Raw genomic sequence first — 57,671 nt, 5'->3', positions numbered from 1 at the left:
AACTGCCCTACCGGGAACCGGACTACCGCGCCCCGAAGCAGCTGCCGCCCGACAAGGCACCGAAGTCCGGACGGGCTCCGGGGCAGGCCTCAAAGCCGGCGCCGGCGTCCTCCGACCGGCTCGGGCTGGAGAAGTTCCACCAGTACACGCAGATCCCCGTCGGCGGTGGCGCCGCACTCATGGTCAACGCCGTCGACGGCAACGCCGTCCTCGGCTGGAACGTCCTCGCCAACCCCTCCCACGGCCCCGCGGCGTTCCTGCGCTTCACCCACAACGCCCGCGACGCCGCGAACTCCTCGGCGGGGCACGGCTGGTCGGTCGCGGCGTCCACACTGACGCGGCTCGGCTCGCCGCTGGAGTTCGAGCCGGGCGCGGCGTCGGCGTACGGCCATGCCGAATCCGTACGCCTCACCGACGGCGACGGCACCACCCACGTGTTCCGGCTCAACCGGCACGGCGCCGACACCCCCGAGGGCTGGGACTACGACCACCCGCCCGGCGTACACCTGCACTTGGCCCCGACCGGGAGCAAGGACCCCGGGCGCGCCTGGGTGTTCACCCGTCCGGACCGCACGCAGTTCTTCTTCGACCGGCTCGGCCTGCAGTCCGCCGTCGTCGATCGCAACGGCAACACCCTGCGCTTCCACTACGAGGACGCCGGGCCCGGGTTCTCCGGCAAGCTCACGCGGGCCGTCGACGCGTCCGGCCGCACCGTGCTGACGCTGGACTACCTGCGGCCCGGCGATGACCACGCCTACCTGGTCGGCGACGTCGTGCACAGCGGCACCGGACTGGCCAATGCCGCGCTGATCGGCCAGTTGCACTCCGTCACGGACGCGTCCGGGCGCCGGGTCCTGCTGACGTACGACGAGAAGGGCCGGCTCGGGCTGATCGCCGACGCGGCCGGCACGCCCGCCGAACGCACCCTGCGGATGGAGTACGCCGCCGCAGTCGACGGCTCCGCACGCCTGTCGCGCGTGAACGACCCGCTGGGCCACGGGACTTCGGTGGAGTACGCGGACGATCGCGTACGCCGCGTGGTGGACCGGCGCGGCGGCGGCACCGGCTTCGACTGGGCTCCCGCCGGGCGCGGCGGCACCACGATGACGGTCACCGACGCCCTCGGCCGCGCGTCCGCCTACACCGTCGACGCACTCGGCCGTCCGGTCGCCGCGCGCAATGCCAAGGGCGAAGTCACCGAGCTGACCTGGGACTCCGACAACAACGTCAGCGAACTGCGGGAGGCCGACGGCGCCCTGACGACGTGGGAGTACGATCCCCGGACCGGCAACCCGCTCACCGTCACCAATGCGGTGGCCAACGCCGGCGACAAGGCGTCCACGGGGCTGAAGTACCGGACGTACCTCGACGGGCACGTGGCCGACCTGGTGGAGAAGGTCAGCCCCGAGGGCCGCCGCTGGACGTTCGGCTACGACGCGTTCGGCAACCTGACCTCGCTGACCGATCCGCGCGGCAACGCCGAAGACCGGCACGACAAGCGCAACTTCACCTCCCGCAACGTCTACGACTCCGCCGGGCGCCTCCTCGAGGCCGTCGACGCCCGGGGCAACCGCACCCGCTTCTCCGACTACGACGCCACCGGCTCACCGCGCACCATCACCGACGCGCTCCGCAACCGCACGACGTTCGTGTACGACGCGGTCGGCAACGTCCTGTCCGCGGCGAACGCGCTCGGGCACGCCACCACCCGCACCTACGACGTCCGCGGGCGCCCGCTGTCGTCGAAGGCGCCGGTCGACACCGCCCGCGGCGTCTTCGCGGTCACCCCGCCGCCCGTCTACGACGGCAACGACAACGTGCTGCGCTCGACGGCCCCGAACGGCGCCGTACGCACCAGCGCCTACAACGAGATGGGCCAGGTCGTCACCAGTACCGCGCCCGGGGACGATCCGCACGGGCCCGCCCGGGTGACGACCATGGCCTACGACGCGGTGGGCAACCCGGTGCGCGCGACCACACCGCGCGGCAACGAAACCGCGGACCCGGACGACTACACCAGCTTCGCGATCTTCGACGAGCTCAACCGCATCGTAGAGACGCGCGACGCCATGGGCGGCCGCCGGACCATGGCCTACGACGCGGTCGGCAACATGGTGGCCACCACCGATCCGCTGGCCAACGCGCGCGGATCGTCCCGGCCGACCAGCACGACCGTGTACGACCTCGGCCACCGGCCCGTCGAGACCACCGACGCGGTCGGCGCCACCGGCCGGATCCGGTACGACCGGGACGGCAACGCGACCGTGCGGACCGACGCGTACGGCACCGAGTCGTTCGCCCGCTACGACGCGCGCGGCGCGCTGGTCGAGAGTCGCGTGCCGCACCGCAAGAAGCCCGACGGGTCGGTCGAGTACCGCGTCACGCGCCACGAATACGACGAGGCCGGCAATCCGACCCGTGTGTGGTCCCCCAGGGCGCTCGCGGAGAACAAGCCGACGCTGACCGGGGAATCGGAATTCGACGCGCTCAACCGCGTGGTGCGGACCGTGCTGCCGTACGACCCGGCGCACACGCACGTGAACAAGCGCGACGAGATGCGGTACGAGTTCGACGCGGTCGGCAACCTGGTCAAGTCGATCGCGCCCGCGTCGCGCGAGGGCGGCGAGGCGAGCGTCACGCGCACCGACTACTTCGACAACGGCCGGGTCCGGTCGAGCGTCGACCCGTGGCAGGTCGAGACGCGGTTCACCTACGACGTGATGGGCAATCAGCTCACCCGCACCATCACCGGCGACGGCGCGAACACCCGGACCATGGGCTGGGAGTACTTCCCCGACGGGAAGCTGAAGTCGCGTACCGACAAGGGGGCTCCGGCCGTCTCGACGACGGCGGTGTCGGACGACGCCGACGCCGGGCGGACCACGGCGGTCGGCGCGTGGCCGGCGCTGGCGCGGGACACGGCGTGGAGCGGGGACGCACGCTCCCATGCGGCTGCGTCGGGCCCCGGCTCGTTCGCGTGGACGCTGCCGGTGCCCGGCAAGGAAGGCGAGCTCGGCGCGTACAAGGTCGCGGTGTACGTCCCCGCCGGGGTGGTCGCTTCCTCCGCCGCGTCGGTGCGGGCAAGGTACACGGTGGACGCGGAGGGCGGCCCGGCCGAGGGAACGGTGGAACTGCGCCGGACCCTGGAGGAGATCGAGGCGGCGCGCGAACGCGGGCGCTGGGTCGACCTCGGGGTGTTCCGCCTTCCCCAGGAACGCGACGCGCGCGTCACCCTGTCGGACGCCGGCGCCGACGGCGACCTGCTCGCCGACGCCGTCCGGGTGGTGCCGGCCGCCGATGCCGGCCGCGCCGCGGAACCGCCGGTGCACACCTTCGAGTACCGGTACGACGCCGAGGGCAACCAGATCGAAGTCGCCGACAAGACGGCGGGCGGGCCGGGCAGCCGGTTCGAGACCGGGTACGACGCACTCGGACGCCCGTTCGAGGTCCGGGAGTTCCAGGGCGGCGGCACGCCCGCGCACACCACCGTGTACGCCTACGACGAGAACGGGAACCTGCGCAAGCGCACACGCGACGGCGCCGAGTCCGCTTACGACTACGACCCGCGGGGCCTGGCCCTGGGCGCGACGACGCCCGGCACCGGTCAGGACGCCCAGCCGCGGACGACCACGTTCACGTGGGACCTGCTGGGGCGCCTGGAGACGCAGGTCAAGGCGAACGGCAACAAGGTCGCGAACGCCTACCACCTCGACGGGCTGCTGTTCAGCACCGAGGAGAAGAAGCCGGACGGCGCCCTGGTGGCCCGGCACGAGATCGGCTACGACGCGGACGGCAACCGTGCCCGGGACGCGGCGCGGACGATGAACGCCGACAAGAAGGGCGAGTTCATCGACCGCACGTCGGTCTTCGCCTACGACCCGCGCAACCGGGTCGAGAAGGTGGTCAAGACGTCGGACGGCGAGGACACGACCGAGGCTTACCGGCACGACGCCGGCAACAACGTGGTGTGGCAGGAGGTCGCCAAGAAGACCACGGAGTACACGTACGACCGCAATCGGCTGGTGTCGTCCACCGTGCAGGGTGCGGGCGGGGCCTTCGCCTACACGTACGACCCGTTCGGCCGGCTGAGCCGCATCACGCAGGCCGGCGAGCCGAGCGAGAAGTACGCGTACGACGGGTTCGACCGGGTCACCGAGCACCGCGCGTGGGGCGTGCCGGGAGCGGGCGAGCCGGCCGTCACCACGTCGGTGTACGACCCGCTGGACCGGCGCACCGAGACGACCGCGGACCCTGCGTCGGGGCCGGCGGAGAAGACCGAGTTCGAGTACCTGGGCCTGGGCAAGGAAGTCGTCGCGGAGAGGACCGGCGGCGAGGTGAAGGCCGAGTACGAGTACGGCCCGTTCGGCGAGCGGCTGTCGCAGACCAGGCCGAAGTCGGAGTCGGACAAGACGAAGGAGACGACGTACTTCGGGTACGGCCCGCACTCCGACGTCGAGGCGGTCACCGACCAGAACGGCGACACGAAGGCGACGTACGGCTACACCGCCTACGGCAGCGACGACCCGAAGTCGTTCTCCGGCCCGGACAAGCCCTCCGGCCCGGGAGGTACGGGCGGCACCGGGGCGTTCAACGCCTACCGCTACAACTCGATGCGGTGGGACGGCGGTTCGCAGACGTACGACATGGGCTTCCGCAGCTACAGCCCGGGCCTGAACCAGTTCCTGTCGCGCGACATGTACAACGGCGCGCTCGCCGACCTCAACCTCGGCACGGATGCCTGGACCGCCAACCGCTACTCCTTCGCGGGCGGCAACCCGATCTCGAACATCGAGATCGACGGGCACTTCTGGGCGGCGCTGGGACACGCGGTCCTCGACATCGTCGGTGCCATCCCGGTGGTCGGCGAGGTCGCCGACGTGGCCAACGCCGCGTGGTACGCCGCCGAGGGCAACTACGAGGACGCCGCGCTGTCGCTGGCGTCGGCCGTCCCGGGCGCCGGCTACGCGGCCACGGCCGTGAAGGCGGCCAAGTGGGGGAAGCTCGCGCTCAAGGAGGTCAAGCGCGAGTTCAAGCAGGAGGTCAAGGACGCCGTCAAGGACGAGGTCAAGGACCTGGTGGCGGAAGAGATCCAGGCCCAGGTCGCGGAGAACCTGGAGATCCCGGCCGCCGACCTCCCGGTGTTCCTGCCCGGCGGCGGCAAGCGCCGAGGCGGCGCGGGCGGCGGCAAGGCGCCGGTCGCGGCCCCGCGGCCCACGAACGCGATGAGCTTCTCCGGCTCGAAGTGCAGCTTCGTGCCCGGCACTCCGGTGCTGATGGCCGACGGCACGGCCAAGCCGATCGAAGAAGTCCGGCCGGGCGACCGGGTGTTGGCCACCGACCCGCAGAAGGACGTCACCGGTGACCGGGCCGCAACCGCGGTCTTCTCCAGCGAGGGCGACAAGAACGTGGTGCGGGTCGGCGTCGACCTCGACGGGGACAAGGGCTCGTTGACCGCGACGGTGTCGGTCACCGACAACCACCCGTTCTGGCTGGCGGCCGACAAGGCCTGGACCCGCGCCGACGAGCTCGCGCCCGGCGACTGGCTCCGGACGTCGGCGGGGACGTACGTCCAGGTCACCAGCGTCGACTCGGAGCGCCGGCACCTCAAGGTCCACAACCTCACGGTGGCCGACCTGCACACCTACTACGTGCTGGTGGGCACGGCTCCGGTCCTCGTCCACAACTGCGGGACCGGTGCGGTCTCGGACAAGGTGATGGACGAACATATCCTCCCGCGGCATGACGCCAACCATGAGGACTCCTGGAAATGGGCGGAGAAGTCGAAGTTCGAGGACTGGGTCACACCGGACCACATCCGGAACTGGGCCAGGCTGGCGATGCGAAAGCCGATGGACAACATGAACCTCGGCACCGGTTCCGCCCACCGCCACGTTCTCGACATCAGAAGCCGTCACCCGATCGGCTACGACGCGGATGGGAACGATCTGTTCTCGATTGCGGTATGGGTGCGGAAGGGTGCGGTCGAGAGTGTTCACCCGAACTGACGAGGTGGTAGCCGATGATCGATGCGCAGGTACGTACGGAGAGCGGCGAAATCGTGCTGCGCGGATCTTGCGGACTGGACTGGACGGAAACCGTCGGCCGCGTCGACGAAGAGCAATTTCCTTTCCTGGGCAGCCTGCTGCCGTACGCGGACACCATTTTCAATTCGCGCCAGGCGGTAAGGCTTCGACGGGAAGTCGGCGACCAGTCCGTCCGCGAGATCATCGGGCAGGAGTCTGCGGCGGAGATCGAAAGGCTCTGCCTGCACGTGGAGAACGGATCACATCTCTACCTGTGGTTTCTCGGGGACTAGTGCGTAGGTCGTGCAGTTGCGTGCGGCCGCAACCACCGCACATGAAATGTCCAGTTGGCGGGTACCCGCGCAACTCCACTTTCCGGCAATGCGGTTGGTGCCGCTTGTCCCCTGCTGGGAGCTTTCGATGACGGTGAGACTCGGGCTGGTCGGTTCGGTGACCGCCCTTTCGTTGCTGGGATTTCCGGCGCATGCCGGATCACCCTCCGGACCCGCGGCGGAGGTCGGTGACGTCGTCGTCGACCCCGCGCACAAGAAGGTCTACTACTCCTCCGGCGCATCCGCCAACCAGGTGGTTTCGATCGGCTTCGACGGCCGCGGGAAGAAGGTGCTGGACAACCAGTTCGGCGCCGCCGGGCTCGTGCTGAGCGCGGACGGCAAGACGCTGTACTCGGCCCTCGCCGCGGGCGACGCCATCTCCGCGATCGACACCGAGACGCTGACCGAGCGGGCCCGGTACGCCCTGACCCCGCACAGCTGCCCGACCCACCTCGCGCGTACCGGCTCCGACGTGTGGTTCGGGTACGGATGCGACGCGTGGACCGGCGAGATCGGCAGGCTGGACACCTCGGTGGAGCCGGCCGTCCCGACGTACGCCCACCAGGCGCCCGAGCCGGGCGTCCCGGAGAAGGACCAACGCCGGTTCGAGCGCGCACCGTTGCTCGCCGAGGGCGGCGACGGGGCCGCGGTGCGCGTGGTAGCGGGCCAGCCGCACATCAGCCCGGTCAACGTGCGGGTCTACCGCATCGACGGCGGCAAACTCGTCGAAGAAGGCCGCCAGGACCGCGGCGGGAGCAACCTCACCGATCTGACCGTCGGCGCCGACGGCGCGCTGTTCTACACCGCCGCCGGGTCACAGGACCACGTGAGCGCCTACCGCGCGGACAAGGACATGGGCAGTGCGGGCGCGTGGCGGACCGGGCAGTCCCCCAACTCCGTGGCGGCGTCGCCCGACGGGTCCTGGCTGGCGGCGGGGGTGCGCACGGCCGGCCCGGACGGCGCGTCGGTCTACGTCCACGCCCCGGACGCCTCCCGCGACCCGCGCACGTACCGCCTGCCGACCGGGCAGCGCCTCGTGGACCGCGGACTGGCCTGGTCGGAGGACGGCAAGGTGCTCGCCATCGTGGCCCGCCGGGGCCAGGAGCCCGCGCCCGTCGTGCACATCGTCGACCCGTCCCGCCCGCACCCGGATTTCGGCTAGGTGCCGACTCCGGGCTGCCGCCCCTCGCCCAGACGACCGGGTCGGGACCGGTGAGGGTCAGAGCACCTGCACGCTCGTGATGCGGCGGTGCCGGTGGTGGGCGTCCGCGATCCCGGCGAGCGCGGGGCGGTCCAGGGCCTGATAGGCCGCGGCGAGGAGTTCGTGGGCGTACGCCTCCCGCACCTCGTCGAAGCCCGACGTCCAGTGCAGGTCCCGGCCGAGGGCCAGGGCTTCCGCCGGATCGCCGTCCGCGCAGCGGCGCCGGGCCTCCTCGACCGCGGCCGCCAGCTTTTCGGCGTCGTCCAGCGTCGGGAAGACCGCCCGGGCGAACGTGGCCGGATCGGTGCGGTTCTGCCCCGGTCGGCCGAGCACCGTCTCGCCGTCGGCCAGCGCACCGCCGCGGTCGAGGGTCGTGGCGCTGTCGTCGAAGATCGGCGGCCAGACGAACACGTGCTTCTTCAGGTACGCGACGCCGACCTTGGGGCGGTCGCCCGTCTCGAAGGCGGTCACCGCGTCGCGCAGCCCGGCCAGCCGTTGGAGGCGCTCGGCCAGTTCGTCCCCTTCGTAGTAGTCGTGCATGTCCCGGCACGACATTTCGATGCGGGCGCGCACCGCCTCCAAGGGCGTCGACGACGTCATGTCGAGTTCGCCCGCGTCGTTGTTGTAGTACGACGCCACACCCGAACAGGTCCGGCCGTCGGCGAACCACAGCCCGAAGTGCAGACCGTCCGAACCGCCGTGCATGAACGTCAGGAACTCGGGCGGGTCGCGGTAGAAGCGGCCGTGCGCGCGTACGTCGACATCGGCGTCGGAAGGTGCCGCACCAGGGTCCGCGAACAGGTCCGAGATCCCGAAGGGGCTCAGCTCCAGATCGGTGAGCACCCGTGCCTGGTCCGGGTCGAGCGAGGCAAGGAAGGAGTCGTACCGGAACAGGCATTCCGGCAGTTCGAGCCCCCAGTCGCGGTCGACCCGCTCCCGCACGGCGGCGTGCCGCTCCGCTGTTCCGGTCCGCTGCTCCGGCATGCCCCAACCCCTGCCTTGCGTGTCCGCGCCACGATCGACCTCTTCCGTCGGCCAGGCTACTGATCTCCCCTCGACGGCGTTCACGAGCCGGGAACCGCGAGGGAAGTCCCTTGCGGTTCAAGCCGTTCCGTGCGGCAGACGAGTGGCGGACCTAGGGTTGCCGGACGCCCACGGGGGACGCGGAGCGGGCGTGTTCGGCATGCACGAAATCACACGGTAAGGGCTTTGCGCATGGATGAGGCAGCGGGCTGGGCGGCGATCGAGGCGGCCCTGGAACGCGTGTACGGGGATGTGGAGCCGTACGGCCACCTGGGCACCCAGGTGCCGTACTCGGTCGGCGGCCCCGACCCGCTCGACGGCATCTCCATATACCGCCGGACGGCACCGGTGCCGCACTGGCACCTGGTCGGCTTCGGCATGTCCGAGCTGTATGCCAAGGACAGCGACGATCCGGCGATCTCCGGCTACGGCTTCGAGTTCAGCGCGCGCGTCGCCGACCACGGCGACGACGAAGTCCCGATGTGGGCGGCGGTGCTGCTCCAGGTGCTGGCCAGGTACGTGGTCGGCAACCGGCCCTTCGCGCCCGGCCACACGATCCACGTCGCCCCCGGCACGTTCGGCGCCGGCACCGAGACGGAACTCGCGGCGCTCGCCTTCGCCGTGGACCCGGACTTGGGCGTCATCGACACGCCGCACGGCGCGGTGACGTTCCTCGAGGTCGCCGCGCTCACCGAGGACGAATACGTCGCGGCCAAAGGCGGTAACACCGCGACCGTGCTGGACCGGATCAGCGCGCGCTCCACCCGGCCGCTGGTGATCGACCGCACGCGCGGCTCCCTGCTCTGACCCGCCGCCCGCACCCGGTTCGTACACAGGCACCCGTACGACGAACCCTGGCGGTCACGGCCCTAGACGGCGACCTCGGTGTCGTCCGCGGGGCCGGTTGCGGCCTGTGCGGCGGCCGGGGCGGTCGCGGCCATCGCGCGACGCACCTCGCGGGCGACCTCGGCGAGTGCGGCACGACAGTGGCGCTCCACGCACGCGAAGCTCGCGAAGCCGTGGAAGAGCAGGTCGAAGCGGCGCAGCGTCACGTCGACGCCGGCCGCGCGCAGGCGCTCGGCGTAGGCCTCGCCCTCGTCGCGCAGCGGGTCGAGGCCGCCGGTGGCGATGTACGTGGGCGGCAGCCCGGCCACGTCGGGGTCGCGGATGACGGACAGGCGCGGGTCCTCGCCGTACGGCACGAGGGACGTTATGAGGCCTTCGGGTCCGGTCCAGGTCTCGGTGTCGATGACGAAGCCCTTGCCGTACGCGGTGCGGGACGCGTACTCGCCCAGCAGGTCGGTGGCCGGGTAGATGAGGAGAATCCAGGCTGGCGGTGCGCTCCCGGTGCGCAGCGCGTCGTGCGCGACCGCCGCGGCGAGGTTGCCGCCGGCGCTGTCGCCACCGACCGCGATGCGCCCCGGTGCCGCGCCGAAGCGGGCGGGGTTACCGGTCACGTGCCTGAAGACCGCGAGGGCGTCGTCGGACTGGGCGGGGAAGCCGTGTTCCGGGGCGAGGCGGTATTCGGCCGAAAGCACGCGGACGCCCGAACGGGCGGCCAGGAACCGGCAGACGGGCTCGTGGCTCTCCACACCGCCGAGGATCCAGCCGCCGCCGTGGAAGAAGACGAGCAGCGGCCCGGGATCCCGGCCGGCCGGCGGCTCGTAGAGGCGGGCTCGGAGCGGCCCGTCGGCGCCGGGCACGGTCAGGTCGGTGATCCGCAGGTCGCGGCCCTCGTTCCCGGCCAGGATCGGGCCGCCGCGCTCGCTGTCGGTGCGCAGGCGGACCAGGTCGTGCAGGCCGGTGGGCATGCTGCGCTGTATCAGGCGCATGACCACGCGGCTGGAGACCGGGAGTTCGCGACCGTCGTCGGTGCGTACGGGCGGTCCGGCGAGCGGCCGGAGCAGCGGCGCGGGCAGGCGCAGCGCACCGCGCATCATCGCCGACGCCGCGCGGGCTCCCCGCGCACCGAGTCGAGGCGCGACCAAGGCGGTTCCTCCCGGGGCCGTGGCCGGACACGTCGCCCGGCGAGGTGCCCGCACGTTATCCGACGCGGGGCGCGGAAGGGAGCACCGCCATACCCCTCACCGTGCGCGCGTCGCCGCCCGCGATGTCGCCGCTTTGCCGGTAGCTGCCTCGGACGCCGTCGCCTTGACTGCCGCCGGTTTGACCCGCGTCGCCTTGGACGCCGCCTTCGACGCCGTCGGCTTCGACGGGACCGCGTTGGAGGTCGCCGCCTTCAACACGGCCTTGCCGCGCGGCGACAGCCGATAGCCCGTCGGGAGGCTCTCCGTCAGCCCGAGTTCCTTGAGCCTGCGGACCGACGCCTTGAAGCTGCGCTTCTCCCGGCCGACCTGCTCCGCGAGGTCGAGGGCCCGTACGCCCGGCTGCGCGGCGATCATCGCCAGTGTGGGCACCGCCCATTCGCCCATCCGGGCGACGCGGTCGCGCAGGGCCTCGAGTTCGCGGCCTTTGGGCACGTCCTCGCGCAGCGCGATGCGCGGGTCCTCCCCCGCGAGCCGCAGCGTGATGCGGTAGAGCCTGCCCTCGCGGCCCTGTGCCGCACGGCGCAGGGCGTCGAGTGAGGAGAACCCGGCGCGGCGGGCGTCGTCGGGAGTGAGGTCGGCGGGGCCGGTCTCCTCAATGGCGTCGATCGCGAGGACGCCGACCTTGGTGCGCAGCGTCGTTCCGGCGTGCACGCGCTCGGTGTCCCAGGTGCGGAAGGCCAGGTCGATGTCGCCGCTTGCGATGCCGTCCAAGACGGCCCGTTTGAAGAGCACTGGTTCTGTTCCTTTCGTGCCCCGCGTCGGCCCCCTCGCCGCCTCCAATCCTAGGTAATAGCGATCATGTCGCATGGCGAGGCAGCGGGTGGGCGGCGTGTGCGGTGGGCGCGGGCGGCGAGCGCGCCGAATCCCCCGGACCGACGAACTGCCCCGGAGCCGGCCGTGTCGGCCAGGGCCCAAAGGGCGTCAAATGTAGTGTTTCCGGATGGCCATCCCCCGGCGCGACGAAGGCAGCGCGAGCGGGAACCCGCTTGTGCAGATCGCCCGTTGGGCACCGGTTGCGCTCATCAGCATGGCGGTCGTCGTGGACGTGGTGACACCCGGGGCCCAACGGTTCGACCGCTACCTGGCCGCCGCCCCGGCGCTCGCCGCCGCGACGTGGGGGGTGCGCGGCACGGTCACCATCGGAGCATTCGCGTGTCTGCTCCAAATCCTGCTGGGCTACGACCGCGGCTCGCAGTACCACGCGCCGGCGGTGAACTCGATGGTGGTGATCGCGGTGGTCACGCTTGCGGCCGCGTACGCGAGCCACGTGCGCCAGCGGCAGGAGCGCGACCTCTCCGACGTGCGCGCGGTGGCCGAGACCGCGCAGAGCATGGTGCTGCGCCCGCTGCCGCGCCACCTCGACGACGTCGACCTCGACGTCCTGTACGTCGCGGCCGCGGCACAGGCCCGCATCGGCGGCGACTTCTACGAGGCCCTGCGCACCGAGCACGGCGTACGCCTGGTGCTGGGCGACGTCCAGGGCAAGGGCCTCTCCGCGGTCGAGGTCGCGTCGGTGCTGCTGGGCTCCTTCCGGGAGGCCGCGTACGACGCCCCCGACCTCCCGACCCTGGTCGCGCGCATGGAACTGAGCATGGCCCGGTACACCGCGCAGCCGCCCGCCTCCGACGCCGCCGAGCGCTTCGCGACCACGCTGCTGATGGAGATCCCCGAAGGCCGTCCGGTGGCCCGGGTGCTCAACCTCGGGCATCCCGCTCCCCTGCTCCTGCGCGGCCGGGCGGTCTCCGAGGTCGAGCCGGTCTCGCCCCTGCTCCCGGTCAACCTGTCCGGCCTGATGCCGGGCTCGGCGGCCGAGCCCGACGCGTACGCCGTCGAAACGGTGCCGTTCAGCCCCGGTGACCGGCTCCTCCTCTACACGGACGGCGTCAGCGAGACGCGCGGCGCGGACGGCTCCTTCTATCCCCTCGCCGACCGGGTACGCGACTGGACCGCCGAGCCTCCCGCCCGGCTGCTCGAACACCTCCGCAACGATCTCGCCGAGTTCGGCGCGAGCCCGGGGGACGACGACGTGGCCGCGCTGGTCGTCCGCCGCCGCCCCTGAGAACTCCTGACCTCCCGGTCCGCGCATTGCACGGCCACATGCGCGTCGCCGTCGAACGCCGCCGCGGGCCCTGCCGCGGGCGAGGCCGACCGGCCCCTCTCCGGTCGATCCGCAGCGTAGTGACGTGCGAGCGGATTGCTCCCTTATATGGCTTTTAGAAGTACTGGGAAGGCCTACTGAACAGGGCGGATCGCAGGAAGACCGCCCTGTCGAGTTGTGCCGGGGGTGCGACCGTCGCGCCCCGGCCAACGGTGTCAGCCGTTCGACGAAAGGTGCCGCCCATGCTCGCCCTGCTCGACGCCCCCGACCAGTTGCTCGGGACGGTCACGCCCGGCAGCGGACTGATCGGGACCACGACCGCCGAGACGGGCAGCCTGCGGCTGGCCGCGCGCATGCCTCCGCGTGAGGACCCCACGGCACCGCGCCTCGTCTACGGGGCGGCGGCGACCGCTTTCGGTACGCGCGTGCTGTTCGGCGACGTCGCCGCAGCCGGCGCCCGGGGGCTCGCCGTCGCGGCACGGCTGCTCGACGCGTTCCGGGCGGGCGCCGACCACGAACCGGATCTGGCGCGCGTCGCCTACCACATGGACCTGAACCTGCGCGACGAACGCAGCGGGGCCGAGGAACTGGCCCGCGTCGTGCTGCTGGAGCACCGCCCCGACGGGCTCGTGGCGGTGGTCAACCGGGGCGGGCCGGCTCCGGTGCACGTGAGCGGCGGCCTGGCCCGGGCGGTCGACGAGCCGCTCGGGCAGCCGCCGATCGGCGTGCTGAACCCCGAGTCGCTGCGGGTCCCGGCCCTGCCCGTGCGGACGTCGCCGGGCGACCGGTTCCTGCTGCGGACCGGGGCATCGGACGCGGCCTGGCCGGAGCGCGGCGGGGCGGTCGCGGGCGCGCTGGAAGGCGACTTCGCCCGCGCGCTCGACGGAATCGGCCGGGCCGACGCCGACGTGGCGTTCGGGCCGACCGGGCCGACCGGGCCGCGCGCCGGGGCGTCGACATCGGGCGTGTGCCTGGTGGAGGTCGGCGACCCCGCCGACGCGACCGTGCCGACCGGCGAGGCGGAGGCGTACCGGCGCGCCAGGTTGCCCCGGAACCCGCTGCGCCGCGCCTGACCGCGGAGGCCCTGCCGCGAGGGCCCCGGGCGGCGCCGGCGCTCGCCGTAGGATCGTCCGCGTGGCTGAGCTGAGGGCGAAGGACGGTACGTGGACGTTCGACGGGGAGACGGTGCGCATCGTCCCCGGCCGGGACCGGGGCGTGCACCGGTTGCGCCAGGTGGTGGGCGAGATCGCCGTACCGCTGGCGGCCGTTGCCGGGATCGCGTTCGAACCCGGGCGCAAGGGCGGGCGGTTGCGCATGCGACTGCGTGAGGGCGCGGACCCGTTCCTCCAGGTGTGCGGCGGCCGGATCTCGGACGACGCGGACCCGTACCAGCTCGCCGTCGAGAACGACCGGGCCGGTGCCGCCGAGTACTTCGCCGACGAGGTACGCGACGCGCTGACCGTCGAATCCGTGCCCGACACCCCGCTCGACCGCTATCTTCTGCCCGCCGCGCAGGTGCCGCTGGGCGCGAACGGCCAGGACGGCAGCGTCGCGTTCGACGGCGACACGGTCCGCCTGGAGTGGAACTGGATCGCCGAGGAGCGCAAGCGCGCCACCGGTACGCAGCGCATCCCGCTGTCCGAGATCGTGGCGGTGGAGTGGCACCCCGCCGTCGGCCTCGACTCGGGCCATCTGCGCTTCCGCGTCGCGAACCCGCCGCCGGGCAGCTCGCAGCCCAAGCACGACCCGACGTGCCTGCTGCTCTGGGGCACCAAGAAGGAGAGCGGCACCAGCGCCGTCCTGGCCGCCGCCGTCGTCGCCCGGCTGCCGCACCCGTACGCGGCCCCGACCCCGGCCCCGGCTCCGGCGCAGACCCCGGGCCAGACTGCGGTCCCGGGCCCGGTCGCCGCACCCCAGCTGGGATCGGGCGCGTCGTCCGCGTCCCCCGCGCAGGCCGACGCCGACCCGGACGTCGTCCTGCGCCGCCTGCGCGAACTGGGCGACCTGCACCGTGACGGCATCCTCGACGACGCCGAGTTCGCGGCGGCCAAGGCCGCGCTGCTGCGCCGCCTCTGACGTGGGGGAGGAGTCCCGGCCGCACTCCCTCGACGCGCGCCCCCATACGCGCCGCCAAGCGCGCCGCCCGCGCCCCGACAACTGTGGCCGGTACGTGCCCGCCCGCTGGCTCGTGTCTCCCATAGCGGGTACAACTCCGGTGTGGAATCCGGTGAGGAGCACGACCCCGCACGCGTACAGCCGCGCGACGACACCGCCGCGCGGCTGCGCCGAAGACTGCTCGACGGGTTGCGCTCCTCCGGACAACTGCGCTCCCCCGACGTCGAGCGCGCCATGGACGCCGTCCCCCGTGAGCTCTTCACTCCCCCGGGCACCGATCTGCGCGAGGCCTACGCCGATCGGGTGGTCGTCCTCGCCACGGATTCCACCGGGTCGCCGATCAGCACGGTCAGCCAGCCCGCGATAGTCGCCCTGATGCTCGAACAGCTCGACGTGCGGGCGGGCCAGCGCATCCTCGAGATCGGCACCGGCAGCGGCTACAACACCGCGCTTTTGGCCGAACTCACCGGACCGCGCGGCAGCGTCACCAGCATCGAGGTCGACGACAGCCTGCTGGCGTCCGCCGCCGCCCGCCTGACGGACCTGGCGCCGGGCGAGGGTACGCCGCTGGACCTGCGCCGCGGCGACGGCTGGCTCGGCGTACCGGACGCCGCGCCGTACGACCGCCTCGAATCCACCGTCGGCGTCGACGACCTGCCGCCCGCGTGGCGGACCCAACTTGCGGACGGCGGCGTGCTGGTCGCCCCCCTGTGGCTGCGGCCGGGCCTCGAACTGTCGCTGGCCATGCGCCGGGAGGGAGCGCTGCTGCACAGTACGTCGGTGGAGCAATGCGGGTTCCTGCAACTGCGCGGCCCCCACGCCGCCGATCCGCACAGCCGCGCGCTCGGTCAGGGGCTGGCCGTGATCGGCGAAGGGTTGTCCACGAAGCAGCTCGAGATGGTGCGCACTCTCACCGACACGGGCGGGACGGACCTGGGCACGGCGCCGCGCTTGTCGGAGCGGCGCTGGTGGGGGCTCAGCCTCTCGGACCCGCGCACGCTGCTGATCACCGGACGGCACGGCGGCCACGTCGCGTGGGGGCTCTTCGACGCCGACGGTCCTGACGGTGCGGGGCTGGCGGTGGTCCACGACGGGCGCGTCATCGGGTACGGCGACGGCAACGCCGCCGACGTGCTGCGCCAGCGTGTCGAGGACGCTCCGCCGGTGGACCCCTCGCGCCTGACGGTGACCGCGTATCCGCCGGACGCCACCATCCCGGCGCCACCGTCCCGGGGCTTCAGCTGGCGCATCACCCGGGAGCACCACCGCTACCGCGTGCACTGGCAACCGGAGTAGCGCGCACAGGCCAGTTCGCGGGCCACGGGTCGCCGGCTCAGGCACTCAGGCACTCAGGCACTCAGGCAAGCGTCACGCCATGGGCAGGCGTACCGTCACCGCGAGGCCCCCTTCGGTACGCGCCTCGGCCGCGACGTTGCCGCCGTGTGAGTCGACGACCGCGCGCACGATCGACAGGCCCAGTCCGGTTCCGGCCTTCGTGCCCGCGAGGCGGGCGGCGGTGCCCCGGTGGAAGGGCTCGAACAGTTCCTCGACGTCGGCGGGGTCGACACCAGGGCCCGAGTTGACCACCCGGAGTTCGGCTTCCTCGCCGGCCCGTCCGGTGGTGACCTGGATGCGGCCTCGGCCCTGGCCGTCGCGCTTGTTGTGGCGTACGGCGTTCTGCACGAGGTTCGCCGCCACCTGTTCCAGCAGCACCGGGTCGCCGGAGGTGGGGGCGCGGCCGAGGTCGGTGGTGATGACGACGCCCGCCGCCGCGGCCTCGGCCCGGTACATGTCGACGGCCTCGCCCGCCAGCGACGCGAGGTCGGTCTCGGTGTATCTCTCGGGCCCCTGCTGGCCTTTCGCGAGCAGGAGGAGGCTGCCGACGAGGCGTTCGCTGCGGGCGGTCGCACGCAGCGAACGCTCGATCGACGGCCGCAGATCGTCGGGTACGCGTCCTTCGGCCAACGGGATCTCCAGGGACGCGCGCTGGAGGGCGAGCGGAGTGCGCAGTTCGTGCGACGCGTTGGCGGCGAAGCGCCGGTTGGCGGCGAAGGCCCGGTCGAGCCGGCCGAGCATGGCGTCGAACGTGTCGGCGAGTTCCTTGATCTCGTCCTCGGGACCGTGGAGCGCCAGGCGGTCGTCGAGGTTGCGCTCGGAGATGCGGCGCGCGGCGGCGGTCACGGTGTGCAGGCGGACGAGCGAGCGTCCGGCCATCCACCAGCCCAGCGCGGCCGCGATCAGCACGAGCACGGCGAGCGCCAGGAGGGACTGGCCGACCAGGGCGTTGAGCACCAGGGTCTTGAAGCTGACGAAGCCGTCTTCGGCGGCCCGCCTCAGCGCGACCGTACTTGTCTTGCCCGCGTCGACGTCCGCCCCGGGGATAGGCGAGGCGGGCACCACGCCCGGCGCCGCCGGGGACGCGGGCACGGCTTCGGCACCGGGCGGCACCACGGGCTGGAGGATGGTGTCTGCGGGGAACACGGCGTACGGCGCGGTCGTGACCGCCGCGCTCTTGTCCCCGAGGATGCGGTTCACCGCCAGGTACTGCACGAACAGGAGCACCGCGCCGCCCGCGAGGAAGACCAGGCTGTACATCATCGTCAGGCGCGTGCGGATGCGCAGGCCGCGGCCGGGGCCGTGGTCTTCCCACTCCTCCGGGCCGTCCACCGCCTCGTGGTGCGCTGCCTCGTCGTGCGCTGCCTCGTCGTGCCCTGCCTCGTCGCCTGCCGTCTCGTCGTGTCCGGGGTCCCACGACCGCGGGTCGTCGGCCTCGTGCCGCGTCACAGCCGGTATCCGATCCCGGGAACGGCCTCGATCAGCGGCGGCTCGCCGAGCTTGCGGCGGAGGCCGTGCATGGCGACCTTGACCACCGAGCTGCGCGGGTCGACGGCCTCCTCCCATGCCTCGTCGAGGAGTTCGGTGTGGGTCACCACACCGCCGTCGGCCGCCAGGAGCAGTTCCAGGATCATCATTTCCTTCGGGCTGAGCCGCAGCAGGCGGCCGTCGCGTTCGGCGAGGTGGCGCTGCCGGTCCAGGACGACGCCGTGGCGTTCGAGGACCGAGCCCACGGCCGGTCCGCCACCGCGCCGGGCGAGGGCGTGGACGCGGGCGACGAGTTCGGTGTACGCGAAAGGCTTGGCGAGGTAGTCGTCGGCGCCCAGGTTCAGCCCGCCGACGCGGTCCGCCACCGAACCGGATGCGGTGAGCATGAGGATGCGGGCGCCGTTCCGCGTCGCGACGAGGGTGCGGCAGACGGCGTCGCCGTGCAGGACCGGCAGGTCGCGGTCGAGGACCACCACGTCGTACGCCGACGCGGCGGCGCACTCCAGCGCCCGCGCGCCGTCCCGTGCGACGTCGACGGAGAAGCCCTGGCCCCGCAGCCCCTCGGCGAGCAGGTCGGCCATTTCTTCCTCGTCCTCGACGATGAGCACCTTCATCGCGTCCTCGACCTCTTCTCCGGCGTACTTCCGCTGTGCCGTTTTGCTGATTTTTGTTCCCTTGTCTCCGCACATGACCGGGATCTTCATGATCCCAGCGGATCCCGGCGCGACGGCACCGCGACCCGCCCGGGCACCGGCCCCGCGCGACGACCTGCCCAAGACTCCGGCGCGGCCGGTTAGGACGCGGTTAGCGGCGCGCGAACCTGCACCGAACCGCCGCCTGCCTAGAACTGGACGACGCCGGGCGGCAGCGGGCCGCCCCACCGCGAAGGGACCTTGTGATGCGGAACCTCCCCACGCTCCACCGCGGGCGCCTGCACCGGGCCGTGACCGGTACGGCAGCCGTCGCGTTCGCCTGCGTGCTCACCCTGTCCGCCTGCGCCAAGGACGGCGGTTCCGACAAGGACGGCGACGTCGCGTCGCTGGGCGACAAGGACAAGAACGCCGGCGCGCCGCCCGAGGCCGCCGCGGGCGAGAAGGGCGACATGGTGAAGTACGCCCAGTGCATGCGCGACAACGGTGTCGACATGCCGGACCCGAACGCCGACGGCAGCATGATGGCCCAGGCGATACCGGCCGACGGCGGCCCCGAGGCGGCCAAGATGGAGACCGCCTCCAACGCGTGTCGCAAGTGGCTTCCCAACGGTGGTGAGATCACCGAGAAGCAGAAAGCCGAGATGCGCGAGTCCAACCTCAAGATGGCTCAGTGCCTGCGCGAGCACGGCCTCAACGTGCCCGACCCGGACCCGGACGGCCGCATGGCCCTCGACCTGGGCTCCGACCAGGCCAAGGCCGACGAGGCGATGAAGGCGTGCGGCCAAAAGGGCGGCATGGGCGCGATGACCGTGACCAAGTGACGGGGCCCGGCATGAACCACCTTCCCGACGACGGATTCGGCGGAAGTCCCGAAGAGCCGGGCACGGCACAGGAGTTCGCGGAAGCGAGAGGACGGCGGCCGCGCAACCGCACGCGTACGCGTACCTTCGCGGTCGCGGGTGTCGCGGCAGTCGTGGCACTCGGCGTGGGCGGCGCGGTGGTCTTCTCCCCCGGCGACGACACCGACAAGGCCGCGAGCCAGACGCAGAGCCCGGGTGCCACGACACCGATCGTCAAGGGCGATCTGACGGTGAACGCCGAGGTCGACGGCACGCTCGGCTACGGCGGCTCCGGCTCGGTGTTCGCCCAGTCGCGCGACCCGGGCAACGACCAGGGCGGCTCCGGCGGAAACGGCGGCTCGGGCGGCTCGGGCGGCTCGGGCGGCAACACGCCTCCGCCCGGGGGCGGCCCGTCGTCCGGCCCACAGAACTCGCCGCAGAATCCTCCGCAGAGCACTACGCCCAGCCAACCCCCGTCGCAGCCGCCGACCAAGCAGGTGGACAAGGAGCAGAAGAAGGAAGACGAGCAGTACGCCGGCCAGCAGATCTTCAGCGCGCTGCCCAGGGTCGGCGACGTCGTCAAGCAGGGCGAGACGATGTACGAGGTCAACGGCCGCCGCGTACCGCTCTTCTACGGCTCGTCGCCGCTGTGGCGCGCGCTGGCCAAGGGCGTCTCGAACGGCCCCGACGTGCAGTTGCTGGAGCGGAACCTCGCCGCGCTCGGCTTCGGCTCCGACCTCAGCGTGGACGAGAAGTTCACCGACGGCACGGCCGCGGCGGTCAAGCGCTGGCAGAAGTCGCTCGGGCTGCCGCAGACCGGCCGGGTCGACCCGTCCGCCGTCGCCGTGCAGCCGGGCGCGGTACGCGTCACCGCGGTGAAGGCGTCGATCGGCGCACCCGCCCAGGGCGAAGTCGCCGCGGTCTCCGGGACCGGGCGCCTGGTGGACGTGAAGCTGCCGGTGGACCAGCAGAACATCGCACGCAAGGGCGACAAGGTGACCGTGCAACTGCCGGACGGCAAGACCACCACGGGAACGATCTCCGAAATCGGCACGGTCGCCTCCAAGGAGGAGCAGAACGGCGGCATGCCGGGCCAGGGCGGCGGCAAGGCGACGGTCCCGGTGACGGTGACCCTCGACAAGCCCGAGGAAGCCGGTGCCCTCGACGGCGCGCCGGTGAGCGTCGGGTTCACCAGCCAGAGCCGCAAGGGCGTGCTGTCGGTGCCGGTCAACGCGCTGGTCGCGCTGGCCGAAGGCGGGTACGCGGTCGAGGTCGTCGACGCGGCCGCCGGCACCCGAAAACTGGTCGGCGTGCAGCCGGGGCTGTTCGCGAACGGCCGGGTGGAGATCACCGGCGAGGGCCTGGCGGCGGGGCAGAACGTGCGGGTGCCGTCATGACGCACGGCAGCGCCTCCGGCGTACCCCCGCATCACCCGGACGGCGGGGCGCTCGAGGCGTGGTTCCCCCAGGGTGGGCCCGCCGTGCCCGGGCCGACACCCCCGGCGGACGACCGCACGGCCGACGACCGCGGGGCCGACGTGATCGCACTGCACGACGCGTCGAAGACGTACCCCGGGGGCCTCACCGCACTCGACCGGGCCTCGCTCACCATCCGCGAGGGCGAACTCGTGGCGATCGTCGGGCCGTCCGGCTCCGGCAAGTCGACGCTGCTCAACCTGATGGGCACGCTCGACCGGCCGTCCTCGGGACACGTCGAGGTGCTGGGCCACGACGTCGCGGCGCTGTCGGACCGACGTCTGTCGGCCGTGCGGGCGCGCTGGATCGGCTTCGTGTTCCAGCAGTTCTTCCTCTCGCCCCACCTGACCGCGCTGGACAACGTCGCGAACGGCCTGCTGTACCACGGCATCGGCCACTCCCGGCGGCGCGACCGCGCGGCGGACGCCCTCGAACGCGTCGGCCTCGGGAAGCGCCTCGATCACCGGCCGCACGAACTGTCCGGCGGCGAGCGGCAGCGTACGGCCATCGCGCGCGCCGTCGTGTCGCGGCCGCGCATCGTCCTCGCGGACGAGCCCACGGGCGCTCTCGACTCGGCCTCCGGCGCGGCCGTCGTGCAACTGCTGCGCGACCTGAACGCGCAGGGCACCACCATCGCGGTGATCACCCACGACCCGCAACTGGCCGGGTCGCTGCCACGCCGGGTGAGCATCCTGGACGGGCGGATCCGGCACGACAGCATGGCGGGGACGGCCGCATGAACCTGCGTACGAAACCCCGCCTCACCCCCCCGCCGCCCACCGCGACCACCGCACGCGAGAAACTGCCGACGCCGGCGCGCCTGCGGCCGCGCGACGTCATCGCGGTCGGCCTGTCCGGGCTGCGCGGGCGCAAGCTGCGCGCGGTGCTGTCCGCGCTCGGCATCGCCATTGGCGTCGCCGCGATGGTCGCGGTCGTCGGCATCGGCACGTCGAGCGAGGCACGACTCAACGAGCAGATCGCCAAGCTCGGCACCAACCTCCTGACCGTCGGGCCCGGTACGAGCTTCACCGGCGACCAGAGTCCGCTGCCGTCCGATGCGGACGCCATGGTGGAGCGCATCGGCCCCGTGGAGTCGGCGACCGCGACCGGCAAGACCCGGGGAACCGTACGCCGCAACGACCGCATCGGCGAAGGCATCACCGGAGGAATCGAGGTCCAGGCCGCCCGTCTGGACCTGCTCGACACCATCGGCGCGAAGCTGCGTGCGGGACGCTTCCTGGACCCGGCGACCGAGCGCTACCCCACGGTCGTCCTCGGCTCCAAGGCCGCGGAGCGCCTCGGCATCGACGCACCCGGCGGCCAAGTGTGGCTCGGCGGCCAGTGGTTCACCGTCATCGGACTGCTCGAACCCGTGCCGCTCGCACCGGAACTGGACACCTCGGCACTGGTCGGCTGGCACGCCGCGACCGAGTACCTGGGCTTCGACGGCAGCCCGACGACCGTCTACACCCGCACCGCGGCGTCGGGCGTCGAGTCGGTCCGCGACGTGCTGGCGCCGACCGTGAACCCGAAGAACCCCAACGAGGTCAAGGTCTCGCGCCCGTCGGACGCGCTCGCCGCGCAACTCGCCGCGAAGGACACCTTCAACGCACTGCTGCTGGGCCTCGGCGCCGTGGCACTCCTGGTCGGCGGCGTGGGCGTGGCCAACACCATGGTCATCGCCGTACTCGAACGCCGCCAGGAGATCGGCCTACGCCGCGCCCTGGGCGCGCACCGGGGCCAGATCCGCACCCAGTTCCTGACCGAGGCGGTAACCCTGGCCGGCCTGGGCGGCGTGGCGGGCGCCCTGCTCGGAGGTGCGGCGACGTACGGCTACGCCGCCGTCAAGGACTGGCCCTTCGAGATCCCCCTCATGGCCCTCGCCGGCGCGGTGGCCGCATCCGCGGCAGTGGGCGCAATCGCAGGCCTCTACCCGGCATCCCGGGCCGCAAGGCTCACCCCCACAGAGGCCTTGGCGACGTCCTGACCCCCCGATCGCCCGTCCGGCGCACGTGGAGTGGGCCACGTGCGCCGGACGGCGCCTTACCTCCGCCGGAACGCCGGTCTCCGCACCACAGCACACGACCGCGACGCCTTTCCCCATCCCCGCCCACACGCGTGGTGCACGATGATCGGGTGGTGGACGCCCCGAACAACCCCGACGATGCGGACAACACCCGCAGCACAGGCAACCCTGACGACGAACTCGTCACCCCTGCCCTCTCCCCCGACCACGAATCACTCCTCCGGCAACTGGCCCCCCAAGTCCTGGGTGCCCTGGTACGCCGTTACGGCCACTTCGACCTTGCCGAGGACGCCGTCCAAGAAGCACTGCTCGCGGCGACGCGGCAGTGGCCCGCCGACGGCATACCGGACAACCCCCGCGGCTGGCTCGTCACCGTCGCGTCGCGGCGGCTGACCGACCGGCTGCGCAGCGAGGAGTCCCGGGCACGCCGCGAGGAGACGGCGTTCGCCCTGATCCCGACCGGCGCGTGGCACGCCGCACCCGCGGACGCGGAGCAACCCGCCGAGCACGACGACACCTTGACCCTGCTCTACCTGTGCTGCCACCCCGCCCTGTCCGCACCGTCCCAGGCGGCCCTGACCCTGCGCGCGGTCGGCGGTCTCACCACGGCCGAGATCGCGCGGGCGTTCCTGGTACCGGAAGCGACGATGGCGCAGCGCATCAGCCGCGCGAAGCAGACCGTGAAGAAGGCCGGCGCCCGCTTCGAGATGCCGCCGCGGTCGGAGCGCGACGAACGTACGCGCGTGGTGCAGCACGTCCTCTACCTCGTCTTCAACGAGGGCTACACCGCGTCCTCAGGTCCCGACCTGGTACGCACCGACCTGACCGCCGAGGCCGTCCGGCTCACCCGCGAGGTGCGCCGCCTGCTGCCCGACGACGCCGAGACCGCGGGCCTGCTGGCGCTGATGCTGCTCACCGATGCCCGGCGCGCTGCTCGCACCGGGCCGGACGGCGAACTGGTACCGCTCGCCGAGCAGGACCGGTCCGTCTGGAACGCGGACTTCGTCACCGAAGGCGTCGCCCTGGTCGGGGAGGCACTGGGCGCGGGCGAGGTCGGGCCGTACCAGCTGCAGGCGGCCATCGCCGCCGTGCACGACGAGGCGCCGTCCGACGGCGCGACCGACTGGCCGCAGATCCTCGCGCTGTACGACCTGCTCGAACAGGTGGCCCCCGGCCCGATGGTGGCCCTCAACCGAGTCGTCGCCGTCGCGCGCGTGCACGGTGCGCAAACCGGCCTCGATGTCCTCGATCAATTGGCGGACACCGCGCTCCGCGGACATCACCGCGTCGCCGCCGTCCGGGCGCACCTGTTGGAGGAGACCGGCCACCGGGACGCCGCGCGAGCGGCGTACGAGGAGGCGGCGAAGCTCACCGCCAGCGCCCCCGAACGCACCTACCTGACCCGGCGCGCTCGTCGTCTCGCGCAGTCGAAGCCCCCGGGCGACTGAACCGCGACCGTACGGCCGGCCCCGAGCGGACCGTTCACCGCTGCGGCACCGCCGCCATCACCTGGCTGAACCGCGGCGAGCCCGACACCTGTCCGACCTGGCCGTGCCACTGCACGTCGAGGGGTTCGATCACGCCGTCGTGCCACCACAGCGGCCGAACGCTCATCGGGTGCTGCCCGCGCGTCAGTTCGTGTCCGGTCCCGAACATGTGCCCGACCATGTCGATCACCCGGGGGTTGTGGATCGGAATCGCCAGCAGCGTGTTGTCGTCGGGCAGGGTGACGAGCGCGCCGGCCGGCAGGTCCTCGCCGAGCGCTTCACCCAGCCGGGTCAGCTGTGCGGACCCGGGCCACGCCTGTCCGGTGAACATCGTCATCGGAACGCCGGAGGCGGTGTCGAACTCGCTGCGCGAGAAGTGCTCGGCCCGCAGGTTGGTCGCCGACTGGAGCCATACGTCCTCGGATTCCATCCCCCACGCCTGTGCCATCGGCACCTCGGCGGGGGCGATGGCACCGTCGGGCAGCTTGACGCACGCGATGGCCGCGAGTTCGTCGGTCAGGGGCCAGGCGATGGCCGGCGGCGCGAGGTGCGGCCCGACCCGGGTGACGCTCAGCCGCAGGTCCTGGCGGATGCGCTCGACGGGGGCTCCCGTCAGCATCTGCCGGTAGTCGGGTGCCCCGCCCTGGACCCCGCCCTGACTTCCGCCGGGAGCGCCCGGCCCGCCCGGCATCGGTTGCCCGGCGGCGGGCTGACCGTAGGGGCCGGGCTGCTGACCGGCGCCAGGCCGGTTGCGGCGGAACATCGCCATGCGTTGGTGTCCCTCTTGAACGGGTGCGCGCTCCGCCAGGGCGGACGCGACGGTCGACACTTGACCCCCTGTGTCTACCTGGCCGCCGTCCTGCGGTGCAACCGACAGGGCCGGTGCGCGCCGGCGGCCACGGCGACGCGCGACGACGGGCGGCGTACCGCACCCGCCCCGGTCTTCCGCCGCCCTTGGTTCCGCGACCGCCGCTCCGCGACCGCCTATGCCCCGTCCGTGCGCCCGTCCCCCGGCCCGTTCGGCTCCTCGGCAAGCGCGTCGAAGATCCTGCGCAGTTCGGCCAGCGCTTCACGCTGCGCCCGCTTGGGGTCCTCGGCGCGGCCGATCGTACGGGCCGCCTCGCTCAGCCCGCCGAACAGCATGCGGGCGAGGGGTTCCACCGGCCTGGGCGCAATCCGTCCGGCGTCGATGGCCCGCGAGACACCGGTCCGCATCTGCCTGACGCACAGCTCGATGACCTCGTCGACCGCCTCGACGCCGAGCGCGCCCGGCGCGTCCCGGAGGGTGATGCGCTGCACCCCCGGATCGAGGCACATCACGAGGTACGCCTTGCAGCCCTCGAACACCGCGTCCCAGCGGTCCCGCTCGTGGACCTTCAGGTACGCCGTGGCCACCGCCTCGGCGATCTTGGCCTCCTCCGCCGCGTAGACCGCGTGGAACAGCGCTTCCTTGTTGCGGAAGTGGTGGTACAGCGCACCCTTGCTGACTCCCGCGCGTTCGCACACGGCGTCCAGCGAAGTCGCCGCGTACCCGTCCGCCGCGAACAGCGCGCGGGCTGCCGCGAGCAGCTCGGCGGTGGTGGTGCCGGAGCGTTCCTGCTGCGTCCGGCGGGTGCGGGGGCGCGTCGTCGTGGCCATCGGACTATTCAACCCCACACCCGCCTTCCACCCCAGAGCCGCGGTGGCGGCCCCGGCGGTCCCGTCACTTCGGTTGTGCGCTCACAACCTGTTGCCGAGCCGGGCGCCGATCGCCCGCAGTGCGACACCTGCCGTGAACGAGTGTCCGCGGCGGTTCCCGTGCAGTCCGTCGCTCCCGTAGATGGCGGGGTCCTTGGAGCCGGGGTGGTTGGTGCAGTCGATGTGGACCGCCCCATGGGCGCGGGCGATCTCCCAGGTGCGGTCGTTCAGTTCACGGATGCGCTCGGCCATCGGACCGCGGAACTCGTCGGGGATGTACGGGCTCCCGGTGCAGTCGTACAGCCCCAGCGTCACCACGTCCGCGCCCGTCGCGGCGAAGGCCGACACCATCGCCTCGATGTGCGCGGCGACCGGCTCGATGTCGAAGCGGCCGCGCAGCAGGTCGTTGCCCCCGGCGACCACGACGGCCAGGTCCGGGTCGAACGCGAGCGCGGGTTCGAGCTGGGTGGCCCGTATCGCGTCGGCGCGCAGATCGCGCTTGCCGAGGTTGAGGTAGACAAGGCCCGGGTTGGCGCGGTCGAGCGCGTCGGCGACCGAGTCGGCCCACCCCTGATCGGGGAATCCCTCGGTGGGTTCGCCGATGCCTTCCGCGATGCTGTCCCCGATCACGGCCATGCGGCGCCACGGGGCTCCGCGCAGGAGCGTCGCCTCCTCATCGGGCGTGAGCCGGTACGCGCCGCCCGTCTCCGCGCGCGTCGCTCCCGCGCGCATCTCGTCGGCGTCGAAGACGTTGTTCTGGAGCGTGGTCATGCCGGAATCTCCTCGCGTGCGGATGTGACGGATGTGCTGGCAGCCTGCGGCGGCGGCCCCGGGGCGGGCTGCGGGCGGGCGGCGAGTCCGAGTCCCGCGATGGCGGTCAGCACCGCCAACCCGGTGATCATGAAGAAGAGTTGGGCGAAGCCGTCGGTGCCGTTGCCCGCCTCGCGCTCGAGGACGGTGGCGAGGACCGCAATGCCCAGGGCACCGCCGACCTGGCGGGCCGTCAGGTTCAGGCCGGTCGCGCCGGCGAACTTCACCGGCGGCACCGACAGCGCGCCCGCACTCGACACCCCGGTGCTGACCGCTCCGATGCCGATGCCGAGCAGGATCCCCGACGGGAGCCAGAACGCCGCGAACGCCGGCTCCTCGGGCACCGCGAGCCCGATCCACAACGCCGTCCCCGCGAGCACCAGCGAGCCGCCGATGACCGCGATGCGGGGGTTGACCAGCCGGGCGTACTTCCCGACCAGCAGCCCGGCGACCGCGGAGACGACCGCGCCGTGCGTCATCGCGAACCCGGCGCGGAGCTCGGAGTACTGCCAGATCTGCGTCAGGTACAGGACGCCGAGCAGCATCCACGGGTAGAGCAGCATGCCGAAGAGGAACGACACGACATTCGCGTACGCGTACGGCCGACTGCGCCAGAGTCCGACCTCGATCCCGGGGCGCGGGTGGCGCGCCGCGCGGGCGACCGATGCGCCGATCAGGAGGAGCCCGCCGGCAACGCAGCCGATGGTCCGTGCGTCGCCCCAGCCCCAGGCCGAGCCCTGTGTGACGCCGAGGACGAGTGTGCCGATCCCGGCCGCCAGGAACGCGGAGCCGACCAGATCGGGGGTGCGCTCGCCGCTGCGCGTGTCGCCGGCTACGCGGGTGAGGAACATCAGGCCGAGCCCGATCGGCACGGTGATCAGGAACACCGAGCGCCAGCCGAACAGGTCGACCAGCACCCCGCCGAGGCTGGGGCCGAGCGCGGCCGCGAGGGACGCGGACGCGGACCACGCACCGATGGCCGCCGCCCGGCGCGCGGGCGGGATTTGCGCGAGCACGATCGCGAGCGAGGCCGGGACCAGCGCGGCGGCACCGAGGCCCTGCACCGCGCGGGCGGCCAGCAGCGTCGCGAGATTGGGCGCGAACGCGCAGGCCGCGGAGGCGGCCGTGAAGACCGTGATGCCGACGCGGTACAGGCGGCGGCGCCCGACGACGTCGGCGAGTCGGCCCGCGGGCGCGAGAAGGGCCGCAAACGCGATGGCGTACAGCGACATGACCCAGGTCAGGTCCGCCACCGAGGCGTCGTCGAAGTCCCGTTGCAGGTCGGGGACGGCGAGGTTGGCGATGGTGACGTCGAGCAGCGAGACGAAGGATCCGCCGCAGGCGAGAAGCAGGACCAGTCCGCCGCGGCCCTCGCGGCCGGGCGGATGGCGGGGATCCGCGTGGGGGGACGTGCGTGTGGTCATCCGGGTCTCCTTTTACATACCGACGGTCGGAATGTTAGGCACGCGGCTGACGGCCCGTCAACGCACCTTCGGCGTGGCGGGATTGCGGGGCGGCCTGCTGAAGCGCTTCATCACCGGCCGCACCGTTGGCGTCCCGCGGGGCATTCGCGCGCTCCGCGGGGCGCGTCGGCAAAGAGGGCGGGGCCTTGGACTCGCCCTCGCCGGACGGCGAATTCACGCCGCACGGGTGCGCGTTGAGTCGGTGGTGAGAGGCGGCCCCTACGGTGATCGCGCAAGGGGTACGCACGGGGGAAACAACGGGGGTACGGGGAACGGGGGAAACGGCGGCGCGAACCGCCGTGGGGGCGGGAGGCCCAGCGCTCGACCGGATGCCGCGGGTCAACGCGGCGCCGATCGCACCGCCGGACCGCCCGCCCCCTCCCCCGTTCCAAGCCCGCGATTTCGCCCTCGCGCCCCCTGGGGCCAGTCGCCTGCGGGGTCGCCACGAGACCGCGCGGCGGCCCGCACGACGAGGTCATACCACTACGCCGCGCCACTACACCGCGCCGGACAAGGCGCAGTGACAAGCGCAGTGACGAGTCGCAGGCCCAGCCGTGATGGCCGGTCGCGGTGACCGCTCGCCGCAACGACGTGCCCTGCGGCGCACCGGCCCCCGGTTAGTAAACGAACCGTCGTTTACTCACGGACGCCCACCAACGACCCCGCACTCAAAGGGATTTCGCCAGTCGGGGACGACGGATGTCGGCGCAGCCGCCCGACCTCGTTCATAGATGAATCAGCATTTACTGCTGAGGGCAGCCGGCCGGCCGAGGCGCTGCGACCCTTCGGCGCCTGGACACGTCGGCGTTGGCGTCGGCGTTGGCGGGCCGGCACACCCAATCCGGCACGTTAGTAAACGAACCATCATTTACTAAAGAGCGATGCTGCTCTACCGAAGCTCGACGGCACATCGCTGAGCGCGGCCGACGGACGAATGCACGTGGGCGCGCCAACACGTGGCGCGTCGGCTGTGGGGCGTGGGCCTTCGGGGTCGGCACGTTGGCACGTCCGCCGGGAAGATGCCGCCATGCGGGACAGAACGACGCGAACCGCGCGTGACGGCCCGGCGCCCGGGTGAACTGCCGCCCGGAGCCGGGCCGTTTCCGGCGGAGTGCGCGCCTGGCGTGCACGGATCGTACGGCGCGATCAGCGGGGTGCTCAGTGCTGTCAGACAGTTGCCGGCATCGGGAAGCACCCGCACGCAGGCATGGCGGCTCGTGCGCCGGTCCTTCCGGCGGCCGCGCTCGTACTCGTGCTCGGCTCCTGCGCCGCAGCTTCGGCATCGGCCAGCAATTGCTGCCGATGCGCGCGCGTGATGAGTCGGCCCCGCGTCACCACCGAATCGATGCGGCGCGTATTGCGGATGTCGCGCAGCGGGTCGGCCTCCAGAAGCACCAGGTCGGCGGCCTTGCCCGGCGCGACGGTGCCGAGGTCGAGGTCCAGGAAGCGGGCCGCGTCCCGCGTCGCCGTGCACAGCGCCTGCATCGGGGTGAGTCCGGCCTCGACGAGCAGTTCCAGCTCGTCGTGGATGCCGAAGCCCGGGAAACAGTAAGGGTTTCCGACATCTGTCCCGGCGAGGATGCCCACCCCGGCCACGTACATTTCGCGCACCATGGCCAGCCGACGGTCCAGGAACTCCCTCTGCTGAGCGATCTCTTCGGGTGTGACCGGTGCATACACGCGAACCGCGTCGGCCCAGAACTGCCGCAGGTCCGGCGGGATGAACTTGAGCCGGGGGTCGCGGGCGTACGTGTCGGCCGGCGACGACATCACGCGGTTCACCGTCAGCGTCGGCGACTGCCAGGTGCCGTTGCGGACCCAACGGGCGTACACGCGCGAGGCTTTGGCCGGGTTGTACATGCCCGCAGCCTGCCGTTCCAGTTCGCGCATCGTGCGGAAGAACGCGCGCGGGTCCGCCGGGTCCATCGGTGTTGCGGCGATCTGGCGGCGGAAGCCCTCCTCGTCCGACGAGAGCGGTACGGGCATCCCGTGCAGGTGCTCGAAGCTGCGCATGCCCGCGTCGCTGACCTCGCCGACCGACAGCCGGTAGGCGTGGTGGCCCGCGAACGGCAGATTCTGCAAACGGGCTTCGTCCGCGATCGCGTGCAGGCACTCCGGGCTGAGGTACGAATAGATCTTGATGAAGTCGCAGCCGTCGGCCTTCGCCTGGCGTACGGCGGCCCGGGCCTCCTCGGGAGTGCCCACGCGCACGGACGGCGGCCCCAAGAGCGACACGGTGCCGTCCAGGACCGTGCTCGCCATCACCATGCGCGGACCGAGGAGTTCGCCGCTGTCGATCCGGCGGCGCACATCGCGTACCTCGGGGTAGCCCCACATTTCGCGCACCGAAGTGACGCCGTTCGCGATGAACAGCGGCGGGACGATCTTCTCCAGCACCGTCCAGTGCGTGTGCGTGTCCGAGAGGCCGGGAATGACGTACTTCCCGCGCGCGTCGACGATGCGCGCGCCGGACGGGATCGGTGCCCGCCCGGCACCGTCGCCGACCCACACGATGCGGTCGCCGACGATGACGACGGCCTGGTTCGGACGGGCAGGCGCACCGGTGCCGTCGATCAGGGTTCCGCCGACGATGACGATCGCGCTCGTGTTGCCGGCATCCCCGGCGGCGGGGTCGCGGGCCGCGCCGGTGCCCGCATCAGCGGTCGCGTCCGTGCTGGTGTCGGCGTGCGCGTGTCCCGCCGACACCAGCGGTAAGGCACCGGTCAGCGCGAGCCCGGCTCCGCCGACGGACAGGCGGCGCAGGAAATCGCGCCTGCCCGCGCCCTCGCCCACGCTTTCGGGCGCGTCGGTGGGCTCCGATCCGTGCGGGGTCCTGGGAGGCTCCATGGCCCTGCTCCCTCGCTCGCCTGCCTACGCGGCGGACCTGCTCCGGCGCGACCCGTACGCCGACGCCTCGACGCCGCCGTGACGAGATGCTGGCGACTCTAGGCTGCGGGCCACCCGGCACCCCAGGAGAAACACGCCGGGGGACGCTTCAGCCTGTGACGCGGCGCGCGGCGTTGTCGTCGCTCGCGCTCTCGGTCTTGCTCTCACTCTTGCACTTGCCCTGGCTCTTGTTCTCGAGCGCATCTCCCCCGACCCGCTCGGCCAGGAACCGCCGGAAATGCGGGCATGTCGCCATGTCGTCGTGATCGCATCCGAGGGCGCAGTCGACAAGGTCCAGGGCCGCCTGCGCTTCCGCGATGCGCCGCCGCAGCGCGGTCCGCTGCGCTTCCAACGCGTGCCGTCGGCGCCGGACGTCCGTGTCGGTGAGCATCGCCCGGATGCTCACCAGATCGAAGCCCGCCTCCTTGGCCCGCAGGATGGCCGCGATGCGGAACAGGTCCTCGTTCCCGTACCGGCGCCGACCGCCGCCGTCACGCGGCGGCGACAACAGCCCTTCGTCCTCCCAATGGCGCAGTACGTGCGTCGCGAGACCGAAGCGTTCAGCGGTCGGCCCGATGGCCAACTGGGCGTCCTTCATGAACGGCATTAACGCGCGCGCCGAACGACCATGTCCAGCAACGCAACGGTCCTCACCCCCTTCGCCGCTCGGCACCCTCGACCCCTACCGGCGTCGCCGCTTGACTTCAGGCCGACCTGAAGTCGCACGCTGAGCCGCATGTCCAAGCACCCCGCCACCGACACCGACACCAAATCCGCCACCGCCACCGTTTCCGGCGCGGCCACCGACACCACCGCCGCCGACTCGACAGCCCTGATCGCCCTCCTCGACGCCGTCGAGGCCGCACCCGGGGCGGCCGAGTTGCGCGGGCGGTCGTACGACCTCCTCCGCACACCCACCGCCGTGGCCGACGTGGGCTGCGGAGCCGGGCGGGCGGTCGCCGAACTCCGTGACCGCGGGTTCCGCGCCACAGGCGTCGATCCCGACCCGACGATGCTCGCCACGGCCCGGAGCCGCTTCCCCGAAGGCGACTTCCGTTCCGGGGACGCCTACGCCCTGCCGTTCCGCGACGGCGAACTCACCGCTTACCGCGCCGACAAGGTCTTCCACGAACTCGACGACCCGGCCCGGGCGCTGGCGGAGGCAACTCGCGTCCTCGCCCCCGGCGGACGCATCGTCCTGATCGGCCAGGACTGGGACACGGTGGTCGTGGACTCCGACGACGCCGCGCTGACCCGGGCCATCGTGCACGGCCGGGCCGACCTCGTGACCTCACCTCGCGCCGCCCGCGGTTACCGCAACTTGCTGTTGGACGCAGGCTGCACGGACGTCGCCGTGGAAGTGCACACCCCAGTGCTCACCGACGGGTTCGCCCTCGCGCTGCTGGAAGGAATCGCCAGAGCCACCGCGGACGCCGGTCTCGTCCCCACCCGATCGGCCGAGTCCTGGGTCGCCGAGCAGCGGGAACGCGCCCAATACGGACGCCTGTTCGTCGCCGTCCCGATGTTCCTGGCCGCCGCGACAGCACCGAACCGCACCCGGGCTGACGCCTAGCCGCAGCACCCGCAGCATGCCGACCCGTCCCGACGACGCGTCATCCCTGCACCGGCGCATCCCCTACGACGAGGCGAACTCCGCGAGGCGGTTCCGCGCGTCGCTCGCGGCGTCGAGCCAGCGGTCGCGGGGGCCGACCACCCATTCCTCCGGGCCGGTCTCCGGCAGCAGGATCGCGTCGGCGACGGCCAGGAGTTCGCGCAGTATCCGCGCCTCCGCGGCCACGTCTCCGCGCGCCGCGGCCTGCCGTGCGCGGGCGAGCGCGTCCTCGGCCGCCGCAATGTCGAGGTACGAGCCCTCCGGCAGCCGCAGCCGGTACGCCCCGTCCTCAAACGGCACGAACTCCGAAGCACCGCGCCGCCCCCGACCCGGCTCCAGGAACCGGCGCAGCTTGTAGACGGCGGTCTGGAGGCGGTGGAACGCGGCGTCCGCCGGGGCGTCCGGCCACATCGCCGCGGCCAGGACCTCGCGGTGCACCGGGCGCCCCGCGTGCAGGGCCAGGAGCCGGAACAGCACCCTGCTCTGCGGGGCGAGGCGCAGCAGGTCGAGCGGTCGGCCGCCGAGCCGCACCGTGAAGCCGCCGAAGCAGCGGATGTCGACCGGTGCCGTGGGGGCGGCCCCGGCGTCCCGCCGCGACCGCAGGAAGGCGTGCAGGTGGATCCCGAGCCGTTCGGCGTCCGCCACCAGTTCGTCGTAGTCGGTTCCGGAGGTGTCCGGTTCGGCGAGCAGGCGCGCGCAGCGGGCGATCACCGACGCGCCGGGGAGTTCCCACCGGACGGCCTCGGCCTCGGCACGCAGGGCGAGTTCGCCCGCTCCGGGCTCCGCCAGTTGCGCTCTGGCCAGGGCTCCGAAGGCGAGTGCCCACGGTGCTGCCGCGGTCATGCCGGCCGCCGCGAAACCGCGTGCGGCGGCGTCCAGTGCGGCCGGGTCCGGTTCGCCGCGCAGGATTCCCGCGCAGGCGTCCATGTGGCCGGCCAGCGCGGCCCCCCATGCGTCACCGAGGCGTTCGCACGCCACGCGCACGGTCCTGGCCTCGCTGCGGTACTCGTCGGCGCCGGTCAACGTGAGCCCGGCGCGGGCGACGCGGGCGAGCCATACCGGGCCCACCGTCGCGACCCGCTGGGCGGCCTGTTCGAGCACGCGTACGTCGCATCCGTGCCCCGCGAGCAACGCCGCCAGCACGCCGAAGAGTTCGGCCGCGGCGGCGGGTGGACCGCCGAGGTCGCGCGGGTAGGCGTCGAAGGCGGCGATCGCCGAGCGGTAGTCGCCGGTCCCCATGAGCGCGACGGCCCGGACGATCTCGCCCTCGGCGCCGCGCGGGAGTTCGGGTACCTCGGCCAGGCGCAGCGGGCCGTCCATGATGTCGTTGACGGCCCGCGCGGACGCACGCAGCGACTCCTCCTCGGGCTCCGCGAACACCTCGCAGTCCCCGGCGACCATGCGCGCCGCCTGGCGGTCGACGGGGCGGGCGGGCCCGGCGAGCGTACGCAGCATCCCGTGCCAGTGCTCCGGCACCGCCGCGGCGATCATCAGCGGGTTGCGGTCCATGAGTTCGCGAAGCGCGGCGCGGTCGCGTGCGAGGTACGCCGCCCACACCGCACCCACCGGGTCCCCCGCCTCCCGCATGGGGCGGACGGCTGCCGCGAACACCCCCGGCGCACCTGGGTCGGTGGTCGCGAAACGGTGGACGAGCAGGTGGCGCAGCAGGGTTTCGCCGACGTACTCGGCGCCCTTGCGTGCGAGCACTCCGGCGCGTTCGGCACGCCGCAGCATCGCCGCCGCCTCGGCTCGGGCCGCGGGGGTGTCGGCGGTGGCGCAGTTGGCGGCCGTGGGGCCGTTCATGATCGCCGTCCGGGTGAGGAAGGCGACGACGTCGGGGTCGAGTCCGTCGAGGATCTGGCGGTCGAGGTACCCGGCGGCGAAGGGGACTCCGGGCGCGGTGAGGGTGAGGCGGGCCTGACGGGCGCTCAGGTCGCGAGTGCAGAGCAGGTATTCGTGCAGTGGCGCGGCCCATCCGCCGGTGAGCCATGTGGCGTCCCAGGCGAGGACGGGGTCGGGCGGCCTGCCGTGGACGTCGGTGAGCAGGCGGTCGACCTCCCACCACCGCAGGCGCAGGTCGTCGGCGCCGATGAGGACGGTGTGGGCGAGTTCGGCGCAGGAGAGGTTCAGCGCGGCGACGGGGCGGGTGGCGACGAGGAGCCGCGCCGGGCGGGCGGATGCCGCCAGGGACTCGAAGACCTGGGCGGCGTGCGGCAGATGGTGGAGATCGTCGACGACGACGAGGGTGTCGTCGGCGGCGGACCCACGTACGTCCGCGCAGACCTCGGCCGCCGACCGGCGGTCGTCCGGATCGCACCTGATGCGCCGGACCCGGCCGGGCCAGATGGCGGCGTACTGGTCGAGCAGCGTGGTCTTGCCGTGCCCGGCGGTGGCCGCGAGGAGGACGGGTCGGCGGTCGAGCACGGCGTTGAGCTGCGCGTTGAGCCGTGGCCGGGCGAGCGTCTGGGGGACCGGGGCCGGTCTCCGGCGATTCCCGGCCACCGCCTGGTCCCCTTTGCCGTCTGTCGCCCGCTCCGGGGCGGGTGCGCCCTTGTTCCCGGATTCCTGCCCGCGCGGGTCGGCGTCGGCCCGCCCTGCGCCCCCGGCTTGCGCCGGACCCCGTCGCGCCACGTCGGCGTCTCCCCAACTCCCTGAGTCGCGTTCACCCGCACGGCCCGATGCCGTAGAGGATGAGGATTCTGGCACGACGCCTGGATCATGCGGAGCCCCACGTCCGCTTTGCGGGACTCGGAAGTTGGCGCAATCTCGCGGCATCGGGTCATGGTGGCGGAACGGCAACTCTCCTGCCCGGCTGCGGTACTCGTCCCGCACCGCAGCGAACCAGCACGCGACATCCGCCGCCTGAGCCTGCGTCAGCTCGATGCCCCCGTCAACCACGGTCCCGCACAGCGGTCCGACGCCGCCCCTGGCCGGCGACCCACCACACAATCAGGACACTCCGGCAAGTCACCCCTGCACTGCCAAGATCCCGTTCGCGCACATGCTTCGCCGACCCGGCACTCGGTTGCCCTCAACCCCGGCAAGAAGGTGCAACGGCCCAGACAGAGCCACCAGTTCCACGGGCGGACGCTCACCCACGTACCGAACGCCGACGCCGAGCCAATAGCCGGGAAAGCACCACAAGCTGATGAAGCCCGAATACCGCGGCGTCCCGTCGGCCGTCTGCACGGTCAACACGGCCTGTTCCACTTCCTCCGACACGAACACCGCGCCCTCCGGCGCGCGCCCCCAGCAGTGCGCCAACGCGTCGGCCAAGGCCTCGCAGTCCCCCTCCAGGGCGACGTACGCCGCGTCGAGCAGCGAGGGATCGTCGTCGAGATGCCCATCGAAGTCGCCGTCTTCTTCGTCATACAGGTCGCGCGAACTCAACAGAACCGTGTGGCGCACCGCATGTCGGGTGGCCCCGGCATCAGGCTTCGGCGTGGCAACCCCGGGGCCTCAGGCCCGGTCACATGAGTCTCCGCCAGTTCGGCGCCCTTCACACGGACCCTCGCCGCATCGGCGGCCATGCCACGGGCCACGTCTTCGGCGATGCGGCGGCCGAGCGCGGTGACGGCCACGAGCTCCGCCCGCAGCCGGGCGTCGTCGTCGTACAGAAGCATGCGGCGACCCTACGGCCGGCTGCCGACACCACGTCAGGCCCGCCTGGCGGCCGGTGCCTTGGGCGGGGCGGGGCAAGTTCTCTCGGGCTTCAGGTGATCGGGGCCAGCAGGTTTTCGATGATGCGGCGGGTTCGGGGTAGGGCGTTCGGATCGCCCAGGCGCAGGGCCGTGTTGGTGCCGACGAAGACGGCGTCGAGGTGGAACGCGGTGAGTTCCGGGTCGAGTTCGCCGGCTGCGCCGGTGGTGGGTGCGTCGTCCGCGGTGTCGTCGACCGCGCGGCGGATCTGGTCGGCGAGCAGGGTGAGCCATTCGCCGCGCTGGGCGCGGAGGGCGTCGCGGACCGGCCCCGGGCGGCTGTCGAAGTCGGGGAGGTTCGCCGCCCAGAAGCATCCGCCCGGGAATAGGGGTTGCTCGGCGTACCCGAACCAGCCGTCGACCAGGGCGCGCAGTCGTGCCGCTCCCGCGGGGTGTGCCAGCGCCGGGCGGACGACCGCGTCCACGTACGCCTTCCGCGCCGCCTCGACCACCGCCAACTGCAATTGCTCCTTGGTGCCGAACAACGTCGCGACGCCGCTCTTGCTCAGCCCCAGATCGGTGGCCAGGCGCCCGATGCTCAGGCCGCTCAGCCCCTCGGCCGACGCGACGTCGGCGCCGTGGCGGGCAATCGTCCACCGGGCGCGTGCGCCGCGCAGCAGTCGCTGGTCGGTGGTCGCACGCGGAGGGCTCGGGCTCATGGCGCCATCCTGCCACGCCTTGTCACAAAAGCACGAACGGTCGTACGTTTAGTTGCATGACGACGACTCAGAGGACTCAGACGGCTCACGCGACTCGGGTGGCTCGGGCGACGCAGCCCGCGCCGGCGAAGCGGCTGCCGCTCACCGAGGAGACCGACCCGTCGTGCCTCTCGCCCGCCAAGGCCGCGACGATGCTCGCCGACGCCCCCTGGCGGCGGTTCGCCGTCATCGGCGACAGCCTCTCCGCGGGAACCGGCGAGCCGACGCCCGGGTACACCACCATGGGCTGGTCGGATCGGGTGGCCGACATCCTGCGGCGGGTGCGGCCCGAACTCGCGTACCTGAACAGCGCGGAGGTCGGGGCCACGACCGAACGCGTGCTGGCGGCACAGGTGGAGCGGATGGCCGCGTTCCGACCGGATCTCGTACACGTGCCGAGCGGCGCGAACGACCTGTTCAACACCGCCCCGGACTTCGCCGCGATCGAGCGGACGCTGCGGCGGCTCTACGGGGTTGCGGCGGCCACCGGTGCCCGGCTGTCGGTGTTCACGTTCGGCCGCGCGTTCGTCGTGCCGCGGTTCCCCGACTGGCCGGACCGCGTACGCACCCTCAACGGCATCGTCCGCGAACTGGCCGCGGACCACGAGGCGGTGCTCGTCGAGATGTGGGACCACCCGGTGAACGACCGTCCCGACCTGATCAGTTCGGACCGCATCCACTTCAGGGCGGCCGGCCAGGCGGTGCTGGCGGCCGAGGTCGTCAAGGCCTTGTCGCGGGCCGTTGCCGCGGCCGGGCATTGAGCGCAGGCGGAGACGTCAGTGGCGCGTCTGCTGCGCCAACTCCTCGCGCGAGAGATACGCGTGCGTGTGCTCGAAGTCGGACAGCGCCCCCGTACGTCCCGACAGGAACCCGAGCCGGACGAAGTCGTCGCCGGCGACCGCGTGCAGCGTCCAGTTCGCGCCCACTCGGGCCCGGGCCCGAAACGACGGCAACGCCATCAGGTGGTACCCGCGCGTGATGGCCTGGGCCGGCAGGCCGCGCAGTTCCCGGCCGAGGGGCCGCGCAACCGCCTCGGTGCCGCCCAGGTCGACGACCAGGCCGAGGTCCTTGTGCCGGAACTCCTTGAAGGGCTTGTTCTTGATGGCCGCGACGACGTTGTGCGCCGCGACCTTTGCCTGCCGCATGGCGTACTGCGCGGTCGGCGGGCAGACGGCTCCGTCGCCCTTGTCCAGGTCCGGTACGGCCGCCGCGTCGCCGAGCCCGAACACGTCCTGCCGCCCCGGGATGGCGAGGTCCGCACCGACGGCGAGCCGCCCGCGTACCGTCTCCGCGCCGAGGGCGGCGATGAGGGGGCTGGCCGCGACGCCCGCGGTCCACACGAGGGTGCGGCACGGCAGTACGTCGCCGCTGGTCAGGGTGACGGCGTCCTCGGTGACCTCGCTGACGCTCGTCCCGAGGCGTACGTCGACACCTCGGCGCGCGAGTATCTCCAGCGCCGCCCGGCCCAGGTTCTCGCCGAGTTCGGGCATCAGGCGGGGCGCGACGTCGACGACGGTCCAGCGCACCTGTGACGGGTCGAGGCGCGGGAAGTGGTCGAGGGCCGACGTGGTGACCATCTCAAGGCACGCCGCGGTCTCGACGCCCGCGTAGCCGCCGCCCACCACCACGAACTGGCAGCGCGCGCGGCGCTCGCTCTCGTCGGAGCTGGAGTTGGCGAGTTCGAGTTGGGCGATGACGTGGTCGCGCAGCGCGACGGCCTCGGCGAGGTTCTTCATGCCGCGGCCGTACTTGTCGAGGCCGGGGATGTCGAACGTACGCGTGACGCTGCCGGGGGCGAGCACGATGTGGTCGTACGCCACGTTCACGACCTCGCCGGTGATCTTGCGGACCACGCAGACCCGCGCGTCGAGGTCGACCCCTATCGCGCCGCCGGGGACTATGTGGGTGCGCTTGAGCATGCGGTACAGCGGTACGGCGATCGACCGCGACGAGATGACGCCCGCCGCGACGTGCGGCAGCAGCGGCAGGTAGAGCATGTATCCGCCGGGGCTGATCAGCGTGATGTCGGCGTCCTGCGCCGAGAGCGATCTCTCCAGATGCCGTACGGTCTCGAATCCGGCGAACCCCGCGCCGACCACGACCACTCGGGACTGCTGCATCGGTGCCCCTCGTCGGTAGACAGCCCGAGCGAGGAACCGCCCGGTTTGCTCAAACATAGGTCGGTTTGGGATGGCCGACATCTCGAGCGACCACGGGCGAGGCCCACGCCGGCCGGACGGCGCCTCGACGGGACGCCCTTACGGGAGCGGGCGGCTGTCCTTCTTCTGCGCGGAGTTCTGAGTGGGTTCTGAGTGGGGTTCTGCGCGGAGTCTGCGCGGTCTCCTGCCGGAGTTCTACGCGGTCTTCTATGCGGTCCCTTGCGTTGTCCTCGAACGGCCCAGCGCGTACCCGCCGACGACGGCGAGGACCGGCAGCACGATCAGGCCCGCGGCGGCGTTGAGCCCGCCGTACCCGGCCGCGCCCAGCACCGCGCCGGACAGCGCCCCGCCGGCGGCGCCCGCGAGGTTCATCATGAGGTCCGACGTGCCCTGCACCCGCGGCCGCTCGCGCTGCGGCACCGACTCGGCCAGCAGCGCGGACCCGGCGACCATCGAGCACGACCAGCCGAGGCCCAGGAGGACGAGGCCGACGACTGTCATCGGGACCGTACGCCCCGACAGCCCCGCGACCAGCACCGCGCCGAGCAGGATCAGTTGACCCGCGACGATGACCGGGATGCGGCCCAGCTTGTCCGCCGCCCAGCCGACGAGCGGCGAGAAGGCGTACATGCCCGCGATGTGGAGGCTGATCGTCAGGCCCACGATCGTGAGGTCGGCGCCGTGGTCGCGCATATGTACGGGTGTCATGGTCATCACCGAGACCATGACGGCGTGGCCGAGGACGACCGAGGCCAGGGCAAGGGTCGCGGTCCGCGACTCTCGTACGACGGCCCAGGACGAACGCGGGACGGGCGGCGCCGTCGGCAGCGGCTCGGTCGTCGGCATCGGTTCGGCGGTGTCGGGGACGGCAGTTCGACCGGCGGGGGCCGCCGGGAACTCGTCGGCCACGGCCAGGCGCCGCGCGACCAGCAGGGGGTCGGGGCGCAGCAGGACCCACATCATGACGCCGCCCGCCGCGAACGACAGGGCGGAGAAGACATACGGCCCGGCCAGCTCCGGCAGGCCGAGGAAGCGCCCGACGGCCGCGCCCGGGGTGTTGAGGTTCGGGCCGAGCACGGCGCCGATGGTCGTCGACCACACGACGATCGCGAGCGACCGGGCGCGCGTCGAGTCGTCGGCGAGGTCGGCGGCGGCGTAGCGGGACTGGAGGTTGGCGGCCGAGCCCGCGCCGAACACGACGAAGGCGACGAGAAGCGCCGGGTACCAGCCGAGGACCGCGGCGAGGATGACGCCGAGCGCGCCGACCGTCGCCGTGGCCCATCCGGTCGCGAGGGCGATCCGGCGGCCGCGGCGGTCCGCGAGGCGGGCCAGGGGTATCGCGCACAGGCCGGCGCCGAGGGTGATCGCGGTGACCGCAAGCCCGGACAGCGCCTGCGAGCCGGACAGATCCTCGGCCAGCAGCCCGCTGACCGCGAGGGACGAACCGACGCCTATGCCGCCCGCGACCTGGGCGAGCACGAGGGTGCGCACGGTACGCCTTTGAATGCGCGCGATGCCGTCTGCGGACAGGTCAGCGTCAGATGTTTCGGCGTGAGATGTATCGGCGTCAGTTGTGTCTGTGTCAGATGTGTCGGCACGTTTGCCGGTGCGTCTCCCCGAGGGCGTCTGCTCCTGTGTCGTCATCTCAGCGCGACGCCGCCGCGCCGGTGCGCACCGCGGCCATGACCCGCTCGACGGTCTCGGCCTTCTCGCCGACCGGCGCCGCGTACTCGATCGCGGCACGCGCGGCGTCGTCGCCGAGGGTCCGCGCGATCGTCCATGCCGCGAGGTACTGCGACGCGAGGCAACCGCCCGCGGTGGCGATGCGGCCCTCGGCGTGGAACGGCGCGTCCAGCACCGTCACCCCGCACTCCTCGACCCACGGGCGCGTCGTCGTGTCCGTGCACGCGGGCATGGCGTCCAGCAGGCCGAGCCGCGCGAGCACCAGCGCACCCGAGCACTGCGAGCCGATCAACTGCCGCTCGGGGTCGAGCGGCAGGCGGGCCAGCAGGGCGTCGTCGGCCACGACGTCGCGCGTCTTGATACCGCTGCCGATCAGGACGACGTCGGCCTCGCCGATGAACCCGAGCGGCCGCTGCCCGGTCACCTCGACGCCGTTCATCGAGGCGACGACGGGCGTGGGCGTGGTGATCCAGGCGCTCAGGCCCTGCGACCGGCACCGATTGACGAGCGACGACGCGATGAAGCTGTCGAGCTCGTTGAACCCGTCGAAGGTGACGACCGCGACCTGCATGGACCACTCCCACATGAGGACGGCCACGCCCCGGTACGGCCGACCCCTCGCGGGACGGCCTCCCCGGGCCGAGACCGGCGAGGACAATTGCGCCGCCAGTCTCACATGCCGCGTATCGCCGGTCACCGGCCAATTCGGCACCGGCGGACCGGACCACCGCGGCGGCAGGCGTCCGCCGTGGGCGCCAGCACTCCGACAGGGCTTGTCAGGCGGCGAAGGCGGGAATCACCTCGCGCCCGAACAGCCTTACCATCGCCGCAATTTCGTTGAAAGTCCCGAGCGAGGCCTGCGCGACGCTGCCGGGCAGGCCCGCGCCGAAGGCGGCATGTACGTGGGTACAGCCGGTGGCGTCGGCGTACGCCTGGACCTGCGCCACCACGTCGTCCGGCGCTCCCCACAGGAGCCGGTCGGCGGCGATCTCCTCGGGCGAGACGTCCTCGCCCGCGTCCAGGCGGGCGAACAGCGCCTTCTCGATGTCGTCCTCGGCCGACTCGCGCCAGTGCTCCATGAGTCCGCCGACGTAGTGCGGCAGCACGTCGCGGGCCACCTGCTTGCGGTCCGTGCCGAGCCAGGCGTACCGGCGCAGGATCCAGTCGGGGCGCGTGCCGTGCTCCGCGCACGAGGCGCGGTAGACGTCCAGGCAGGACTGGGCCTTGGCGAGGGACTGCACGGGTCCGCACAGCCATGCGTCGCCGAGCCGTGCCGCGCGGTCGACCGCCGCGTCGGCGACGCCCGCGACCCACAGGGGCGGATGCGGGTCCTGCACGGGGCGCGGGTGCACGGTCAGTTCGGGGAAGGACCAGAAGCGCCCTTCGTAGCCTTGGTTCTCCGTCGTCCAGACGTGGCGGAGGATCTTCAGGGCCTCCTCCATGCGTGCGCCGCGCTGTCGGAACTCCGAGCCCTGCACCTGGTATTCGAGCGGCCACCAGCCCATGCCGACGCCGAGCGAGACGCGTCCGCCCGAGATCTGGTCGATGAGCGCGACCTGCTCGGCGACGCGTACCGGGTTGTGCACGGGGAGTTGGAAGATTCCGGTGCCCACGCGCAGCGTGTCGGTACGTGCCGCGACGGTCGCCAGGAACGTCAGCGGGTCGGGCAGATTGCCGGGCATGAAGTGGTGGTGGCCGATGGTGACGGTGGAGAAACCGGACTCCTCGGCGATGCGGGCGAGTTCGAAGGTCTCGCGGTAGGGGTCGCGCGCGCCCGGGTCGAGCAGCAGCGGCAGGGACATCGAGAACTCCATGGTTCCCCTTTCCCGTCCGCGCGGCGGCGGACCGAAGTTGATGGACCGTCTGGTCAGTGGACGACGGCCGTCGTCCCGCCGTCGACGACGATCTGCGTGCCGGTGATGAAGCTCGCCTCACGGCCCAGCAGGAACCGTACGGCGCCCGCCACTTCGTGGGGCCGTCCGAGGCGCTTCATGGGATTGCCGCCCTCCATGCGCGCACGAGTACCGGACTTCGCGAACGCGGCCGCGAGCATGGGGGTTTCGATGTAGCCGGGGCAGACGGCGTTGACCCGGATACCGTCCGTCGCCAGGGACGCGGCGAGCGAGCGGGTGAGCCCGAGCATGCCTGCCTTGGCGGCGCAGTAGGCGGGGTTCGCCGCGTTGCCGGCGATGGCGTTGATCGAGGCGATCCCGACCACCGCCGAGCCGTCGTGGCTGCGGAGGTCGTCCAGCATGGCGCGCGTGAGCAGGGCGTAGGCACGCAGGTTCACGTCGGCGACCGGCGCCCAGCTCGCGTCGTCCAGGCCGTCCACGCCACGCCCGTCGACGACGCCGGCGGCGTGCACCAGTCCCCCGAGGCTGCCGAGCGCGCCGCGCGACGCGTCCAACGCCGTGTCGTAGGCCTCGGTTTCGCGGACGTCGACGGCGAGGCCGACGGCCTTGCTCCCGCTCTCGGCGGTGATCCGCTCGGCCTGGGCCTCGGCCGCGCCGCCGTCGATGTCCCACAGGACGACCGGACGGCCGGAGGCCGCGAGTGCCTCGGCCGTCGCCAACCCGATCCCCGACGCGCCGCCGGTGACGACTACCCCGGTTGTGAGGATGTCGGTTTCGGGAGTGTGCGCCATGATGGTCCGCCCCTCGTCCAAATCGGTGGTGGTGGGTGTTGCCGTGGTGTGTGGTGGTGCGGCCGTAGTGCGTGGTGCTGTTGCCGCGATGCGTGGTGGTATTGCCGTGGTGCACCGCGCCGCGCCGCGCCGGTCCCGCCATGACCGCCGGGCCACCCGCGTCCCCCATCCCCACACCGTTGTCTAGCACCTGATTTGCGTGATATCAATCAACTATTATGGAGACACCGACCTCCGGTACGCCGCCCCGCGACGCACGCGGCCAGTCGTTGGAGGATGTGCACCGCGCCCTGGAGGCGCTGCTCGCGTCCACCCGCGGTGCCCGCCTGCACCGCGAACTGGCGGCGCGGGCGGGCGGGTCGCTGACCCGCGCCGAGTCCTTCCTGCTGGGCAACATCGTGTCGTACGGCCCGCTGCGCTTGTCCGCGCTGGCCGACCTGACCGGCCAGGACCGCTCGATCACCAGCCGGCAGGCGGACATCCTGATCAAGGCGGACCTGGTCCGCCGCACCCCCGACCCCGAGGACGGCCGCGCCCACCTGCTCGCGCCGACCGGAGCGGGTCGGCGCATGTCCCGCAACCTGCGTGCGGTGTGGTCGACTTGGCTTCAGGACTCGCTCGGCTCGTGGTCGGACGCCGACCTCGCACAGCTCGCCGCGCTGATGTCGCGCCTGGGCCGCGACGTCCGGGCCACGAAGGAGTCGTGAGCCGGCCGCCGCGTCCGGGCGTCTTGAGCGTCTTCAGCGTCTTGGGCGTCTTGGGCGTCTTGAGCGTCCGGCGGGCCTCGGTGGCGCGCGCGGGGCGGTCGGTGGTGCCGCAGGTGGGGGCTGTCAGGCCTCGGCGCGGATGGCGCGGTCCGCGATTCGCCGGATCGTCTCGTGCACGACGGCCGGGTCGTAGCCCACGCCCTGGTAGCTCACGAACACCACCTTGGGCCCGTGCCGGACGATCATCGCCCCGGCCGTCGGACCGTACTCGCTGCCCGGCTCGAAGCAGTCGACCATCGCGAAATCCGGCTGGGTCACCGGCTGTTCCGAGCACATGGAGGTGGTCGTCGCGCCGCGCGCGGACTGGTACTCGGCCTTGGCCTGCTCCACGCCGGTACGCGCGGACCCGCCCTTCTCCTTGTCCTTCTTGGCGTCGGCGAAGCTCGTCCACTCGATCCGCAGAGCCCCCCACCGGGGCCCCTGCTTGGCGGCCTCGTTCGCGGCGGACTCGCAGTACGCGCTGGACGAAGCGCTGCCGCTGTGCGTGTCGTCGGCGGTCGGCGGACCCACGCCCATCACCGACAGTTCCTCCTGCAACACCAGATCGCACGGGGCGGCCGGTGCCTCGGCGGCCTTGGTGGCCCCCGCCTTTCCGCAACCGGACAGCGCCAGGGCGAGCACCGAGGCCGCCCCGACAGCAGCCCACTTACCGGTCTTTCGGTACGTTCCGGTTCCTACGGTCTGTCCGCTCTCTCCGGTTTTTCCGCGCGCGGAACGGCGCATCGAACCCCCTCCCAGCCAGGTGGCGCCACAGCATGCCAGTCGCCACGTGCAGGATGAAAGACCTTGTCCGCGAAGCGAAACCGTTGGCCGTTTACGTGTGCCGGGCACCTTCCGGACGCACCTTCCGACGCTCCCGTCCCAGACCTCACCGCAGACCCCGCTTCAGGCCCCATACCCCCGAGCCGTCTGCTGGGACGCGACACAGGGGCGTTCAGGCGCGTTGCCAGACCATGGCGTGTGCGAAGCCGAGGTTTGTGAAGCGCGCGCCGGGGAACACCGCGCCGTACCTGCGCTCGAATTGAGTGCGCGTCAGGTAGCGGTCGCTGAGCAGGTGGGCGAGCCACGCGCGGCTGGTCCGGAAGCGGTAGAGCCACCAGGCGTCGCGGGTGCCGAGTCTGGCGATGTCGCGCGGCAGCTCGTACGCGGCGCCTGTGAGGTACGCCCAGCGCGCGGGCGTCGCCTGGGCCGCGACGTTGTCGACCAGGATCGCGGCGCCGCCGGGGCGGACCAGCCCGTGCAGGTGCTCAAGCGCCTTGTCGAGGTCCGGCACGTGGTGCAGCGTCGCCATGCTCACGACCAGGTCGAAGCCCGCGTCGTCGGAGATGTCGAGCAGGTCGGCCGCCTGGTAGGTGACCCGGTGGTGCGAGCGCCGCAGGCGCGCCGTCTCGATGAGCGCGCGGCTCAGGTCGGCGGCGAGCACCTCGTCGTACGTGTCGGCGAGCGCGTGCGCGTGCCGTCCCGAGCCGCAGCCGGCGTCGAGCGCCCGGCCGCCCGCGGGCGCGAGGTCGGCTATCTGCTCGTCGAGCCACTCCCCCAGCGGGTCGTGCAGGTCCGAGTAGCGGTCGTAGTCGCCGGCGAAGGTGTCGAACGACTGGGGATCCGCGTACCCGCCGAGCATCCCGTATTGCCCCTCTGTGCGCTCGCCTCTTGACATCGCGCCCCCGTACCGGTGCGCTTGGCCGTGATCATTGACACGATCAAGAACACCTGACCCGCCCTCAGTTCTTCCCGACCGCCCGAGGATGCCGCCCCATGTCGTTCGTGCTCATCGACAAGCCGCGCCCGCACGTCACCCTCATCACCCTCAACCGCCCCGAGCGGATGAACGCGATGGCGTTCGACGTGATGGTCCCCTTCCGTGAGGCCCTAGAGGAGGTCAGTGCGGACAACGATACGCGGGTGGTGGTGCTCACCGGAGCGGGGCGTGGCTTCTGTTCCGGGGCCGACCTGGAGAGCTCGGGACGGATCCCCGGCATCAAGGGACTGACGCGTACGAGCATCGCCCGCAGGTCGATGGAAATCCTCGACGACGTGATCCTGGGGCTGCGCAAAATGCACCAGCCGGTTATCGGCGCGATCAACGGTGCGGCGATCGGCGGCGGGTTCTGCCTGTCGGTGGCGACCGACATCCGCATCGCGTCGGAGGCCGCGTACTTCCGGGCCGCCGGCATCAACAACGGCCTCACCGCGACCGAGCTGGGCATCAGCTACCTGCTGCCGCGGGCGATCGGGTCGTCGCGGGCGTTCGAGATCATGCTGTCCGGCCGCGACGTCGAGTCGGCCGAGGCCGAGCGCATCGGCCTCGTGTCGCGGGTGGTGCCGGGCGAGAAGCTGCTCGACGAGTGCTTCGACCTCGCGGAGCGCATCATCGGGTTCAGCCGCGTGGGCGTCGAGGTCACCAAGCGCATGCTGTGGTCGGGGCTGGAGGCCGGGAGCATGCACGCGCACATGGACGCCGAGGGTCACGCACAGCTGTACGTCCGGCTGACGACGCAGAACTTCGAGGAGGCGATCATCGCGCGGAAGGAGAAGCGGGTGCCGGAGTACAAGGACTGAGCGCGTCGGCCCCAAGGCGTTGCGGGTCCGCCTGGGGCGGGTCGGCGGGGCGGGGGTCGGGGCTTGCCGCCTTCTGGCTTTCCGCTTTCTGACTTGCCCCCTTCTGGGGCCGGGTGGCCAGCCACGACCCGGCCAGGATGAGCGCGGTGCCGCCGGCGATCGACGCGCTGAGCTTCTCGTCCAGGACCAGGACGCCGAGCAGCACCGCGACGACCGGGTTGAGGTACGTGATCAGCGCGGCCCGCCCCGCCCCCGCCTCGGCGATGAGCGCGTAGAACGCCAGGAACGCGAGCGCGGTGCAGACCAGGCCGAGTGCCGCCAGCGAACCCGCGACCTTGGCGCTCGGCAGGGACGCGGGCGCGGTGGCGATCGCGAACGGCATGAGCAGGACGGTGGTGATGCTCATCGTCGAAGCGGCGAGGGCCACCGGCGGCACGTCGGACAAGTGGCGCTTCACGATCAGCGTGGCGCAGGCGTACCCGAGCGTCGCCAGCAGCACCATGCCGGCCCCGAGCAGACCGAGGCGGTCGCCGGTCAGGTCGAAGCCGACCAGGGTGCCGACGCCGCCGAGGCCGACCGCCAGGCCGACCGCGCGGAACCCGGTGACGCGCTCGGACGCGTCGGCCCTCAGCGCGATGATCGCGATCATGATGGGCTGCGCGGCGATGAGCAGGGCGGTCAGCGACGACGAGATGTGCACCTCGCCGTACGTGATGAGCAGGAACGGGCCGGCCACGTGGGTGAGCGCCAGGACGCACACGATCCGCACCCGCCCGCGTAGCGTGCCGAACGCCCGGCGACGCAATGCCAGCGGCACGAGGACGGCGGCGGCGATCGCGGTGCGGGTGACCACCACGACCGGCGCCGAGACCTCCTCGACGGCGATCTTGATGAACAGGTACGAGATGCCCCACACGATCGACATCGCCGCGAAGAGTGCCCAGGCCTTCTTTGTCATGCCCCGATCCTCGACGCGTATCGTCAACAGCAGAAGTATCGAACTGCTTCACGGGCATTAAGGGGATCTGATGATCGACGTGCACCGTCTCAAGATTCTCCGCGAGGTGTCCGCGCAGGGCAGTTTCGCCAAGGCCGCCGCGTCGCTGCTGCTCACCCCGTCCGCCGTCTCGCAGCAGGTGGCCGCCCTCGAACGCTCCCTCGGACGGCCGGTGGTGGAGCGCAGCACGCGCGGGGTCACGCTGACGGAGTCCGGTCGCGTGCTGGTCGAGGCGGCGGAGACGGTCGCGGCCGAGCTGGCGGCGGCGCAGGAGCGCATCGACCGGCTGGCCGAGGGGCGTACCGGGACGCTGAGCGTGGCGACGTTCACGAGTGCCGGACAGGCGTTGCTGCCGCCCGCGCTGATCGCGCTGAACGCGTCCTACCCGGACGTCGAGCTCACCGTGACCGAGGCGGAGCCGGAGGACGCGGCCGAGCTGGTCCGGTCGGGGCGGGCGGATCTGGGGCTGACGTACCACTTCGGGCATGCGCCGGCGACGCCGCGGCTGACGCTCGTGCCGCTGATGAACGAGCAGATCTGGCTGGTGCTGCCGCAAGGCCACCGGCTGGCGGGCCGACGTGCCGTACGCATCGCCGAACTCGCCGACGAGCGCTGGATCGACGGGTGCGGGGCGGCGGGCGCCCCGCTGGCCCGGGCGTCCGGCATGGCCGGCTTCCAGCCGTCGGTGGTCTGCACGAGCACCGACTACCTGTTCACGCAGTCGCTCGTCGAAGCCGGGGTGGGGTTCGCGCTGATCCCGCGGATCGCGCTGGCGACGCATCGCGCGGGCCTGGCGTTCGTACCGCTCGAACACCCGCGCCCGACACGGCACATCGGCGTCGTGACGGCACGGCGGCGGTGGGCGCAACCGCTGGTCGACGCGCTGCTGGCGGCTCTGCGGGAAGCGGTGCACACGATCGCGCCGGATCCGCGGGACGGCTGACGGGCTCGTCGGCCGGGGCGGGTCGGGGGTCGGAGGTCGAAGGTCGGAGCGGGGGTCCACAACGGAGCCGGCGGCGGAGCCTGGGTCCGCGGCGGAGTCGGCGTCGGCGGCGTTGCGCTGATGGGCTTATCGGAAGAAGCGGTCGCGCGCGGGGTCAACCGAGTGGATTTCCTGGTCCGCCCGGGTGACTGGGCGCTGACCTTGTGCGTGGCGGCGCCGTTGCGGATGGCAGACGCCTCGCAGGAGGTCTGCTCATGCACGGTACTTCGCGGATCGCCGGTCGCGGCGCGACGGGCGGAGTGCTGTGCGCGGTTCTCGTCGCGGTACTGGTGCTGCTGACGGGTGCGGGTGCATCGAGTGCGGGGGCGTCGGGTGCCGGGGCCGTGGAGGAGATCGGCCGGGGCATTGCCGGGAGTACGGCGCCGGGGGCTACGTCCGCTCCCTCTGCTCCGTCTGCTCCCTCTGCTCCGTCTGCTCCGTCCGCGCCCTCGTCGCCTTCGGCGCCTTCCGACGGGACCGAGCAGACGGCGGCGGGCGCCGACGTCGAGGTACGCGCCCCCGGAAGGCGTACGACGTCCGCCGCACCGCGAGCGGTGCGCCCGGCCCGGCCGATCGCGGACGTGGTCGTGCGGCCGTACATCCCGATGGCGCAGGGGCCTCCCGCGGCGCCGTGCTCGGATGTCCGGTGTTTGCGCTGCGTGGTGATGCGCTGCTGAGGGGACGGCATGGCCGCACCGTCCCGCTCTTCAGCACACCATCACACAACGCAAGGAACAGAACTGCCATGCCCGTTGATCCCTTCACCGCCCTGAATGCCATGCTCCGCGCGGAAGCCGCGCGCAACTCCCTCGCCTCCGCCGACGCGCTGCGCGACGCAGCGGAATCGGGGGGCGGGAAGCCGCGAAGTGAACAGGCGGAATCCGACGGGGAATCGGCGTCCCGACACCCCGCGCCGTCGCAGGACGCGTCGTCTGGGTCCATGTCCCGGTCCGCTGCGGCGTCCACGGGGGGCGTGTCGGCACGCGGCCGGTCGCAGGGCCCGGTCTCGCGTACGCGCTCGTAGGCGAACTCGGTTGAACGCCGCCCTCTTACGCGCGTCGGGCCGACGCTCCGGCGCGCGCGAGGGGGCGGCGGCGCGGGCTCGGCGTCCGACCGGCGAGGCGCCGGGGCGCGCTCGGCGACGAATCAGCCGCGCAGGTAGCGGAGTACAGCCATAACCCGGCGGTGGTCCTCGTCCGACGGGGGTAGGTCGAGCTTCGTGAAGATGCCGCCGACGTGCTTCTCCACCGCGCGGTCCGAGATGCGCAGAGCCTTGGCGATCGCGGCGTTGGAACGGCCCTCGGCCATCTGGCCCAGCACGTCGCGCTCGCGCGGCGTGAGCGTCTCGAGTGCGTCGACGCGGCGTCCGGCGCCGAGGAGTTGGCCGACCACCTCGGGGTCGAGGGCGGTTCCGCCGGCCGCGACGCGTTCCAGGGCGTCCATGAAGTCCCGTACGTCGACCACGCGTTCCTTGAGGAGGTAGCCGATCCCGGCGGCGTTCTCGGCGAGGAGGCGGGAGGCGTACCGCGTCTCGACGTACTGCGAGAAGACCAGGACGCCGGTCTGCGGGTACGCCCTCCGCACCTCGATGGCGGCGCGCAGCCCCTCGTCGGTGTGCGTCGGCGGCATGCGGATGTCCACGACCGCGACGTCGGGGCGGTGCTCGGCGACGGCGGCCAGCAGCCCTTCCGCGTCCGGCAGGGCGGCGGGGACTTCGTGGCCCCGGTCCGTGATGAGCTGGACGAGGCCGTCGCGCAGCACTGCGGCGTCTTCGGCGATGACAATGCGCATGGGGGCGATCATCTCAGCCGCCCCTCCTTGCGCCGTCTCGTCCGCGTGCCGTCGTGCTTTCGTGCCGTCGAGCCCTCATGCTTCGGCGACCGGGAGCTCCACGGTGATCCGGGTCGGGCCGCCCGGCGGGCTGTCGACGCGCAGCGTGCCGTCGACCGTGCGTACCCGCTCCGCGAGCCCGGCGAGCCCGCCCCCTTCCCGAATGCGCGCACCGCCCCGGCCGTTGTCCTCGACGCGGACGACGAGGGTGTCGCCGCGGCGTTCAGCATCCATGAGGATCTCGGTGGCATCGCTGTGGCGCCCCGCGTTGGCCATGAGTTCGGCGGCGCAGAAGTAGGCGATCGACTCCAGGGCCGCGGGCGGCCGCCGGTCGATGTCCGTGCGCAGGCCCACCGAAATGGCGCTGCCCGACGCGAGGGTGGCCAGTGCGGCGTCGAGGCCCTGGTCCAGGACCGGCGGGTGGATGCCGCGTGCCAGGTCGCGGAGTTCGGTGATCGCGATGCGGGCGTTGCCGAGTGCGGAGTCCACGTGGGCACGGGCCTTGGCGAGGTCCACGGATCCGCCGTCGGTCTTGCCGTGGTCGACGTCGAGGCGTTCCTGCGCCTGGCTCAGGTGCATGGCGAGGGCGACGATGCGGGCCTGTGCGCCGTCGTGCAGGTCGCGTTCGATGCGGCGCAGCCGGGCGGCCGAGTCGTCGACGGCGATGGCGCGGGTCTCCTCGAGGTCGCGTACGCGCTCGGAGAGCTTGGTGGGGCCGAGCAGCGCGCGCATCAGCCACAGGTCGGCCCAGGCGATAAGGCGGACGGCCCAGGGCGCGACGAGCAGGAGCAGGACCCCAAAGACGCCGACGGCGATCAGTTCGTACCACGAGCCCATGAGATTGTCCCCGAGCGTCACTCCGGCGCCGTCGCCGTGGTCGCCGAGCTGCGTCGGCTTCATCCAGATCGGATAGGTGAGGAACATGAGCCCCATGCCCCAGAGCAGCCATGTCGCGGCGAACCCGATGACGGCGATCGGCAGCCGAACGCCGAGGAAGAGCACGCCGCGCCAGCCCTCCAGGTGGCCCAGGGAGGACCCGAGCCAGCCGAAGGCGCCGGGTCGGCGGTGGAAGGGGCGCGGTCCCTCGACGTCCTCGCGCAGGAGCAGGCGGGCGATGCCGCGGTGCAGGCCGCCCTGGTAGCGGCCGAGGAGGACGATCGCCGCGAGCAGCGGTAGGCCGACCACGGTGATGGAGAGCGGCACCGAGACCATGAAGCCGACGCCGAAGAGGATCAGCAGTACGAAGGTCAGCGGGAAGACGGCCACGAAGTACCAGGCCTCGCGCAGCGAGCGGAGCCGGGTGGGCTCGCGGAGGAGGCGGAGCACGATCGTACGGGTGCCGGCCCGCATGCCGTCGGGGCCGGCGCTCGTGAAGGGGCTCGCGCCCTTGAAGGGGTTCGTGCCCTTGAAGGGGTTGCCGGGGTGGCCGGGGTTGCTTCCCGGGTGGCTGTCCGGGTGTGCGCCGGGGTGGGTGGGGGGTGGGCCGTCGGGTCGGCCGTCGCTGACATTGGCTGCGGAGGACATGCTGACAATCGTGGCTTCCTGCCCGGTGACGCCGACAGGGCGCCGCCACCCGAAAGAGGGGTACGGCCTACCCCACCATCGGGCGTACGGGCGATACGGGCAGTGCTGTCGATGTGGGCGGGGCGGGCGATACGGGCAGGGCGGCGATATGGGGGCGACGATATGGGCGGGGAAACGCGCGGAAGATGCCGTACGAGGGTGTGACGGTGTGGGGTGCGCGGTGCCGGTGGGCTGGGCGGGCGACTGCGGCGGCCCGCCCGCGCGCGGTGGTCGTGGGATCCGTCCTACGGGACGCTCGGTCCGTCCGGCGATCAGCGCGCGAGGGTGTACGTGCGGCGCACGAACCCGCACTCGAAGGTCTTGTTCTCCTCAAGCACCAGTTCGACGTCGTTGTCGAGCGCACCGAAGAGCGGCAGTCCTTCGCCGATCAGGATCGGCAGGGTGGTGACGATGAGCCTGTCGATCATCCCGGCGCGCATGAAGGTCTGGATGACCTGTCCGCCGTCCACGTACACGTGCTTGGTGCCGCGGGCGGCCAGTCCGGTGACGAGGTCGTCGATGCCGCGGTAGACGGTGATGCGGGAGTCGGCATCATCGGCGAGGACGGTGCTCAGAACGGCGACGTGCAGTCCGGCGAACGGCCAGATGTCCGCGCCGAAGGTGAGCAGCTTCTCGTACGTCGCGCGTCCCATGACGACCGTGTCCACGCCGGCGATGAAGTCGTCGTAGCCGAGGTCGCCGGCCTTCTCACCGCGGCTGGTCAGCCACTCGATGTCCCCGTCGCGGCGCGCGATGAAGCCGTCGAGGCTGGTCGCGATGAACACACTTGAGGTGAAGGGGAGTTCCTGGGTCGTGGAGGGATCCGTCACGGTGTCTCCGTTTCGTATGTGGCGGTGGTACGTCGTACTTCGGCTGGACGCGTGCTTCCGTCTGCCGGCTGCTGCCGGCTGTCGGCTGTCGGCTCGGCGCCGGGTCGGCACGCGTGTGGTCTATGTGCGGTACGGGCGGAGCGTGTCCTCGACGTCGGCGCGCAGCAGAGTGAGCGGGTCTCCCTGGCCGTCCACCGCCCAGAGCAGCAGGGTGCCGTTGAAAACCACCTGGACCGAGCGGGCGGTGCGGGCGGTGTCCATCACGTCCCGCAGCTCACGGGCGAACACGGCCGCGTCGAGCAGCGCGGCGGTCTCCTCGCGGAAGGCAGCCGCCTGCGCCGCCGCGTGGGCGCGGAACTCCGGGTCGGTGAGGTCGAGTTGCAGGAACGCGAGGTTGTTGGCCATCTCGGTCGGTGTACTGACGCCGACGGCCAGCGTGACCAGAGCGTCGAGCAGCGCCTCGATCGGAGACCTGTGCGCGGCGGCGCGGGCACGGGCGAAGACCGCCCGTGTGTCGTCGGGCGCCCGTTCGGCGAGGGCGAGCATGAGTCCGCGCTTCGATCCGAAGCGCTGGACGAGGGTCGCGGGCGCAAGCCCGGCCTCCTTGGCGACCGCGCCGAGGGTGAGTCCGTTCGGCCCGTGCTGCCCGATGGCTCGCGCGGTCGCCTGCAGGATTGCCTCGTCGCTGGTCGTACGCGGGCGTGCCATCCCCGAGTCCCCTTCCCATCGGGTTAGTAAATGTCCGTTCGTTTATCTATCCCGACCGTAGCGCACGGCGCCGCGATTTGTAAATGTATGTTGGTTTACTAACCCGCGCCGCGCCGGCCCGTCACCGCCACCGCCCGCCGCGCCACTGCCCACCACGCCACCGCACCACCGCACCACCGCACCGCCCACCGCATGTCAGGGCGATCTGACACCGTGCCCCCATGGCTCAGCCCCTCAAGGACATGATCAACGCGCGCTCGGTCGCGACCCTCGCGGACGGGATCAGCACCGCCCACGCCGCCTTCCCCCGCGACCGCTTCGTCGCCACCGCACTCGACGGCCTCGAAGGCCAGGAGCTCAAGGACCGCGTACGCCACGTCGCCCGCGCCCTGCACGCGGCCCTCGACCTCCCCTTCGCGCAAGCCGCCCCCGTCCTCCGCGCCGCCGCCGGGCACACCCGCCTCGACATGTGGAGCGGCTGGCCCGCGACCGACTACATCGCCGAGTACGGCGTCGCGGACCTCGACGAGGCCATGTCCACCATCGCGGTCATCACGCCGTACGCCACCGGCGAGTTCGCCGTCCGCCCCTACCTCGACCGCTACCGCGAAACCGCACTCGCGACGATGCGCGGCTGGGCCGACTCCGACGACGAGCACCTCCGCCGCGTCGCCTCCGAGGGCACGCGCCCGCGCCTGCCCTGGGGCTCACGCGTCCGCTGGCTCATGACCGTCGGCCCGACGCTCCCCATCCTCGAACGCCTGCGCGACGACCCCAGTGAGTACGTCCGCCGCTCGGTCGCCAACCACGTCAACGACATCGCCAAGGACGACCCCGCGGCGGCCGTCGCACTGCTCGCCCGCTGGCGCGACGAAGGCGGCACGCACACCGACCGCGTCGTGCGACACGCGGTTCGCGGCCTGCTGCGCACCGGCCACCCCGAGGCCCTGCCCCTCGTCGGCGCGGCACACGGCACCGGAACCGTCGAGGCGTTCACCGCCGACGGCACCGTGGCGGTCGGCGACCGGCTCCCCTTCAAGGTGACCGTGCGCGCCGACGCGCCCGGCGCCCTGGTGCTCAAGTACGCGGTGGTTCGCGAGGGTTCGCGGCGCGTGTTCCACCTCGGCGAACGCATCGCCGACGCCGAGGGCGACATCTTCACCCTCGCCAAGTCCCACTCGTTCCGCCCGGTCACCACCCGCGTGGAACCCCCAGGCCCGCGGACCCTGGAGATCATCGTCAACGGCAAGCCCCGCGCCACCGCCGCGTTCACCCTCGTCCCCTGAACCGGCGGCGAAGACGCCGGCCGCGAGGGACGAGGCATGCGTCCGCGTACGCACCCACACACCCACGCACCCACGCACCCACGCACCCACGCATGTCGGACGCCCGCCCGGTCGCGAGAGACGCGCCTGCACCGGCATACACGCGGCCGCATCCACTCCTCATGTTCAAACAAGCAGGACGATCTTGCCGCGGGTGTGGCCGGTGCGGCTGGCGTCCCAGGCCGCGCGTACTTCGGCGAGCGGGTACGTCGCCGCCACCTCCACGGCCAGCTTCCCCCGCTCCACCAGTTCGGCCAGTTCGGCCAGCTTCGCCCCGTCCGGGCGTACCCAGATCCAACTGCCGCCGTGCTGCTCGACGGTGTTGTCCGCGATCGACGCGTGCCGCCCACCGGGAGCCAGGACGGCCAGCGTGGTGTCCAACTGCCCGCCCACGAAGTCCGCGACGGCGGTTACGCCTTCGGGGGCGAGGGCGCGGATGCGCTCGACGACGCCGTCCCCGTACGCGACCGGCTCGGCACCCAGCTCCCGCAGGTACTCGTGGTTGCGTTCCGAGGCCGTGCCGATGACGCGGGCGCCCTTCTCACGCGCGAACTGCACGCCGATGCCGCCCACTCCCCCGGCCGCGCCGTGGATCAGCACGACGTCGCCCGGCCCGACCTCCAGGCGCTCCAGGGTGCGCTGCGCGGTCATCCCGGCCAACGGCAGTCCCGCGGCGGCAGGCCAGTCCAGGCCGGCCGGCTTGCGCGCCGCGGACCATGCGTTGACCGCGACGAGTTCGGCGTACGTCCCACCGTGCACCATGTCCTTGCGGGCGTACGCCATCACCTCGTCGCCGACCTCGAAGTCCGGCGTGTCCGGGCCGCGCGCGACGACCACGCCGGCGACGTCCCAACCGGGGGTCACCGGGAAGACGGCGTCCATCATGGCGTCGAGACCGCCCGTCATCAGCTTCCAGTCCACCGGGTTGACCCCGGCGGCGCGGACCCGGACAAGGATCTGGCCCGGGCCGCACTTGGGGTCGGGCACCTCGCCGACGGACAGGCCGGAGTCGTCGGTGGCGTAGGCGTTGTAGGTCACAGCTCGCATGTGTCGGGGTCTCCTTGTCAGTGATGCGACGCCAATGGTGCGGCGCCAGTCGTGCGCTGCCGGTGGTGCGCTGCCAGTGGTGCGGCGTCGGTGGTGCGGTGTCAGTGGTTCGCTGCCCACCCCGCGGTCCGGGTCACAGGCTGATCCAGCCGGCGGCGAGTGCGGTGATCCCGGCGACCGCCCCCGCGATGGAGACCGCGAGGAGCGCCAGTTCGGGTCGGGAGAACCAGCGTCGCCCCTGTTCGCGGCGCGCCATGACGAAGAGGATCGTCGCCGGCGCGTAGACGATGAACGAGACCAGGACGTACTTCATGCCCGCGGCGTACAGCAGGAACGCGGTGTAGACGGTGGCCAGGATGCTGACGACGAGGTCGCGGGTGTTCCGGCCGTCGCCGCGCTCGCCCGCGCCCGTTGCCGCCCCTGACCCTGCCCCGCCTCCCGACCCCGAACCCGCCCGTCGCCCTGGCCCGGTACCCGCCCCCGCTCCCGGCCCCGCCCCTGACCTCGACCTCGACCACGGCGCGACGGCGATCCTGACGGCGAAAGCGGCGGCCAGCAGGAACGGGATCAGCGACAGCGCGCTGGTCATGTTGAGCGCGAAGTCGAAGGCGTCGTCGGAGAACAGCGTCACGATCAGGACGACTTGGGTCAGCACGGTGGACATGAGCAGGGCCGCGGTCGGCACGTCCTCGGCCGTGGCGCGGCCGAGGAAGCGCGGCATGTCGTCGTCCTTGGCGGCCACGAAGAGGACCTCGGCCGCCATCAGCGTCCAGGCGAGGTACGCGCCGAGCACCGACACGATCAGGCCGACGCTGATGAACACCTTGCCCCACGTGCCCACCGCGTCCTCGAGGACGCCGGCCATCGACGGCTGCCGCAGCTCGGCGATCTCGCCCATCGGCATGATGCCGTAGGAGACGATGGTGACCGAGGCGAAGACCGCGAAGACGCTGAGGAATCCGAGGACGGTCGCCCGCCCGACGTCCTCGCGGCGCTTGGCGTGCCGGGAGTAGACGCTGGCGCCTTCCACACCGAGGAAGACGAAGACGGTCGCGAGCATGGTGCCGCGTACCTGGTCGAACAACGAACCGGCGTAGTCGGCGCCCGCGACGTTGTCGGCGAAGACCTTCGGGTCGAGGTAGAAAAGCGCCAGGACGACGAAGAACAGGATCGGGACGATCTTGGCGGCCGTCACGATCCGGTTGATCGCCGCGGCCTCCTTGACGCCGCGGCGGATCAACAGGAAGAACGCCCACAGGCCGACCGAGGACAGCGCCACCGCCAAGACGGTGTCGCCGTCTCCTAGTGCGGGCGCGATGGCTCCGATGGTGGACATGATGAGCACCCAGTACGTGGCGTTGCCCACGCAGGCGCTGGCCCAGTAGCCGAAGGCGGAGAAGAAGCCGGGGTATTCGCCGAAGCCGGCCTTGGCGTACGCGTACACGCCCGCGTCGAGGTCGGGGCGGCGGAGCGCGAGCGTCTGGAACACGAACGCGAGCATGAGCATGCCGGCGCCCGCGATCGCCCACGCGATCAGCGCCCCGGTGACCCCGGTCTCCTGCGCGAACCGGCGCGGCAGTGAGAACACCC

The 57,671-nt window shown here is 72.2% G+C and carries 48 protein-coding genes (2 of these 48 running past the window's edge); 19 read left to right on the top strand and 29 right to left on the bottom strand.

The genetic code is table 11. The annotated features are described in order from the left end of the window. From ACWD12_RS13200 to ACWD12_RS13190, 3 genes are all read left to right on the top strand, one after another. Positions 1–6,005, top strand: the 3' portion of a protein-coding gene (locus ACWD12_RS13200; RefSeq protein ID WP_450099624.1) for a polymorphic toxin-type HINT domain-containing protein. 181 nt of this gene lie to the left of the window's left edge; 6,005 of the gene's 6,186 nt are visible here — the last part of the coding sequence; the start codon falls outside the window, past its left edge; it ends in the stop codon at positions 6,003–6,005. A gap of 14 nt (positions 6,006–6,019) precedes the next feature. After that, positions 6,020–6,316: a hypothetical protein gene (locus ACWD12_RS13195; RefSeq protein ID WP_450099623.1), complete on the top strand. Its 297-nt coding sequence runs from the start codon at positions 6,020–6,022 to the stop codon at positions 6,314–6,316. A 127-nt stretch (positions 6,317–6,443) separates the two neighbouring features. Beyond that, the gene (locus tag ACWD12_RS13190) at positions 6,444–7,517 is read left to right on the top strand and encodes a hypothetical protein (protein WP_450099622.1); all 1,074 of its coding nucleotides are present in this window, start codon (positions 6,444–6,446) and stop codon (positions 7,515–7,517) included. A gap of 57 nt (positions 7,518–7,574) precedes the next feature. On the opposite strand, the gene ACWD12_RS13185 is transcribed toward ACWD12_RS13190, so the two are convergent. Next, positions 7,575–8,540 carry a hypothetical protein gene (locus ACWD12_RS13185; RefSeq protein WP_450099621.1) on the bottom strand — a complete coding sequence of 322 codons (966 nt, stop codon included), beginning with the start codon at positions 8,538–8,540 and terminating at the stop codon, positions 7,575–7,577. Between the two features lie 231 nt (positions 8,541–8,771). Here ACWD12_RS13185 and ACWD12_RS13180 point away from each other — a divergent pair, with 231 nt between their 5' ends. Further along, the gene (locus tag ACWD12_RS13180) at positions 8,772–9,386 is read left to right on the top strand and encodes a suppressor of fused domain protein (protein WP_450099620.1); all 615 of its coding nucleotides are present in this window, start codon (positions 8,772–8,774) and stop codon (positions 9,384–9,386) included. A gap of 62 nt (positions 9,387–9,448) precedes the next feature. Here the strand turns inward: ACWD12_RS13180 and ACWD12_RS13175 are convergent, their stop codons facing one another. Continuing rightward, entirely contained in the window at positions 9,449–10,567 is a 1,119-nt protein-coding gene (locus ACWD12_RS13175) for an alpha/beta hydrolase (RefSeq protein ID WP_450099619.1), read from the bottom strand. Positions 10,568–10,663: 96 nt separating this feature from the next. Beyond that, positions 10,664–11,359, bottom strand: a complete 696-nt coding sequence (locus ACWD12_RS13170; RefSeq protein WP_450099618.1) for a hypothetical protein — start codon at positions 11,357–11,359, stop codon at positions 10,664–10,666. Positions 11,360–11,567: 208 nt separating this feature from the next. Between ACWD12_RS13170 and ACWD12_RS13165 the strand changes: the two genes are divergently transcribed. The 4 genes from ACWD12_RS13165 to ACWD12_RS13150 all read left to right on the top strand — a co-directional run bounded on the left by ACWD12_RS13165 (position 11,568) and on the right by ACWD12_RS13150 (position 16,136). Beyond that, positions 11,568–12,686, top strand: coding sequence for a PP2C family protein-serine/threonine phosphatase (locus tag ACWD12_RS13165; protein WP_450099617.1), 1,119 nt, complete (start codon positions 11,568–11,570; stop codon positions 12,684–12,686). A gap of 281 nt (positions 12,687–12,967) precedes the next feature. Next, positions 12,968–13,798 (top strand): SpoIIE family protein phosphatase, encoded by an 831-nt coding sequence (locus tag ACWD12_RS13160; protein WP_450099616.1) that lies wholly within the window; start codon positions 12,968–12,970, stop codon positions 13,796–13,798. Positions 13,799–13,859: 61 nt separating this feature from the next. Further along, entirely contained in the window at positions 13,860–14,801 is a 942-nt protein-coding gene (locus tag ACWD12_RS13155) for a DUF4429 domain-containing protein (protein WP_450099615.1), read from the top strand. Between the two features lie 141 nt (positions 14,802–14,942). Beyond that, a complete protein-coding gene (locus ACWD12_RS13150; RefSeq protein WP_450099614.1) occupies positions 14,943–16,136 on the top strand; it encodes an rRNA adenine N-6-methyltransferase family protein in 1,194 nt (397 codons plus the stop codon). 72 nt (positions 16,137–16,208) lie between these two features. Here the strand turns inward: ACWD12_RS13150 and ACWD12_RS13145 are convergent, their stop codons facing one another. Next, the gene (locus tag ACWD12_RS13145; protein ID WP_450099613.1) at positions 16,209–17,624 is read right to left on the bottom strand and encodes a HAMP domain-containing sensor histidine kinase; all 1,416 of its coding nucleotides are present in this window, start codon (positions 17,622–17,624) and stop codon (positions 16,209–16,211) included. Next, a complete protein-coding gene (locus ACWD12_RS13140; protein WP_358359725.1) occupies positions 17,621–18,277 on the bottom strand; it encodes a response regulator transcription factor in 657 nt (218 codons plus the stop codon). Before ACWD12_RS13140 ends, ACWD12_RS13145 begins: the two co-directional genes overlap by 4 nt. Before the next feature lie 284 nt (positions 18,278–18,561). Between ACWD12_RS13140 and ACWD12_RS13135 the strand changes: the two genes are divergently transcribed. From ACWD12_RS13135 to ACWD12_RS13115, 5 genes are all read left to right on the top strand, one after another. Continuing rightward, positions 18,562–19,137 carry a hypothetical protein gene (locus ACWD12_RS13135; protein ID WP_450099612.1) on the top strand — a complete coding sequence of 192 codons (576 nt, stop codon included), beginning with the start codon at positions 18,562–18,564 and terminating at the stop codon, positions 19,135–19,137. 11 nt (positions 19,138–19,148) lie between these two features. Then, positions 19,149–20,552 carry a peptidoglycan-binding protein gene (locus tag ACWD12_RS13130; protein ID WP_450099611.1) on the top strand — a complete coding sequence of 468 codons (1,404 nt, stop codon included), beginning with the start codon at positions 19,149–19,151 and terminating at the stop codon, positions 20,550–20,552. Then, positions 20,549–21,370 (top strand): ABC transporter ATP-binding protein, encoded by an 822-nt coding sequence (locus ACWD12_RS13125; RefSeq protein ID WP_450099610.1) that lies wholly within the window; start codon positions 20,549–20,551, stop codon positions 21,368–21,370. The genes ACWD12_RS13130 and ACWD12_RS13125 overlap by 4 nt, the downstream gene beginning before the upstream one ends. Continuing rightward, entirely contained in the window at positions 21,367–22,617 is a 1,251-nt protein-coding gene (locus tag ACWD12_RS13120) for an ABC transporter permease (RefSeq protein ID WP_450099609.1), read from the top strand. Before ACWD12_RS13125 ends, ACWD12_RS13120 begins: the two co-directional genes overlap by 4 nt. A 266-nt stretch (positions 22,618–22,883) precedes the next feature. Next, a complete protein-coding gene (locus ACWD12_RS13115; RefSeq protein ID WP_450099651.1) occupies positions 22,884–24,104 on the top strand; it encodes an RNA polymerase sigma factor in 1,221 nt (406 codons plus the stop codon). 34 nt (positions 24,105–24,138) lie between these two features. Here ACWD12_RS13115 and ACWD12_RS13110 read toward each other — a convergent pair whose 3' ends face one another. The 6 genes from ACWD12_RS13110 to ACWD12_RS13085 all read right to left on the bottom strand — a co-directional run bounded on the left by ACWD12_RS13110 (position 24,139) and on the right by ACWD12_RS13085 (position 31,652). Then, positions 24,139–24,912, bottom strand: a complete 774-nt coding sequence (locus tag ACWD12_RS13110; RefSeq protein WP_450099608.1) for a hypothetical protein — start codon at positions 24,910–24,912, stop codon at positions 24,139–24,141. Positions 24,913–25,127: 215 nt separating this feature from the next. After that, on the bottom strand, positions 25,128–25,781 hold the full coding sequence (locus ACWD12_RS13105; RefSeq protein ID WP_450099607.1) for a helix-turn-helix domain-containing protein: 654 nt from the start codon (positions 25,779–25,781) through the stop codon (positions 25,128–25,130). An 81-nt stretch (positions 25,782–25,862) separates the two neighbouring features. Further along, positions 25,863–26,591, bottom strand: coding sequence for an SGNH/GDSL hydrolase family protein (locus tag ACWD12_RS13100; RefSeq protein WP_450099606.1), 729 nt, complete (start codon positions 26,589–26,591; stop codon positions 25,863–25,865). Next, a complete protein-coding gene (locus ACWD12_RS13095) occupies positions 26,588–28,054 on the bottom strand; it encodes an MFS transporter (protein WP_450099605.1) in 1,467 nt (488 codons plus the stop codon). Before ACWD12_RS13095 ends, ACWD12_RS13100 begins: the two co-directional genes overlap by 4 nt. 1,206 nt (positions 28,055–29,260) lie before the next feature. Continuing rightward, entirely contained in the window at positions 29,261–30,940 is a 1,680-nt protein-coding gene (locus tag ACWD12_RS13090; protein WP_450099604.1) for an amidohydrolase family protein, read from the bottom strand. Positions 30,941–31,088: 148 nt separating this feature from the next. Continuing rightward, positions 31,089–31,652 carry a helix-turn-helix domain-containing protein gene (locus tag ACWD12_RS13085; protein WP_450099603.1) on the bottom strand — a complete coding sequence of 188 codons (564 nt, stop codon included), beginning with the start codon at positions 31,650–31,652 and terminating at the stop codon, positions 31,089–31,091. A gap of 63 nt (positions 31,653–31,715) precedes the next feature. On the opposite strand from ACWD12_RS13085, the gene ACWD12_RS13080 reads away from it, so the two are divergent. Then, a complete protein-coding gene (locus ACWD12_RS13080) occupies positions 31,716–32,552 on the top strand; it encodes a methyltransferase domain-containing protein (protein WP_450099602.1) in 837 nt (278 codons plus the stop codon). A 63-nt stretch (positions 32,553–32,615) separates the two neighbouring features. Here ACWD12_RS13080 and ACWD12_RS13075 read toward each other — a convergent pair whose 3' ends face one another. The 4 genes from ACWD12_RS13075 to ACWD12_RS13060 all read right to left on the bottom strand — a co-directional run bounded on the left by ACWD12_RS13075 (position 32,616) and on the right by ACWD12_RS13060 (position 36,948). Further along, positions 32,616–35,093, bottom strand: coding sequence for a hypothetical protein (locus ACWD12_RS13075; RefSeq protein ID WP_450099601.1), 2,478 nt, complete (start codon positions 35,091–35,093; stop codon positions 32,616–32,618). Positions 35,094–35,558: 465 nt separating this feature from the next. Next, positions 35,559–35,981: a hypothetical protein gene (locus tag ACWD12_RS13070; RefSeq protein ID WP_450099600.1), complete on the bottom strand. Its 423-nt coding sequence runs from the start codon at positions 35,979–35,981 to the stop codon at positions 35,559–35,561. Next, positions 35,978–36,214, bottom strand: a complete 237-nt coding sequence (locus ACWD12_RS13065) for a hypothetical protein (protein ID WP_450099599.1) — start codon at positions 36,212–36,214, stop codon at positions 35,978–35,980. Before ACWD12_RS13065 ends, ACWD12_RS13070 begins: the two co-directional genes overlap by 4 nt. A gap of 89 nt (positions 36,215–36,303) precedes the next feature. Beyond that, positions 36,304–36,948 carry a TetR/AcrR family transcriptional regulator gene (locus ACWD12_RS13060; protein WP_358359692.1) on the bottom strand — a complete coding sequence of 215 codons (645 nt, stop codon included), beginning with the start codon at positions 36,946–36,948 and terminating at the stop codon, positions 36,304–36,306. 56 nt (positions 36,949–37,004) lie between these two features. Between ACWD12_RS13060 and ACWD12_RS13055 the strand changes: the two genes are divergently transcribed. Further along, entirely contained in the window at positions 37,005–37,748 is a 744-nt protein-coding gene (locus tag ACWD12_RS13055; protein ID WP_450099598.1) for an SGNH/GDSL hydrolase family protein, read from the top strand. 15 nt (positions 37,749–37,763) lie between these two features. Here the strand turns inward: ACWD12_RS13055 and ACWD12_RS13050 are convergent, their stop codons facing one another. The 5 genes from ACWD12_RS13050 to ACWD12_RS13030 form a co-directional block, all read right to left on the bottom strand. Continuing rightward, complete coding sequence (locus tag ACWD12_RS13050) at positions 37,764–39,107, bottom strand: NAD(P)/FAD-dependent oxidoreductase (protein ID WP_450099597.1); 1,344 nt, start codon at positions 39,105–39,107, stop codon at positions 37,764–37,766. A gap of 246 nt (positions 39,108–39,353) precedes the next feature. Next, entirely contained in the window at positions 39,354–40,637 is a 1,284-nt protein-coding gene (locus tag ACWD12_RS13045) for an MFS transporter (protein WP_450099596.1), read from the bottom strand. 154 nt (positions 40,638–40,791) lie between these two features. Then, entirely contained in the window at positions 40,792–41,400 is a 609-nt protein-coding gene (locus ACWD12_RS13040; RefSeq protein WP_450099595.1) for an AraC family transcriptional regulator, read from the bottom strand. A 205-nt stretch (positions 41,401–41,605) separates the two neighbouring features. Continuing rightward, a complete protein-coding gene (locus tag ACWD12_RS13035) occupies positions 41,606–42,643 on the bottom strand; it encodes an LLM class flavin-dependent oxidoreductase (protein WP_450099594.1) in 1,038 nt (345 codons plus the stop codon). A 53-nt stretch (positions 42,644–42,696) separates the two neighbouring features. Next, the gene (locus ACWD12_RS13030) at positions 42,697–43,473 is read right to left on the bottom strand and encodes an SDR family NAD(P)-dependent oxidoreductase (RefSeq protein ID WP_450099593.1); all 777 of its coding nucleotides are present in this window, start codon (positions 43,471–43,473) and stop codon (positions 42,697–42,699) included. Positions 43,474–43,691: 218 nt separating this feature from the next. Here ACWD12_RS13030 and ACWD12_RS13025 point away from each other — a divergent pair, with 218 nt between their 5' ends. Further along, on the top strand, positions 43,692–44,180 hold the full coding sequence (locus ACWD12_RS13025) for a MarR family winged helix-turn-helix transcriptional regulator (RefSeq protein ID WP_450099592.1): 489 nt from the start codon (positions 43,692–43,694) through the stop codon (positions 44,178–44,180). A 123-nt stretch (positions 44,181–44,303) separates the two neighbouring features. Here the strand turns inward: ACWD12_RS13025 and ACWD12_RS13020 are convergent, their stop codons facing one another. Both ACWD12_RS13020 and ACWD12_RS13015 read right to left on the bottom strand, forming a co-directional pair. Next, on the bottom strand, positions 44,304–44,861 hold the full coding sequence (locus ACWD12_RS13020) for a hypothetical protein (protein ID WP_358364682.1): 558 nt from the start codon (positions 44,859–44,861) through the stop codon (positions 44,304–44,306). Positions 44,862–45,174: 313 nt separating this feature from the next. Continuing rightward, positions 45,175–45,897 carry a class I SAM-dependent methyltransferase gene (locus tag ACWD12_RS13015; protein ID WP_450099591.1) on the bottom strand — a complete coding sequence of 241 codons (723 nt, stop codon included), beginning with the start codon at positions 45,895–45,897 and terminating at the stop codon, positions 45,175–45,177. 98 nt (positions 45,898–45,995) lie between these two features. Between ACWD12_RS13015 and ACWD12_RS13010 the strand changes: the two genes are divergently transcribed. Beyond that, a complete protein-coding gene (locus ACWD12_RS13010; RefSeq protein ID WP_358364679.1) occupies positions 45,996–46,799 on the top strand; it encodes an enoyl-CoA hydratase in 804 nt (267 codons plus the stop codon). Here the strand turns inward: ACWD12_RS13010 and ACWD12_RS13005 are convergent. Continuing rightward, a complete protein-coding gene (locus tag ACWD12_RS13005) occupies positions 46,756–47,757 on the bottom strand; it encodes a DMT family transporter (RefSeq protein ID WP_450099590.1) in 1,002 nt (333 codons plus the stop codon). The two genes, ACWD12_RS13010 and ACWD12_RS13005, sit on opposite strands and share 44 nt — an antisense overlap. Positions 47,758–47,827: 70 nt before the next feature. On the opposite strand from ACWD12_RS13005, the gene ACWD12_RS13000 reads away from it, so the two are divergent. Beyond that, positions 47,828–48,739: a LysR family transcriptional regulator gene (locus tag ACWD12_RS13000; RefSeq protein WP_450099589.1), complete on the top strand. Its 912-nt coding sequence runs from the start codon at positions 47,828–47,830 to the stop codon at positions 48,737–48,739. A gap of 1,185 nt (positions 48,740–49,924) precedes the next feature. Here ACWD12_RS13000 and ACWD12_RS12995 read toward each other — a convergent pair. From ACWD12_RS12995 to ACWD12_RS12980, 4 genes are all read right to left on the bottom strand, one after another. Then, positions 49,925–50,569, bottom strand: coding sequence for a response regulator (locus tag ACWD12_RS12995; protein WP_435839227.1), 645 nt, complete (start codon positions 50,567–50,569; stop codon positions 49,925–49,927). A gap of 75 nt (positions 50,570–50,644) precedes the next feature. Beyond that, positions 50,645–52,132 (bottom strand): sensor histidine kinase, encoded by a 1,488-nt coding sequence (locus ACWD12_RS12990; RefSeq protein WP_450099588.1) that lies wholly within the window; start codon positions 52,130–52,132, stop codon positions 50,645–50,647. Positions 52,133–52,443: 311 nt separating this feature from the next. Then, positions 52,444–53,001 carry a dihydrofolate reductase family protein gene (locus ACWD12_RS12985; RefSeq protein ID WP_450099587.1) on the bottom strand — a complete coding sequence of 186 codons (558 nt, stop codon included), beginning with the start codon at positions 52,999–53,001 and terminating at the stop codon, positions 52,444–52,446. A gap of 120 nt (positions 53,002–53,121) precedes the next feature. Then, positions 53,122–53,709, bottom strand: coding sequence for a TetR/AcrR family transcriptional regulator (locus ACWD12_RS12980; RefSeq protein ID WP_450099586.1), 588 nt, complete (start codon positions 53,707–53,709; stop codon positions 53,122–53,124). A 221-nt stretch (positions 53,710–53,930) separates the two neighbouring features. Between ACWD12_RS12980 and ACWD12_RS12975 the strand changes: the two genes are divergently transcribed. After that, positions 53,931–54,995 carry a DNA alkylation repair protein gene (locus ACWD12_RS12975; RefSeq protein ID WP_450099585.1) on the top strand — a complete coding sequence of 355 codons (1,065 nt, stop codon included), beginning with the start codon at positions 53,931–53,933 and terminating at the stop codon, positions 54,993–54,995. A 165-nt stretch (positions 54,996–55,160) separates the two neighbouring features. On the opposite strand, the gene ACWD12_RS12970 is transcribed toward ACWD12_RS12975, so the two are convergent. Beyond that, a complete protein-coding gene (locus ACWD12_RS12970) occupies positions 55,161–56,081 on the bottom strand; it encodes an NADP-dependent oxidoreductase (RefSeq protein ID WP_450099584.1) in 921 nt (306 codons plus the stop codon). 133 nt (positions 56,082–56,214) lie between these two features. Continuing rightward, positions 56,215–57,671, bottom strand: the 3' portion of a protein-coding gene (locus ACWD12_RS12965; protein ID WP_450099583.1) for a basic amino acid/polyamine antiporter. The gene runs 97 nt beyond the window's last position; 1,457 of the gene's 1,554 nt are visible here — the last part of the coding sequence; its start codon lies beyond the right edge, outside the window; it ends in the stop codon at positions 56,215–56,217.

The sequence above is a fragment of the Streptodolium elevatio genome (genome assembly GCF_053592165.1).
This window is presented reverse-complemented; position numbering and strand designations above follow the sequence as displayed.

Coding starts and splice junctions, on each gene's coding strand:
- ACWD12_RS12970 (WP_450099584.1), bottom strand. CDS start 56,081: ATGCGAGCTGTGACCTACAACGCCTACGCCACCGACGACTCCGGCCTG.
- ACWD12_RS13110 (WP_450099608.1), bottom strand. CDS start 24,912: ATGGCGATGTTCCGCCGCAACCGGCCTGGCGCCGGTCAGCAGCCCGGC.
- ACWD12_RS13100 (WP_450099606.1), bottom strand. CDS start 26,591: ATGACCACGCTCCAGAACAACGTCTTCGACGCCGACGAGATGCGCGCG.
- ACWD12_RS13050 (WP_450099597.1), bottom strand. CDS start 39,107: ATGCAGCAGTCCCGAGTGGTCGTGGTCGGCGCGGGGTTCGCCGGATTC.
- ACWD12_RS12980 (WP_450099586.1), bottom strand. CDS start 53,709: ATGGCACGCCCGCGTACGACCAGCGACGAGGCAATCCTGCAGGCGACC.
- ACWD12_RS13160 (WP_450099616.1), top strand. CDS start 12,968: ATGCTCGCCCTGCTCGACGCCCCCGACCAGTTGCTCGGGACGGTCACG.
- ACWD12_RS13185 (WP_450099621.1), bottom strand. CDS start 8,540: ATGCCGGAGCAGCGGACCGGAACAGCGGAGCGGCACGCCGCCGTGCGG.
- ACWD12_RS13065 (WP_450099599.1), bottom strand. CDS start 36,214: ATGCTTCTGTACGACGACGACGCCCGGCTGCGGGCGGAGCTCGTGGCC.
- ACWD12_RS12995 (WP_435839227.1), bottom strand. CDS start 50,569: ATGCGCATTGTCATCGCCGAAGACGCCGCAGTGCTGCGCGACGGCCTC.
- ACWD12_RS13195 (WP_450099623.1), top strand. CDS start 6,020: ATGATCGATGCGCAGGTACGTACGGAGAGCGGCGAAATCGTGCTGCGC.
- ACWD12_RS13180 (WP_450099620.1), top strand. CDS start 8,772: ATGGATGAGGCAGCGGGCTGGGCGGCGATCGAGGCGGCCCTGGAACGC.
- ACWD12_RS13165 (WP_450099617.1), top strand. CDS start 11,568: ATGGCCATCCCCCGGCGCGACGAAGGCAGCGCGAGCGGGAACCCGCTT.
- ACWD12_RS13130 (WP_450099611.1), top strand. CDS start 19,149: ATGAACCACCTTCCCGACGACGGATTCGGCGGAAGTCCCGAAGAGCCG.
- ACWD12_RS13135 (WP_450099612.1), top strand. CDS start 18,562: ATGCGGAACCTCCCCACGCTCCACCGCGGGCGCCTGCACCGGGCCGTG.
- ACWD12_RS12975 (WP_450099585.1), top strand. CDS start 53,931: ATGGCTCAGCCCCTCAAGGACATGATCAACGCGCGCTCGGTCGCGACC.
- ACWD12_RS13005 (WP_450099590.1), bottom strand. CDS start 47,757: ATGACAAAGAAGGCCTGGGCACTCTTCGCGGCGATGTCGATCGTGTGG.
- ACWD12_RS13035 (WP_450099594.1), bottom strand. CDS start 42,643: ATGGAGTTCTCGATGTCCCTGCCGCTGCTGCTCGACCCGGGCGCGCGC.
- ACWD12_RS13030 (WP_450099593.1), bottom strand. CDS start 43,473: ATGGCGCACACTCCCGAAACCGACATCCTCACAACCGGGGTAGTCGTC.
- ACWD12_RS13015 (WP_450099591.1), bottom strand. CDS start 45,897: ATGTCAAGAGGCGAGCGCACAGAGGGGCAATACGGGATGCTCGGCGGG.
- ACWD12_RS13120 (WP_450099609.1), top strand. CDS start 21,367: ATGAACCTGCGTACGAAACCCCGCCTCACCCCCCCGCCGCCCACCGCG.
- ACWD12_RS12990 (WP_450099588.1), bottom strand. CDS start 52,132: ATGTCCTCCGCAGCCAATGTCAGCGACGGCCGACCCGACGGCCCACCC.
- ACWD12_RS13000 (WP_450099589.1), top strand. CDS start 47,828: ATGATCGACGTGCACCGTCTCAAGATTCTCCGCGAGGTGTCCGCGCAG.
- ACWD12_RS13095 (WP_450099605.1), bottom strand. CDS start 28,054: ATGACCACACGCACGTCCCCCCACGCGGATCCCCGCCATCCGCCCGGC.
- ACWD12_RS13055 (WP_450099598.1), top strand. CDS start 37,005: ATGACGACGACTCAGAGGACTCAGACGGCTCACGCGACTCGGGTGGCT.
- ACWD12_RS13125 (WP_450099610.1), top strand. CDS start 20,549: ATGACGCACGGCAGCGCCTCCGGCGTACCCCCGCATCACCCGGACGGC.
- ACWD12_RS13190 (WP_450099622.1), top strand. CDS start 6,444: ATGACGGTGAGACTCGGGCTGGTCGGTTCGGTGACCGCCCTTTCGTTG.
- ACWD12_RS13010 (WP_358364679.1), top strand. CDS start 45,996: ATGTCGTTCGTGCTCATCGACAAGCCGCGCCCGCACGTCACCCTCATC.
- ACWD12_RS13040 (WP_450099595.1), bottom strand. CDS start 41,400: ATGCAGGTCGCGGTCGTCACCTTCGACGGGTTCAACGAGCTCGACAGC.
- ACWD12_RS13140 (WP_358359725.1), bottom strand. CDS start 18,277: ATGAAGGTGCTCATCGTCGAGGACGAGGAAGAAATGGCCGACCTGCTC.
- ACWD12_RS13060 (WP_358359692.1), bottom strand. CDS start 36,948: ATGAGCCCGAGCCCTCCGCGTGCGACCACCGACCAGCGACTGCTGCGC.
- ACWD12_RS13025 (WP_450099592.1), top strand. CDS start 43,692: ATGGAGACACCGACCTCCGGTACGCCGCCCCGCGACGCACGCGGCCAG.
- ACWD12_RS13090 (WP_450099604.1), bottom strand. CDS start 30,940: ATGGAGCCTCCCAGGACCCCGCACGGATCGGAGCCCACCGACGCGCCC.
- ACWD12_RS13105 (WP_450099607.1), bottom strand. CDS start 25,781: ATGGCCACGACGACGCGCCCCCGCACCCGCCGGACGCAGCAGGAACGC.
- ACWD12_RS13080 (WP_450099602.1), top strand. CDS start 31,716: ATGTCCAAGCACCCCGCCACCGACACCGACACCAAATCCGCCACCGCC.